A 51,903-nucleotide genomic window follows, 5' to 3' on the forward strand; every position below is an offset into this window, starting at 1 on the left:
TGTCTTGGGAGGCTAGGGAAGAAAACGGAGAAACCTACCTAGGCGAAGGGCAGCGGTCATAAGGCTGCCGTAGAACCGGCGTGGTAGCCACCGCGGACCTCGCATCGGCATAATTCGCTGGGCGGAAATGTTCTTGGCCTCTGTGTACTTTGTCAGGCCTTCTTCACCATGGCGGCGAGCTACACCGGATTCTTTTACTCCTCCCAGTGGGGTAGAAATTGATGCCCACGTCGCGGCGTAACCGTCATTAATGGTGACACCTCCGGCGTCTATTCGTTCTGCGATGTCGCGCGCAGTCTCCGGCTTGCCAAACACGGATGCGTTTAGTCCATACGAGGTTTCATTTGCCAGGAAAATTGCCTCATCGATGTCACGAACTCGTTGGACAAAAACTACTGGTCCAAAGACTTCCTGGGTTGCCAATTTGATGTCCGCGCCCACATTGGTCAGAACAGTGGGTTCGAAATGATATGGACCGATGTCTGGTCGGGGCTTTCCGCCTGTAAGGACAGTTGCTCCTTTTGCTCTTGCATCATCAACCAATCCTTGCACTCGGTCCAGTTGCTCCGGACCGATCAAAGAGCCCATAGTGTAACCCCAATTCAGTCCCTTGCCTAAGACGATGGATTCCGTGGCTCTTTGAAAGGCTCTTAAGAATTCATCATAGATGGACTCAGGAACATATATTCGCTCGATGGATACACAGAGTTGTCCAGAATTGGAAAAGCAGGCCGTGGCTATGGTGTCAATATGCTTTTCGATGTCTGCATCGGGAGCAATAATCATTGGGTTTTTACCGCCAAGTTCAGCGGAGTACCCTACGAGCCGCTCACCCACCGTTTTTCCTAAAATCTTGCCGGTTTGGGTAGAGCCTGTGAACATGAGGTAATCGCACTTCTGTGAGATGGCACCACCTACAACTTCCCCAGAGCCCGTGACGATTTGTAGAACATCATGGGGAAGACCCGCCTCTTGGAGTAGGCGGAGAGAAATGAGATTTGAAAAGGGCGTGGACCAATCTGGTTTCGCTACCACTGCGTTTCCTGCAATTAGGGCTGCAATGGCATCAGAAATCCCCAGGGCGAGAGGATAGTTCCAAGGGCTAATCTGGCCCACGACTCCCTTGGGGAGCCTTTGTAGAGAAGTGCTGGTAATTAGGGGGAACGCCCCCGGCCGCTTAACGGTCGGTAGCAGTTTAGGGGCAATGTTGGCGTAGTAGCGTGCATTGTTAAGCACGTCGAGCACCTCGTCGTATGCAGCGGTGCGATCCTTGCCAGTTTCTAGCTGGATGAAATCCGCAAGGAGTTCTCGGTGCTTTCCCACAAGGCGGTGGAATCGCCGGAAAATCTTCACTCGGTCTTTGACGTCAAGTTCTGCCCAACCTTTTTGAGCTTTGCGGGCACGCAGAAAGGCTTCATCAACATCTGCGTGGGTTCCCGTTCCAACCCAGCCAAGTTCTTCATCAAAGAGTGGCGAGTTAACGGCATGGTGTTCACTGCTATCTAAGGAGCCGGTAGCGAAGTTTGTAGATAGTTGCTGCAGCTCCGATAAAAGGTCCTGAGGTAAGGGTCGTTCTTCCAGGCGGTGTGGTAATGGCATGAAAAGCTACTCCAGAAAGCTAAAGGTTCGTGAGCTGGTCTGCTCACGAACCCGGTGTGGATGAATTAGAACGGGCAGCCTGCAGCGCGGCGCGCTGCAACTGCGTCATTAGAATCGCCTTCGGCATTCGGTTTAGCCGTATCGGAAGCCTCGGCGGCTTCATTCTTGGGCTGGTAGGCCTGAATGGTCTTAGGCTCCTTGTATTTGCCCTCGATCATGCCGTTTTTGATCATTAGTGAGCGGCCCGGTTCCATGAAGCGCTTGTCCTCGGGGAGGAGAGTGAAAACCTTTCGAATAGCCTTAGCTATGCGATCGAAGCGCTTTTGGTCTCGCGAGGTCCATTCCAGATCCAGAATCCGGCGATACTTTTCTGGCAGGGTGCCAATAGTGAGCCAGATAGTGCTGCGCATGATCGGCTTCCAGATAATTTTCCACAACCGAGGCGGGACACCATCGGGGGCCTTGACTGGTTCTACACGAGCTGTGCGCAGCGCGAAGTCGACCGTCTCGTTGCGCTCAAGCACGTTTTCAACCATGTCATCCATATAGGCGACGAGATCGTCATAGTTGTCAATGACTGGGCGCTCAGACATGCCGTACTTATCCCACCACGTCACGCCTTCGCGGACCAGTTGATCGCGCTCAGCCTTGGTGAAAGGCGTGCCAAATAGATCCTGTGCATAAATAACGCGATAGACAAAGGTGGCGTGAGCCCACCAGTAAGTTTCCGGATTGAGGGAGTGGTATCGCTCGCCGCTTTGCAGGGTTCCTTTGATAGTCACGTGATAATCGCGGATGCGCTCGGCTAAGTCTCCATCGTCGTAGATGGACTGAATGATTTGCGGTGTGGAGCGTTGAAGGCGTGCGAAGGGCTCGTCAAAAAACTTGGAGTGGTCGAGCAGTGATTGTCCGATGGCCGGGTGCATATTCTGCAAAATTCCGGTGTACCCGCGCAAGAGCTGTAGGCGGTTGTCTGAGCCCCATTTCCAAAGCAGGGAGTCAGGACCTAATGGGGCACGGCGCAGCTTGCGCTTAGATTCGTTGTTAGCAGTGTCCTGGCTAGATTCACTAATTTCAGGAGAATTTTTGGAATCAGGCAAGTTAGACATTGGAAAGCCCTCTCTAAATGTTAACTATGGAATGTTATGTAGCGTATCACACACAGAGGGTTCCATGTTGCGTGAAGCACAAACTGGTACCGAGGGGCATGTTATTGGGGTGGACGAGACCTGTGGGGGTGTGCTCTTCCGAGCTGGGGGTTTATTGCGACCGATCTCGCTTCCGTTTCAAAGTTCCGAAAGCGAAGGGGCGTGCTTATTTATTAGATGGTTTGGTGAATTATGTAATTGGGAGCGCAAGATTGTGTCCCACGTCTCAGCTTGTGTTAGAATGTGAAAAATTACTAGTAAAGGCAATTTTGAGCTAGCTGTGTGATTGTCTTAATGATCACGTGGCTTCTTGGCACAATGGAGATCTTCAGAGCAGCGAGAGCGGCGGGAAGCCTTAGCTCTGCATAGGTTATTTTTGTTAGAGAAAGGTCCCTTCATGGGCAGAATAAGCATTCCAAAATTTGCGGTGGCGCTGACTGCTGGGTTGGCGGCTTTTGGTGTAACCGGATTTGCGGTAGCGCAAGGTGGTTTGACTGCAAACCTGGCCCTTTCAGGTACTTTTTTTAAAGTCTCCATGAGTCACTTGGAAGGCGAGGGGCTGTCTATCTTTGTGGACAAGGACGATATGGCTAAGGAAACAGTTCCTGCAGCGCGTTTGAAGTTCGAGCATGCCTTGGCTTCAAATCTTTGCTTGTCGGCGACGATTCCAGACGTTCCTGGCGTCGGCGAGACCACTCTTGCGTTGCGAGCCGAAGGTGATAACAGTGTTGAGGTGCGAAACCTGCTGGTTGGGGCAACGGACATCAAGGGTCAACTAGATCTGACCAATGCCAACGTGGGTATTGATGCGCACCAAGTAAATGATCGCGCAGCACCTGGCGCGTGGGGACTGAACTCCGAAAAGGTGGTATTGAGCGCAGATGACATCCGCACCACCTCCGTGGGGGCTGAAAAGCTTTCTGCAAAGGGCGTAAACGTGGATGTAAAGAGAGGACACGAGAATGGCTGCTAGTTCTTCGCAAGAAGAAACCCTCAGCATGCCGGTGGTAGAGGACAAAGACAAGGTCTCTGACAGTGATGTCCAATCTGGGTTGCAAGAAGAGACCGTGGAAGAAGGAAATCTTGGCGAGGAAAAGCGTGGAAGGTGGGAGCGCTTTAAAATTTGGCGGAAAAAGCGTCCTTTCGCTGGCGGGCTTTTATTAATTCTTTCCGGGGTAGTTATCGCCGCCCCTGCCTATATAACGATCCATATTTCGGATCTACTGGTGATGATCTCTACCGTTTCCGGTGTTTCTACCCTGCTCATCGGTGCCCTACTTATCATGTTTGGTTTAGGGGCTTGGTTTAGGCAGGAAACGGCAACCTACGTTGGCGTGCTGGGAATTCTAGTTGCAATCGTTGCTTTGCCGACCTCCAATATTGGAGGGTTTGTTATCGGCTCGCTCTTGGGGATAATCGGCGGCGCACTCACCTTTGCTTGGCAGCCTAGAGAACGGGGAAGGGTAAAGGGCTGAGTATGGGCACCCAATCTTTCAAACAGTTGTTGTCCCATTCGTCGCTTGCTCTAAAGACTAGCGCGGCCGTTGTGGTGTGCTCCGCAGCAGTTGTGTGCGCCGTAAGCGACCCGGAGGAATCCAGTGCCCAAGAAGCTTTGGCTTTAGCCCAGTCGGAGCACAGCATCGTCACCGCAGACAAGGTCACACTGACTGGCAACGTACGCGCTTCGCTTGTGACTGTGCCTTCCGTGAATGGTGAAGAGCGAGCCTTGAAACTCGTGGGTGACAAGTTGGTGGCACGCGGACTTTCTTTGACTCTTCCTGGCGCTACGGGGCAGGGAAAATTGACTACTGGCGACGCCGAGACAACCGTGACGGATGGTCCGGTCACGGTTCTCGCTTCGGGACTGAGGGCCACCCCTGCTGTTGAAAATACGCCAACAATTCCGGTGGACATTGATTTAGGGGCCGAAAACGTCAACGATGTGCTCGACCAACTGGGGGTGCCCAAGCCACACTCAGTTCCGGACGCTAACATTCCTGACCCCCTCATGGAACACATTGCGCTCGAGGACGTCACCATGGAGCTGGTGAACCTCACCGGCCATAAGTTCAACGCTCCCCGAGTTCAATTGAATATAGGCGGGTAGCAGCTCGCAGCCTTTAGCCTTGGGCGAACTGGGATTGATGCAGGCGCCAGTACGCCCCCTGGGCATTGAGCAGATCGTCGTGCGAGCCCTGTTCAACGATGGTGCCGTTTTCCATGACGAGGATGAGATCGGCATCGCGAATAGTAGACAAGCGGTGGGCGATGACGAAGGAGGTGCGATCTGCGCGCAGTGCGTTCATCGCTTCTTGGACGAGTACCTCAGTGCGGGTATCGACCGAAGAGGTGGCTTCGTCGAGAATGAGCAGCGCGGGCTGGGCCAAAAACGCGCGGGCAATGGTGATGAGCTGGCGCTCGCCGGCCGAGATGGCGCCGCCGTCTTGATCGATAATGGTGTCGTAGCCCTCGGGCAGCGCGTGGACGAAGCGGTCCACATAAGTCGCTTTAGCTGCGGCGATGACTTCCTCATCCGTCGCGTCCAAGCGGCCGTAGCGAATGTTGTCCATGATCGACCCTTTGAAAAGCACGGCGTCCTGGAGCACCATGCCCACCTGGGAGCGCAGTGTCTGGCGGGGCATGCGGGCGATATCGTGCCCGTCAATGAGAATCTGACCGCCGTCTAATTCATAAAAGCGCATCAGCAGGTTGACCAAGGTTGTTTTGCCGGCTCCGGTGGGGCCGACAATGGCCGCGGTCTGGCCGGGCTCCACGCGCAGGTTGAGGCCGGTGATGAGTTCTTTATCCTCCGAGTAGGAGAAACCAACGTCTTGGAACTCAACGAGTCCGCGGGCGCGGCCGGGGAGGTCCTCGTCGGTGGTGTCAGGGGCTTGTTCTTCGGCGTCGAGAAGCTCAAAGACGCGTTCGGCCGAGGCCACGCCGGATTGGACCTGCTGCATCATGCCACCAAGCTGGCCCAGCGGCTGGTTGAACTCGCGAGAATACTGGATGAAAGCAGTGGCTGCGCCCAAAGTCATGTGGCCATTAGCCACGCGCAGGCCACCCAAGACCGCGATGGCAACATAGGACAGATAGGACAGGAACTGCATGATTGGCATCATGCTGCCGGAGAGGAATTGTGCTTTTGCCGCGGAGCGGTAAAGCTCTTCGTTGCGCTTATCAAATTCCTCCGTCATTGCTTCTGTGCGGCCGAAGACGATGGCAAGGTCATGGCCGGAGAAGGATTCCTCTACCTGGCCATTGAGCTGTCCGGTAGAGCGCCATTGCGTTTTGAATTGGCGCTGTGAGCGGCCGCCGATGACCCCGATGACTAGTGCGGTAAGCGGCAGAGCTAGGAGAGCAACCAGTGCGAGCTGCCAGGAAACACTAAACATCATGATGGTGATGCCAATGACCAAAAGCGCGTTATAAAACAGCTGCGAGAGTGCTTGCTGCAGGGCCTGCTGTACGTTGTCGATGTCATTAGTGGTGCGCGAGAGGATATCGCCGCGTTGCTGGGAATCAAAGTAGTTCAGCGGCAGCGCGTTCACCTTCGCTTCAACGCGCTCACGCAGGTCAAATACGGTATCCATGCTCACTTTGTTGAGAATGGCCCCCTGCCACCATTGGAAGCCGGAAGAGACGATATACATTGCGATAACGGCAATGATGAGCGTACCCAAGCGGTGAAAGTCAATGCCTTCGCCCGGGATGAAATCCATGGCGGAGGCCATGTCTGCGAAGCGGTCCTGTCCTTGCGCACGCATGCCATCGATAGCTTGTTGGGCGGTTATATCGGCGGGAAGGTTACGGGAGATAACTCCGGCGAAGATGACATCCATGGCCTTGCCCATGACCTTGGGTGCCACAACTGCCAAAAAGATACAGACAATATTCATCGCTGCTACGGCCCACAGGCGACGCTTGTATGGGGCAAGCAAGGAAAAGAGGCGCTTGATGGAGGGCCAAAAATTCTTGGCTTGGCGCGGAGCAGATTCGCCCATGGGGCCGGTGGAGTGCTCCGTGGACTCGGCGGTGGAGGCGGTATTTTCAGCCATTAGTTCGCGCCTCCTGCAGCAGCGGCGGTTTCTTGGGAATCAACAATTTCTTGGTAAACGGCGCAACGCCCAAGGAGCTCCTCGTGTGTGCCGCGGTCAACAATGCGGCCGGCATCGAGTACCAGGATTTGGTCGGCATCGCGAATGGATGCCACGCGCTGGGCGACGATTATGCTGGTCACCGGTTGCTCACGCTTAGCGAAGGAAGCCTGCATTGCGGCGCGTACCTTGGCGTCGGTAGCCACGTCCAGCGCGGAAAAGGAATCATCAAAGAGGTAAACCAGCGGGCGGGCAACTAACATGCGTGCGATGGATAGGCGTTGGCGCTGGCCGCCGGAGACATTGGTGCCGCCTTGAGCGATAAGCATGTCTAGGTCCTCCACGAAATCAGCCTGGGCTACGCGCAGCGACTCCCAGAGCTCCTCATCGGTGGCTGCGGGGCGGCCAAAGCGCAGGTTCGAGGCCACTGTCCCACTAAACAGGTAGGCCTTTTGCGGTACTAGGGACACGCGCTGGACGATGTCCTGGCGGGCCAGGGAGGTCGTCGGGGTGGCGTCGATAAGCACCTGGCCTTTCGTCGGAACATATAGGCGCGGGATAAGGGAAATTAGGGTGGTCTTGCCCGAGCCGGTCGAACCGATGATGGCCGTAGTGGTGCCGGGCTGGGCGGTAAAGGAAATATTTTCTAGCACTGGCGCATCCGCACCAGAATAGGAAAAGCCCACGTTGCGGAATTCCACCGTGCCCGTGGCCGTGTCCGGGGTAGTTGTAGTGCTAGGCGGAGTAATGGATGGTTCGTGTTTGAGGACCTCGGTAATGCGGCGTGCACAGATAATGGCGCGGGGCAGCATCATCGCCATGAATGTTCCCATCATTACCGCAGCGAGAATTTGGAGCAGATATTGCAAGAATGCGGTGAGGGATCCGACATTGACCAATCCCTCGTCTACGCGGTGACCGCCAAACCACAGCACCGCGCCCGTGGCCACGTTGAGGATCACCGTAATGAGCGGGAACATCACCACGAAAAGGCGGCCAATGTTCAGGGACAGGCGGGTAATTTCCTTATTGGCTTGGGTAAATCGCTCGGTTTCATAGGCCTCACGCACGAAGGCGCGCACCACGCGAATGCCGGTAATTTGCTCGCGCAGGGTGCCATTGATGGCATCCAGCTTGTCCTGCATGATGCGAAAGAGTGGCATGAGACGGGCAATGATGACGGAAATCGTGCCGAGCAATACTGCCACGGACACCCACACCAGCCAGGACAGCCCGGCGTCTTCGCGCATGGCCATGATGATGCCGCCGATGGACATGATCGGCGCGGTTACCATGAAGTTGAGCATCATCATATAGACCATTTGCACCTGCTGAACGTCATTGGTGCCACGGGTGATAAGCGTAGGCGTGCCAAAGCGGCTCATATCCTCAGTAGACAAGGAATTGACGTGGCGAAAGACTTGGCTGCGCACGTCTCGGCCTACGCCCATGGCGGTGCGGCTGCCGCACCATACGGCGCCAATGGCGGTGATGACTTGGGCAAAAGCAACGGCAAGCATGATCCCACCGGTGTGCCAAATGAAATCCACATCGCCTTGGGCCACGCCTTCATCAATGATCTTGGCATTGAGCGATGGGAGGTAGAGTGTGGCGGCCGTGGAGAGGGCCTGAAGCACGAGCACTGCTATGAAATACGGCGTGTATGGTGCCGACCGTCGTATGAGAATGCGAACCAGATCCATGGACTCGCGCCCCTTTCCTTGCCGTGGCTGGGTAGCCGTGCAAGTTTATATCTAGGGTGAGCGGGGCGCTAGTCTGAGTCTTCCTTTAAATCCCCACATGCGCCAGCTGGGCGCGGGTGATGACGCTGGGCCAATCCTCGAAGTCTTCGAGGGGAGCGCATAGTCCTTCCCAAGTGGTAACGGCCACGCCGCGGGCCTTGAGCTCGAGAATGAGCAGATCGCGGTCGCCAGAAGAGGCCAGGCGGTGGATTTCGTTATGGGTGATATCGCCGTCGGGCCCTACGTGCACGTTGCCGATGAGGCGGAGCCGGGGAGTGGTGCCGGGGCCGCAGTGGGATCCTGAGACGGCGTCGGCAAGCACGCCTGCAAGGCCGGCAAAGCGTCGAAGTAGACCGAATGGTGCGGTGCATTTGGTAATGAGGTCCACACACATGCCGGCGCTGATAAGCTTTTCGACGGTGGATAGGGCTGCCGGGCCCTCCCCGATGATGGCTATACGCTGCATGGAAGTGCCTCCTTGTGTGGGGCGCAAATACCCCGCAATAGACTGTCTTGTCTGTAAATCTAGTCCGCTTGGTACGGATTGGAAACTTTTTATTCGCAGCTCCCGCCAAGCTCAGCGGCTTTTCGCGCATAATCTCCTGCACCGCCTTGGGGTTTTGCCTAATGTGTGACGGCATGAACCCAACAACGAACCTGCTGGACGGTGGCAAGAACTACCGTGACCCCAGCATCTCCCCAGAAGGCACGCGGGATACCGCGCCGCTGGACGCCGAGGTAGCCGCGCGCAACCAGCAATTGGTAGACCAGTGGGCGGATAAGCTGCACGATGCCTCTGCCGAAACCATCACCGAATGGGCCGCCGAGCACGCTCCCGGCCGCCTTGCGGTGACCATGTCCATGGAAAATACGGTCTTGGCCGAGCTCGCCCACCGCGCCGGGCTCGATGCGGATCTGCTTTTCATCGATACCGGCTGGCACTTCCCGGAAACCCTCCAGGTGGCCGATGAGGTAGAAAAGCGTTACTCGGACCTGCCCCTAGTCCGGGTGATGCCGCTATTGAGCCCAGAAGAACAAGATGAGGTCTACGGCCCGCGCCTGTATGCCCGCGATACCGCGGCCTATAACCGCATGCGCAAGGTCGAGCCGCTCAATATGGCGATGGACCCGTATGCCGGCTGGGTTACCGGCCTGCGCCGCGCCGATTCCGAGCACCGCGCCACCGCCCCGGCGCTGAGCTTGGATCGCACCGGACGATTGAAGATATCGCCCATCATCACCTGGGATCTAGACGATACAGACCGCTATATCGAAGACAACGACCTCATCATCCACCCACTCACCCTGCAGGGATACCGCTCCATCGGCTGCGCCCCGCTGACCTTCCCAGTTGGCGAAGGCGAAGATGCCCGATCCGGGCGCGTATTTGCAGACGGCAAGACAGAATGCGGGTTACACGAATAATGAGCACACTTTCCCCACACCTCAAAGACCTTGAAAACGAGTCCATCCACATCCTGCGCGAGGTGGCCGGCCAATTCGACAAGGTAGGCATCCTCTTTTCTGGCGGCAAGGATTCCGTTGTTGTTTTCGAGCTAGCCCGCCGCGCCTTCGCTCCGGCCACGGTTCCGTTCGAGCTCGTCCACGTCGATACCGGGCATAACTTTCCCGAGGTCATCGACTTCCGCGACCGCCTGGTAGAAGAATCCGGCGCGCGCCTGCACGTGGCCCGCGTCCAAGATTGGATTGACCGCGGTGACCTGCAGGAGCGCCCCGATGGCACCCGCAACCCGCTGCAGTCGGTGCCGTTGGTAGAGACCATCGCCGAGCGCGAGTATGACGCCGTATGCGGCGGCGCCCGCCGCGATGAGGAGCGCGCCCGTGCCAAGGAGCGCATCTTCTCCATCCGTGATTCCTTCGGCGGCTGGGATCCCCGCCGCCAGCGCCCTGAACTCTGGGATCTATACAACGGCGGCAAGATGGCCGGCGAAAACGTCCGTGTATTCCCTATTTCCAACTGGACCGAGTCCGATATTTGGGAATACATCGGCGCCCGCGAACTGGAGCTGCCCTCCATCTACTACTCCCACGAGCGCGAGGTATTCAAGCGCAATGGCATGTGGCTAGCCCCTGGTGAATGGGGTGGCCCGGCCGAGGGCGAGGAACTAGAAACCCGCACCGTGCGCTACCGCACCGTGGGCGATATGTCCTGCACCGGTGCCGTGGAATCTACCGCATCGACGCCGGATGAGGTGCTGGCGGAGATTTCCATTTCCACCCTTTCTGAGCGCGGCGCCACCCGCGCCGATGACAAACTCTCTGAGTCCGCTATGGAGGACCGTAAGAAGGAAGGCTACTTCTGATGACGACCACCCTCGCGCCAAACGTCGGCGCCCTCAAGCAGCGTGATACCCTGCGCCTGTGCACCGCCGGCTCCGTCGATGACGGTAAGTCCACCTTCGTCGGCCGCCTGCTCTATGACACCAAGTCCGTGCTCGCGGACCAGGTCGAGTCCATGGAGCGCACCTCCACCGACCGCGGCTTCGACGGAATGGACCTTTCTTTGCTTGTCGACGGCCTGCGGGCCGAGCGTGAGCAGGGAATTACCATCGACGTGGCTTATCGCTATTTCGCCACGGATAAGCGCACCTTCATCCTCGCCGATACCCCGGGGCACGTGCAGTACACCCGCAATACGGTCACCGGCATGTCTACCTCGCAGGTAGTGGTGCTTCTTATCGACGCCCGCCATGGCGTCGTCGAACAAACCCGCCGCCACCTCAACGTCGCCGCCCTCCTCGGCGTGCGCCACGTGGTCCTCGCGGTGAACAAGATTGACCTCGTGGACTACGACGAGCAGGTCTTCCGCGATATTGAGTCCGAGTTCAACCAGATCGCCGCGCGCTTAGACATCACCGATACCACCGTGGTGCCGATTTCCGCGCTCAAGGGCGATAACGTGGTTGAGCGTTCCTCTAATATGCCCTGGTACACCGGACCGACCGTTCTCGAGGTTCTCGAGACCGTCCCCGTGGCCACTGGCCGCGCCGATGAGCTGGATTTCCGTTTCCCCATCCAGTACGTCATCCGCGAGCACGCCTCCGATTACCGCGGCTACGCCGGCCGCGTGAAGGCAGGCTCCATCTTCGTGGGCGATGAGGTCCACCTGCCCGAGGGCCGCACCAGCACCATCACCCAGATCGACACCGCCGACGGCCCCGCCGACTCCGCCGCCACCGGCGACTCCGTGACGTTCCTGCTTGCCGACGACATCGACCTCGCCCGCGGCGATCTCATCGCTGGGTCCCAACGCCCCGCGGCCAGCCGCGAGTTCGACGCCACAGTGGTGGGCCTGACCGAAAAGGACATCAAGCCCGGCCAGATGCTCAAGCTGCGCTACGGTTCCTCCCTGGTCAAAGCCCGCATCGCCGCCATCACCCGCACCCTGGACCTCGATGGCGTTTCCGATGTTGAGAACCCCGAGTCCGTCGCTATGAACGACATCGCCCACATCACCATCCAGACCCAAGCCGAGCTACCTGTCGAGGACTACGCCGCCCGCGGCGCGGTGGGCAACTTCCTGCTCATCGACCAATCTTCCGGCAACACCCTCGCCGCCGGCTTCGTGGGCCATCGCCTGCGCTAGTCGTTCTTCGTGCCGCTGCTGCTTCTCTCACCGCGCATCATTATGATGCCCGTGACTCCGAGCAGTAGCGGCGTGGAGATACCGAACACCGTAGGCCCTACTACGGTTAAGTTCACGATCAGCAGGACAACCGCCGCCACCAGAGCGAAAGCTCCGAACTTCTGCTGAAACGTCTTCTCGCTCATTACTATCTCTCCTTCGGCTACGCTTTGGCCACGATAACCTGCTCCTAGTTCCCCGCGAAAGCCTAGAACGCGGCCACTTTTGGCTGCCGCGCCCCCCTTTAGGCTTTTGGTACTTATGGGAAGAATACTTCTCCCACAGCGGGGCCTAGTTCTGAGAAAAATTCTGGAGTGTTGCCGGCGACCTTTCCCTGCCATTGGATTTTGTCATCTTCGTTGTAGTCCAATGCGCTGGCCAGCGTATCTCCGGCTAATCGGTCTAACCAGCCTTCTATAGCGGTTTCTTCTTCCGACATGGCAGAACCAGGTCCCGGAAGAACCGTCATTTCCACTCCCACATACGCAATCCCTCTCGGTTTCGAGACTGTGAAAATGGCGTATGCGAGTCCTGCAGTTCTCCACACCGCCCGAAGCTCTACTGCAGCCGGAGAAAGCCCATTGTCTCCTGCGTAGTATCGCTTTAGTAGGCAGTTCATCTTCTCCGCGAATTCTGTTGAATTCCAGCCATCAGTCATCTTCATTATTCCTCTGGGGATAAGGTCTTGATATTCACGGCGGCGATTAACTGTTTAAAGAGCCCAGATTCTTTTCTAATTTTCTGCATTCCAGAGCTTGCTGTATTCGTCCGCAATCAGGGGCCACATAAAAGAGCATGCTTCGTCGTAGGAGCGTACATCGGTAATGGCATGGCCGCTGATAACTAGGTCGTGGTAAATCAAGCGACCTGATTCATCATGGCGTTCCTCTGGATCTGGAAACCTTAATGCCAAGTGTCCATTGCAGCGCTCAAACACGTGGCGGGAGTTTTCAAAGCCCGAAAATGCCTCAAGATATGGCGGCAATGGGTCCTTATAGCCGCCATCGAGTAAGAACTTATGGCCCCAGTGTTTGCCTCGCGTAGCCCAGATTATTTCCATCGCGGCGACCTTTCGAGAATGTCGTTGTCGATGCTCTCGCGCAATTTCATGACGAAATCTGTAAGCAACAATTCCTTAAATGCATGCTTTTCCACCGCATTCTTTCGAGCCTCGGCAATCACCGGAATGGCTGCAGACATGAGCGGGTCAACCAGACCAGCGATACCTTGAGCCTTGGCCAGGAAATTAAATGGCATCTTGTTTACTTTGCCAAGCATCGCAAAAGCCGATTGTGCTATACCAAGTCCCCTTTTCACCATCTTTTCGTCCGCTAGGCCAGCCGGGAGAAGGCGCAATACATTCCACCGCTGGTAGCGCTGGATAGGCAAAATCGTAGATAACGGAAGCAAGGCGTCGACGCCTTTGTGCTTTTCTAAATCAATTGTGCCGTTCTTGAACTCAGCTGAAGAGATGACGATGTAGTCCTCTCCGACGGATAGAGCCTCGTCGCCGTTGACGAAATCTGCCAGAACTTTGCGCAGCGCGTTCAGTTCATCAGCGGCATGAAGAACGACGAGCTCATGGAGCCTGTGCGCATCCAACTCCGGCATGAGGTCGGCTTTAGAAAGCGCGATAACCCAGATGCGGGGAAACTGCTGCAGCCGTTCATTGTCAGCAATGATGTCGGATTTAATGCCCAGCAATGTGTTCCGGAAGGTGCCGAATAGTGACTTGAGGTAGCGATCTTCGTCGCCTTCGTGGTCGAGCAGCTTTTGTGCGTCAACCAAAACCAGAGCGACATCTGATTGGATCAGCTGGCGGAAAGTATGAGCCCGATCATTTCGTTCGCTTTCAGAGCTGACCTCTGACTCGAACCATTCGCCTGGATAGTCATGCCAAGTAATGCCAATGTGCGAAGTCTTCTTCTTCGCGTCCAAGGGCTGTGACTCTGGGACGAATTTAAAACCGAATGGAGAGGAAACAAACTTATCCTGCATCGGAGCTTGGGCTTGCTCCTTCATTCCCAAGTATTTTTGGAGCAGTTTATTTCCGCGCGCAGAATCGTCCGCTAGGAATCTGTACCCGTTCTTATGGATAGTCGATGGCTCGTGGAGGCGGCCAAAGAGTGAGGAAAGAAGGACTGTCTTTCCGCTTCCAGCCTGACCAAAAACTGCGATGTGCTGGTGAATTTGTTGTTTGCTCATAGTGCGAAAATACATCAGCTGAAAACATCATGCCTGACGCCTGCGAGAAATTCTTCAGAGGCCAAGGGGCGGGTAAAAGCGGTGGATTGATTACGCCTTTAGCTGCCTACAGATGTTGGCGGTACGTCGCCGGACATGATGACCTTTTTCTGGCCTTCATCCCAGCGGAAGCCAGCGTCAGTCGTACCGGAGCGGTTCGCGTTGCCTTCGCCTTCGCGCGGCCAGTGGTAGGTTACCGCGATCTCGGAGTCACTGACGCGCTCAATAGTGGGGGCGAATCCATAGGGCTTTGCCGTTGCGGTGCCTAAATATTCGCCATGGTTAAACAACATAATGTGGAAGGGTGAAGAACTAGTTCCTCCCTCAACCATCAGCGTTTCCCACGATAGAGATGCACAGGGATCGTAGCCTGAGGAATCGAAAAGCTGCCATCCGATGGTGCCCCACGGAGCTACTTGGGATACGCCCTCGGAGAAAGCAGCTTGGGCATCTGCCGCGCCACACGACGAAGTGGTGTCGGCTTCCGGGCTCGGCTGCTCGTCATCCATCATCACGTTCGGTGGCACCGGCCGAGTAGGTTCTTCTTCCGCCGCAGCAGAGTCAGTGGGTGATTCTTCCGGCTTGGCATCGCTACTTTCTTCCGTAACGGACATTGACGCCGACTCAACCGAAAACTCCTGTGCGGTTGTATCCGACGTTTCGTCATCGCAGGAAGCCAAGGAGAAACTAATAAGAGCGGCGCTCGCTGCAATGCTTATACGGCTTATTCGGCCTAGGTGGGCAGATGATTTAGGCATAAGATATTGCTTTCAAATTGAGGCGGTAGATGAAAAGTCAAAGGGGTGCACGCTGCGTTGTAGCGGGTGTAGGGAGACAACGCAGCAGAAGGGGAGTGACAGGGAATCGAACGCGGAATCGGGGTTAGCAGGGGTCAGAGAAATCCGCGTCATTATTGAGGGAACGGGCATTACCGCCATACTTGGCCTTGAGTTCGCAAACCTTTTCCACGCTGTGGCCGGCTTCGTAGATGATGGCATAGACAGAGCCGCTCTCAGTACGGCTGCGCAGGGAACTACATGCGCCGCCCCGGATTATCTTGGAACCTGGGTACTTTTTGTGCACTCGGTAGGGCTCGGAAATCGGATCAGTTGCCGGCGGGATGATGACCGATTCCGCGATGAGTACGTAGCTGCCATCGCATTCGCCGTACCAATAATCTTCTGGCGGAAACTCCTCCTCGGCGGTAATGGGCCTGTCGCGAACCTTTGGAGTTTGCGTTTGCTGTGCATCGCAGAGTTGGAGCTGGTTGGTCAGCTGCTTCGGGGCGCCAGCCGTGTCCAACTTGCCCTTGTCGTAGCACTGATTGACGGAGTCTCCAGTCGTATTGTCAGACCGATACAACTTCCACTCATTATCGGTCCAGTAGAACAGTCCATAATTTGAGGATTGCTTTTGGGCCATGTAAAGCCAGGTGCCATCGCAAAACAGCTGAAGCGTGCCAATTGGAACGTCCATTAGGTCATCGGCTAGCGTTCCACACTTCTCCTCTGTGGAAGGTCCAGTGCTAGCGCTCTTAGCTTGTGTAGACGCAGCTTTCTTTTCAAGAGTGGATTCTTCTTCAGAAGCCGCTCCTTCGGTAGTTTCCTCGCTGCTGTTTTCTTGAGAATGAAAATTCGGTTCAGCGCTGCTCGAACCATCAGAATCCTTGTTTCCCGTTAGCGCCCAGGCGCCACCGCCAATAAGCGCAATGATGGCGAGAGCGGCAACGACAATAATGGCGGTGCGCGTGCCTTTGCCTGAAGATCCAGTGCTTGTTCCTGTGCCGGGGTCCTGCATAGGGGAGGCAGGCCCGTTCGAATCTGAAAGTGGGGTTGAGTCTGGTGGACCCCAAGAATTCTTGTCGTTCAAAGGTAAGGCTCCTTTGTGCGCTGTCCAGAAAGAGAAATGCGAAAGAAAGAGAATGATTAAGAATCATTCCGCGTCATACTATAGGCATAAGAGTTGCAAAGATTCTCTCGAATGGGACTATGAAAGGGGTATTTGCAACGTGCCACTTTTCTATTATGTAACTCGTAGGGATTAAGTAAGTCATAATCTGTCTGACCGAAAAACCAACAGCGACCAAGCTGAGAAGTCCCAAAACCTCCTAGAAGGGCTTCAACTGATGCCTGCTTTCCGAGACAAGACCCAAATGAAGGAAACCGGGGAGGCCAATGTCCGGCTTAATCCCAAGCATGACCAAGAAATAAATCCCCGATGAGGGGGAGGAAGGAGCCCTCGTGGGGCTGGACCGCAATCTCAACGCCGCGGAATTGCATGCAACTCGCAACCGGGTGAGCGTATCCCCGGATCTCATCCGCCGCTTGGGTGGAGCCCTAGGCTATGACGCAATCGAGGCCTTTGGCTCCGAAGCACCGGCGGAATTGAATAAGGTCTTTGATTTGGGAGACATCATCGATCTGATGCTGCTTAGCCAGCTGTCGGACATGGAAGTCGCGCCGGGAATGGAGCAGCAGGTGGAGGGGGACGTCGCCAAGCAGCTGCTGCGGCGCATCAGTGCTGGTGATTACTTGACGCGCCAACAGGTGCATGACCGCCTGCCACGGGCGACGGTGATGCTCTACCGCATGGGGCATCCGCGGCTGTGGGCTTTTGCCGCGCGCCAGCGCCTGCCCCAGGACGCGCACAAGGCAATTCCGGGGTCCTTTCACCGCGATATCACCGGGCCGTATACGACGCCGGAAGAGGCATGGCTGGGCATGTACGTGGCAGATGCTACGCGCCTGGGTGAGCTAAATACGCAGGTAGAAGATGCGGGGCTAGACGAGGACAGACAACAGCGCCTGCGGCTGGGTATGAGCCTGGCTGATACCTACCGCCAAGTCTGGAGCTCCGCGCGCGGCCATTGGCGCGTTAGCCCTCAGACGCGTTATATCGTGCCCTCGCGCTTTGGCTATTGCCCGTATGTCTTTCGGGTGGCCGAGGGCGGGTGGCGCCGCGATTCCTTCGATGGGAGCCACGATCGCTTTATGGCAACTGAAGGCTATTGGATTGACGTGGAGCGCGAGCGGCTCATTCACCTTGGCGCGCCTGATCCGCACGACGCCTGGCTACCCACGGCACAGGTGGCCGCCGAAGCCCCCACGGAGGCCGACCTGGCGGTCGCGCGCGTGCTCAGCGGGAAAATTATCGCACTCGGTGCTGGCCAGAAGAATATTACGATTCGCCTGCGCCAGAAGAACCGCACGTTGAACTTCGATTAGGGCGGGCAGGTATTCTCACAGGCATGGAGAATCTCAACGGACGTACCCTTTTTGTCGCCGCTGTCGATGCGGAGGCCGCGCACATTCCGGAGGGCGAGCCCCTGCTCATTACTGGAATCGGCACGGTTCCAGCGGCCATTGCCCTAACGGAGGCTCTTGCCGACGCCCGCGCTAATGGCGCCCTTCCCGAGCGCGTGGTCAATATCGGCACGGCCGGCGCGCTTGTCGACGGCATGGCTGGCGTCTTCGAAGTAGGCAAGGTCACCAAACACGACTTCAAGCTCGAGGTGCTTACCGATATCAACCGCTACCTGCTGCCAGAGGTCATCGAGCTGGAAACCTCCGGCCGCTTGCCGGTTCGTGGGCTGGCCACGGGCGATATGTTTGTCTCCGATACCGCCCTGCGCACTGAGCTGGCCCAAAAATCCCAGCTCTGCGACATGGAAGGCTATTCCATTGCCGCAGTATGCCAGCGCTTCGACGTGCCCTGCACCCTGCTCAAGCAGGTCTCCGATTCCGCGAATGAGGAGTCCAAGGGCACGTGGGCCAACGTCCTCGACCGAGGCGCGCGCCAGCTCGCCTCGGCCGCTACGGATCTAGGCTTTCTGCGCTAAATACTAAAGCGCGCCGGCGGAGGGCCGGCGCGCTGCTTGTGGTCGCTGAGTCTTAGCTCAGCGGGCTCATGGACTGGTAGAGCTGCTCTACCATATCGCGTGGAGTCTCGTCATGTTCGTAGGTGACGTCGCTGAAGTCTTCAGGATCATCCTTGGAGCCGGTGATGATGTCTATATCTGAAGGCTCGACTTCCCCGGAGCGCAGCGCAGCCATTTCGGCGTGGTAGCGCACGACAACGGCAATGGTTGCGGCCACGGGGACGGCGAGGAACGCGCCAACAATGCCGGCCAGGGTGGAGCCAACGGTCACAGAGAGTAGGACGACCGTGGCGTGCAGGCCCATGGCCTTGGACTGCAGCAATGGTTGGAGGACGTTGCCTTCTACTTGCTGAACGATGATGATAACTGCCAAAGCAAGAAGCGCGTTGGTTAGTCCATTGGATACCAGAGCGATAATAACTGCCAAAGCACCGGCGGTTACGGCACCGATGATGGGGATGAAGCTGGCGAAGAAGGTCACCACGGCGATGACGAGTGCTAACGGAACTTGCAGAGCCCACAGGCCAAGGCCGATAAGTATAGCGTCCACCATGGCCACGGCGGCTTGGGCCTGGATAAAGCCGGACAAGGTCTTCCAGATGCGCGCGCCCAGCTCAGTGACATGCCAGCCGGTGGAGTTGCCGGTGTACTTGCGCAGCCAGGGCAGGAATTTGTCGCCATCTTTGATGATGAAGAAGGTGACAAAGAGCATGATCAGCGCGGCCACGACGATGGAGCTGGCCATGGAGAAACCAGAGATGACGCCGGTGGCGATGGTGGATGCTTGACCCTTGGCAAACTTGACCACGTCTTGGAGCACGGATTGCAGCTGGTCGCTTCGGATATCGATGGGGGATTTTTCCACCATCTCCGTCAGCTGGTTAATGCCATCCTCGGCTTGGTCAATGAGCGTTTGGCTTTGGCTGGTGACCACTGGGGCCATGGCGGCAAAGACGCCGCAGAAGATAATGATCAGGCCGAGCAAAGTGCTCACGGCCGCGAGTGAGCGCGGGAATCCCTTGCCGCGCAGCCAGGCGCTGACTGGGTAGAGCACCGTGGAGACAAGGATGGCGAGCAGGACAGGGAGCAGGCCTACCCAGATGAACTTGAGCAAATAGCCCGCCAGGGCCAAGCCGGCGACGATGAGGATAAAGACCACCGAGACCTTGGCCATGGTGCGGAAGTCCTTGGCCAGGATGGCAGATTTATCATCGCGCTCAGCGGGGTGCTCGCTGGCGGCTTCTGCACCGAGATGCGCATCATCATAAGCGACGAGGGTATGCGAATCTTCTTCGCCTGGCTTCTGGATTTGCGTTGCGGTGCCTTGTTCCTGCGCAGACGGGCGCTGGGCCTCGTCGCGGGAAGATGAATTATGTGATGTAGACATTGCTTACCACTATGCCACATAAAACGTGCAGCGCATATACGAAAAGGAGGTAGCGGCCCACGGGCGGGACGCTACCTCCTGGGAGTGCCTTTAATGCGGCGGGAGATTACTCCTCGCGCAGGTTGCCTACGTTGCGGATGATGCCGAAGCGGTGCATGGTTACAGAGACTGCCTGCTCAAGGAGGTAAGGGATGAGCTCACGGCGGCCGTCGGCAAGCACGGGCTGGTCCAGCACCACGGAGTTGGAGCGCACTGCGGACTCGTAGATGGAATCCGGCACGGTGCCCAAGGCGCGCACGCGGGAGGAGGGGGCATTGGCCACGTCGGTGGCAAAAGCCTCGTCGGTAATGGCCTTGATATCGAAACCGAGGTCCTGCAGCTGGGTAGCAACCTCCGGGGTGGCGGAGATTTCCGTTGCAGTACCGGTGATGGCGGCTGCCAGCACCTGGCGAGCAACTTCGCGCAGCGCGTAGCCCTCGCCCACACGCACGCGCAGCTTGGTCAGTAGCTGACGGTAGCGGAAGATATTGGCCTCAGAGACCAACCCGGTGCGGTCGTGGTTGCGGCCGAACTCCTCCTGCCAAGCCAGCTGGTCCAGCTCTGCGGCGCGCCATAGCCAAGTGATGTCGTCCTCGGTGAGCTTGCCGGAGAGGTTATCGCGCAGGCGGTGCAGCGCGGCGAGGCTAGCTGGAGCGATGTCCACATTGCGTGGCTTGAGCTCGCCATCGGCCCATTCACCCATCTGCGCCACGTAGTTCGGGCCGCCGGCCTTAGCACCCGGGCCCATGACGGACTTCTTCCAACCGCCGAAGGACTGGCGCTGCACAATCGCGCCGGTAATGCCGCGGTTGACGTAGGCATTGCCCACCTCAACGTTGTCGATCCAGTACTCAATCTCGGCGTCATCAAGCGAGTGGATGCCGCCAGTCAGGCCATAGCCGGTGTCGTTTTGCCAGGCAATAGCCTCTTCCAACGTATCGGCGTACATGATGCCAAGGATGGGGCCGAAGCACTCATTCTTGTGGTACCAGGAGCCCGGCTGCACATTATCGCGAATGCCCGGGGACCACAGGGTGCCTTCCTGGTTGAGCTTTTCCGGCTTGAGTAGCCACTTCTCACCCGGTTCGAGCTGGGTGAGGCCGCGCAGGAGCTTCTCGCTTGGTTCCTCGGCCAAGCCGTTCATGGTCGTGGTGATATCAAAGCCCGGGCCCGGCTTAAGGGTCTTGACAGCATCCAATAGCTGGGTGCGCAGACGCTCGGACTTGCCTGCCGCGCCGACGAAGATGACCAGGGAGGCCGCCGAGCACTTCTGGCCAGAGTGACCGAAAGCGGAGTTGTAGAGGTCATCGATGGCCAAGTCGGGGTCTGCCGCTGGGGTGATAATGAGCGCGTTCTTACCGGAAGTCTCTGCCATGATGTTCATCTTGGGCTTCCAGGAACGGAAGAGTGCACCGGTATCGGACGCGCCGGTGAGGATGACATTGTCTACATCATCGTGGGAGAGCAGCGCCTTGCCGGCCTCGGCTTCATCGGTGAGCACGAGCTGCACCAAATCCGGATCCAGGCCCTGCGCCTCGAGGGCGGTGCGGAAGGCTTCCACCACGAGCTTGCCACAGTGAACTACCTGCGGGGCTGGCTTGACGATAACCGCCGAGCCAGCCGCCAAGGACGCCGCAATGCCGCCGGTCGGGATGGCAATGGGGAAGTTCCACGGCGGGGTTACCACGGTGACGGTGTGCGGGGTGAACTGGGAGTAGGACTCCTCCAGCAGGCGCGCGGACTGGCCGTAGTAGGTGCAGAAGTCAATCGCCTCAGAGACCTCAGGGTCGGTCTGAGTAACGGTCTTATTGGCCTCATACGCAGCCACAGAGATGAACTTACCGCGCTGGGAAGCAATCTCGTCCGCGACCGCCTCGAGGGCCGCAGCGCGCTCGGCGGCAGGACGCTTACCCCACTCGGTGCCGAGCTCCTTGGCGCGGGCGATGTGGCTTTCTACCGCGGCTGGGTCGGTGACCTCTGTGATGCCGTGTTCGCCCGGGTTGCGCTTGAGCGCTTCCTGTGCCCACTGGCGGTTCGGGGCAAGAGCCGAGTCAGTATCGGCCTCGTTGGTAAAGCGGCCGGTGCGCGGTGCCTGGCGGCCATCCTCCTCGAGGCGGTTCTGGGTGCGGCGGGCGCCAGCGAAGGTGTCCCAGCGCTTGGCGACGGCCCGACGGAACGTCTCTTCCTGGTCCGCAAGCGGCTCCTCGCCTGGGGCAAAGAGTGCGTAGAGGAAGTTCTGCGGTGCGGAGTTCTCTTCCAAGCGGCGTACCAGGTAGGACACGGCGACATCGAAGTCTTCTGCGTGGACAACCGGGGTATAGAGGATCTGGCGGCCGTCAAAGACCTTGCGCACCGCTGCCTGCTGCGCTGGGGACATGCCCTGCAGCATCTCCGAATCCATCATGTGCAGCACGCCGCGCTTCTTGCCCAGCTCATAGGCCATTGCCGCGGTATAGAGGTTGTGGGTTGCTACACCGATGCGGACGCTATCGGCGTACTCTTCGCGCAGGATGAAATCCAAAAGGCGGTAGTAGTTGGCATCTACGTCGAGCTTGTTGGTGTAGGTAGCCAGCGGCCAATCGTGGACCTCGCCCTGCACGGTTTCCATGGATAGGTTCGCGCCCTTTACAATGCGCACCTTGACCTTGCCGCCGCCCTTAGCCACGCGCTCCTTGGCAAAGTCAGCGACATCCTTGAGCGCATCGAAGGTATCTGGCAGGTAAGCCTGCAGCACGATGCCGGCATCTAGGGTGAGGAACTCCGGCTCGCTGAGCAGCTCCTTGAACAGGCGGATGGTCAGGTGGAGATCGTGGTACTCCTCCATGTCCATGTTGATAAAGACCTTGTCGGTGCGGTCGGCAGCAGCCTGATACAGCGGGCGCAGGCGCTCCTTGAGGCGCTCTACCGAGCCATCGATATCCCAGTGATTGAGCTGGGCCACCATGGAGGAAGCCTTGACCGAAACGTAGGTTACGCGTGGGTTCTGGATGAGCTTGAGGGTGCGCTGCGCGCGGGACTTAGCCTCTTCCTCACCGAGCACGGCCTCACCCAGCAGGTTGAGGTTGAGCTGTTCGCCGGATTCGGCGGCCTTGTCCAGAATCTTGTTGAGTGCATCAGACTCGGCGTCCAGAACGAGGTGGCCAACCATCTTGCGCATGTATAGGCGGGCCACCGGCATGACCAGGTTGGGCAGGATTGGACCGAAGAAGCCACCGGCGCCAACGAGCGCACCATTGATGCTGCCTAGGAACGACGGGTCATAGTGGGAGGAAATATCCTTCAGCGCGTGTGCGGCAACCTTGTCATCTTCTGGGCGCATGACGCGGTCGACGAAGTCCATGGTGAACTTCACGCCGTCGTCATCGCGCAGCAGGTCCGCGAGCTGTTCGGTGGCCTTATCTTCTTCGTCCGCAGTGGACTTCAACCAGTCGTGGGCGCGGCTAATCGCTGCGGGCAGGACTGCTTCCACATCATCAGAGATGGGCAAGCGGGTATTTGCAGGAGAAGTCATATGGGTTCTACCTCTATTTCAAACGGGTCACATCCTAGACACCACCCTTCACGCGGGAGTGAAGGTAGATGTATCTGCGCCGGTCTGGAATTGCTGGGCGATACGGCGTCTGGATGGTGAGCGGTGAGCTATGTGGTGCTGCAGGGTGCAGCTGGGTGAGGAGCGAACACGCGGGTGCGCGCGACGCAATGTGAGGGTCGCAGAGATTCGTGGTGAAATGCGATGTTCAGCGGGCCTTTATGCGGGCCGAATGCGGACGGGAGGCCTATCGCTGCTGCGACGAACGCGCGCCAGGTTGGTGTTCAACACTCACCTGCTTTCTATGACGTGACTATAGGGGCAGAGGAAGAAACGTGAGCGGTATAGCGCTCTGACGTGCGGCAACCCTGCAGGTTCAGGCTGCGATTGTTGCCTAGGAAATACTATGAACTTTGGTGTTGTCGTAATTATAGGGAAGCACCAAACGTGATGCTAGTCTCCTTTGCAAAACGGTAACGGGGGTAGAAAAACAAAAAATAAACCCCAGCATGTGGGGTTTAGAGGGGGTATTGACGCATCCGGGGGTAGCCCACCCCCGGATTGTCCAACAATTGGGTTCTAAGAACCGTAGCCGGCCTTGAGCGCCTTCACTGCCAGCTCAAGCCGCGACTTGGCGTGGAATTCACTGAGCAGGGTGGACACATACTTCTTCACTGTGCCCGGTGCATAGTGTGTGCTCTTGGCAATTTCTTCATTGGATTTGCCTTGGCAGACCAGGTCCAAGACCTGCTCTAAAGCAGGCGAGATGTGGTGGTTGTCCTTAATCTTCGCGGTCGCTGCTGCTGTATTAGCGTCGGTGCCCTCAGTGTTCCAATCAGGAAGCTGTTCAAATAGGCGGGTGAGGGATTGCGGGGTGACAACCGTGCCGCCGCGTACAGCCTCACGCACAGTATCCAAAATGTAGACCGGCTTGGAGCTTTTCAGAATATAAGCCGCAGCCTTATTGGCCATGACCTCTTTGAGGGTTTCATCATTGTCCATTGCGGTCATGGCGACGAAGACCGGTGGGTCTTCCAGCTTATTGACCTCACGCAAGAGGGTAGTGCCATCCATCTCGGGCATATGGATGTCCGCGACAATGACGTCAAAGTCCTGCTCCTGCAAAAGCGCGAGAGCGACCTTGCCATTTTCTGCGGTGGCGCGCACCTCCATGTCCTCAGCCGAGGCAAAATAGCGCCCCAAGGCCTCAAGGACAAGTGGGTCGTCATCGACGACCAAGAGGGATGTTTTTACCTCCCGCACCATGGTGCAGGGCAGCCGAAAGCGATATCAACAGGAGATTCGTATTTCGTAGTTTGCGGCAGCTCGCCGGGTGTAAGGCCAGCGCCGAAGATGGAAGAAGACAACATCAGTGGGGCGAGAAAGCTAGCGAGTGCGGCCTGCATGAGGGCGCTCCTTTTTAAAGATTTGTATTTGCCAGAAACAAGCGACAGCTTAGTGCAAGAATTAAACGCTTGCTATACAACGTGGTGGAACTAACGCCGCTTATGGAGACTGGGTGGCAGAGAAAGAGTCAACTCCCATCTTTCCGATTCCAAGTTTGTCTCTAAGCGTGCGTCGATCGTAGCAGCGATCCGAGTCATCGAGGACATTCCAATACCGGAGGACATATCGGTGGTCTTGCTCGTGGGTTTTGCAATGGGATTTGTAATGGTTACGACAGTCCAACCCACATGCGGGCGGACAGAAATCGTAATTTCTGCGCCCGGAGGTGAATACTTCACGGCGTTAAGGCATGCTTCCGTAGTGATAGCCGCGATGGGGTCGAGGATCTCCTGTGGGAATTCCGGCGCAAACTCCTCACCGCGTACTTCTACTACGGGCGCCCGGTTGAGGCGCTGAAGGCGCTCTTCTTCCTCTGAGATGAGTTGAGCAAAACTCGTGGGTTTTGTCGTGGTGCCAAAACTCATGCCATCGTTTACCCCATCAATGTTGTTGCGCAGGACCTTTGTTAGTGCGCGAACCTCGGACATTGATGAGCGCATGGAATCACTGAGTGCATCGAGCTTTCGGACTAGCTCCGGCTGTTTGGAGTATTCAAGGCTGAGAGCCTCCAATTGCATCGTATTTACGGTCAGATTAGAAACTACCGAGTTGTGCAAGGTTTCAGCGAGATCAGATTGACGACGCTTCACGTCATCGTTCCACTCCATCATTGCGGATCTGTAGCGATCAGCTGAGTGCGCGAATATTGCTCCAATAACGCCGCCGACTCCAATAAGCATTCCCCACGTAAGGGCTGGTGCAGGGTGCAAGCTTAAAGTGAGCTCCACAGGATCGACTAGTCCACAAAGCCACAGAACCAAACCTATTGCGATCGTGCGTATGTGCTTTCCGTGATACGCCACTACTGCAAGAAACACAGGAGCGAGAAATATTGAGCTAACAAGAGGGGTTCTGGCGAGAAGCGTGGCGATCGCCCAAGTGATGACGAACGCGGCGCTCATGCTCAACGGCCAGCGGTAAGCAGTCGTAGCAATGGCTGTAAGGGCCAGTCCCAAGACTGCTGCGGACAATTGATATTCAGTGGAGGTAAGGAATGCGCCAAGTAGTGTCAGTGCTACACAAATCACCGCGGTTAGGGCGGCTGTTCGCTGCAGGGTCATGGCCGCGCGGATGCGTTGGTGAAGGGGTGGCTGTGAAGGTTTCGACACGGTGCTGTCCACGCTTCCTGGATGCTAAGGCTCAATGGGGTTTATCTCCCTAGTGTAGGTACAGCGAACGTGAAACAGCGATTGAAAACAGCGAAACCCCCGCACCTTCGTGCACGGTTCCTTGTGGTGGGTTCCGTGCGGAGGTAGAAGGTGAGGGGGTTTAGCTGGTCTTCATGAAGGAGTGCAGAGTGCTAATTACTTAGCTTCTGCAGCAGCCTCTGCGTCATCCTTGGAGGACAGGCCCTCGAATACGGAGGCCAGGCCCTCGGAGTCGGTGTTGGACTCGGAGGAAGCCTCGACGAGGCCCTTGATGCCCTTGACGAGTGCCTCGAAGTCGATGGCGGAGCTGAGGTCTACTAGGGAATCGAACATATACATTCCTTTCGGATAGGCGGAGTAAAACTACAATCTCTCTCTGGGGTAGCAGCTCTTAACTGCTGTGATTCCTAGTATGCGGCAGTGGGGGCGCGCCGCCAATCCTCTTTTGGATCCTTTCTGAGGTAACTTTTGGATCCTCTTAGAGATGTTTAAGGATCTCCGTTTGGGTATGAGGCTGTGTGGGGGAGGGGGTTAATGGGCAGGGGTGGGAAAGTGGGCGTCGGAAAGAGCGGCGGTGAGCTGGTAAAAGTGGGACATTTGAGAAAAAGTTGAGTCTTGGGGAATAACTTTTGTAGGCTGCCCGTTGTAGAGATTGAGTGACACAGGCTCAAGGTTGTGTGACTGGGTGTGAAAGTTCTGTTACAGTAGCGCTCGGACACAACGAGAAGTTGAGTCACTGACAGTCAACTTTATTAATTACCCCAAGATAAAAGGAGAAGAAATCATGGGACGCGCAGTAGGTATTGACCTTGGTACGACGAACTCCGTCGTTTCCGTACTGGAAGGTGGCGAGTCCACCGTTATCGCTAACTCCGAGGGCTCTCGCACCACGCCTTCCGTCGTTGCCTTTGCAAAGAACGGCGAAATTCTGGTGGGCCAGTCCGCCAAGAACCAGGCGGTAACCAACGTTGATCGCACCATTCGTTCCGTCAAGCGCCACATCGGCTCTGACTGGAAGATCAACATTGACGATAAGGACTACACCTCCCAGGAGATCTCCGCCCGCACACTGATGAAGCTGAAGCGCGACGCGGAGGCTTACCTTGGCGAGGATGTTACTGACGCCGTTATCACCGTTCCTGCATACTTCGAGGACGCACAGCGCCAGGCCACCAAGGAAGCTGGCCAGATTGCAGGCCTGAACGTGCTCCGTATTGTCAACGAGCCAACCGCAGCCGCTTTGGCTTATGGCCTGGAAAAGGGCGAGCAGGAGCAGACCATCCTGGTATTTGACCTGGGTGGCGGCACCTTCGACGTCTCCTTGCTGGAAATCGGCGATGGCGTGGTTGAGGTTATGGCAACCGCCGGCGATAACGAGCTGGGTGGCGATGACTGGGATCAGCGCATCGTTGACTGGCTGGTAGACCGCTTCAAGACCTCCCAGGGCGTTGACCTGACCAAGGATAAGCGCGCCGTGCAGCGTCTGCGCGAGGCTGCAGAGAAGGCAAAGATTGAGCTGTCCTCCTCCCAGCAGGCCAATATCAACCTGCCGTACATCACGGTTGACTCCGATAAGAACCCACTGTTCTTGGACGAGACCCTGACCCGCACCGAGTTCCAGAAGATCACCCAGGATCTGCTGGATCGCACCAAGGCTCCGTTCAACCAGGTCATCAAGGATGCTGACCTTTCCGTCGGCGATATTGACCACGTTGTTCTCGTTGGTGGCTCCACCCGTATGCCGGCCGTATCGGACCTGGTCAAGGAACTCACCGGTAAGGATGCCAACAAGGGCGTTAACCCGGACGAGGTTGTTGCCGTAGGCGCTGCCCTGCAGGCAGGCGTTCTGCGCGGCGAGGTCAAGGACGTGCTGCTTCTTGACGTCACCCCGTTGTCCCTCGGCATTGAGACCAAGGGTGGCGTGATGACCAAGCTCATCGAGCGCAACACCACCATTCCGACCAAGAAGTCCGAGACCTTTACCACCGCAGAAGACAACCAGCCTTCCGTGCAGATTCAGGTCTTCCAGGGTGAGCGCGAGATGGCTACTGCCAATAAGCTCCTCGGCTCCTTCGAGCTCGGCGGCATTGCTCCGGCACCGCGCGGTGTTCCGCAGATTGAGGTCACCTTCGATATCGATGCCAACGGCATCGTCCACGTGACTGCAAAGGACAAGGGCACCGGCAAGGAAAACACCATCAAGATTCAGGATGGTTCCGGCCTGTCCCAGGAAGAAATCGACCGCATGGTCAAGGATGCTGAGCAGCACGCCGAAGAGGACAAGAAGCGCCGCGAGGAGCAGGAGCTGCGCAATAACGCAGAGTCCACATCCTACCAGACCCGCAAGTTCTTGGACGACAATGCTGACAAGGTATCCGAGGATGTTAAGACCAAGGTTACCGAGGCTGCTGACGCCGTTGATGAGGCTCTGAAGGGCGATGACCTCGAGGCCATCAAGTCCGCAGTGGAGAAGCTGTCCACCGAATCCCAGGAGATGGGCAAGCAGATCTACGAAGCACAGGCTGCTGAGGCTGGTGCTGAGGGCGCGGCTGATGCTGGCGCTGCTCAGGGTGACCCGAACGTCGTCGACGCTGAGGTAGTTGACGAGGATGAGAATAAGGATGGCAATAAGTAATGACTCAGGACAGCGGAATGCCGCATAACCCAGGCGACCCGGAAAACACGGATCCGGAGGCTACCTCGGCTGACCGCGCTGAGGCTGCTGCCGAGCAGGCTGAGGAGGCCCAGGCCGCGCAGGAAGCGCAGGCTGATGCCACCGAAGAAGCCGAGCTGGATCCCACTCTCGATGCTGACCTTGAAGAAGCGCTGGCAGACGTCAACGCTGATGAGGTAGAGGCCGAGGCCGCGGGTGAAGAGCCCGCTGGCAACGGCGTCAGCGATGTGGAAGCACAGTTGGCAGAACGCACGGAAGACCTACAGCGTCTGAATGCGGAATACACCAACTACCGCCGCCGCACCGAGCGCGACCGCCAAGCCGTAATCGAGACCGCCAAGGCCAAGGTCATCGCAGATTTTCTGCCTGTCCTTGATGACCTGGAACTGGCCGATGAACACGGTGACTTGGAAGGCCCGCTCAAGGCTTTTGCGGATAAGCTCCACAGCACGCTGGAAAAGCACGAGCTTGCCGCCTTTGGCGAAGAAGGCGACGCCTTCGACCCGGAGGTTCACGAGGCCGTGCAGGACTTGTCTTCAGGCGATGAGCAGGTGCTGGGCACCGTGTTGCGCAAGGGCTACCGTGTGGGCGACAGGCTCGTCCGCAATGCCCTGGTCATCATCGCGGACCCCAGCGATGAGTCCAGCGGCTCGGAAGATTCCGAGTAAATAACATAAAGGGCGCCCTGGGAACTGACGATTGACCTTCCCGCGGCGCCCTTTTACTTAACTTTATCGATTCTCTTTGAAAGGAGGAGATGCCCAGTGAGCGCTAAACCCGAATGGGCAGACAAAGATTATTATGCGGATCTGGGGGTCTCCTCGTCCGCAGAACAGAATGAAATTAAGCGTGCCTACCGCAAGCTAGCACGCGAAAACCACCCCGATACCCACCCCGACGACCCCGCAGCAGCGGAAAGGTTCAAAAAGGTGGCGGAAGCCTACGACGTGCTTTCCGATGCCTCTGAGCGCAAGGAATACGACCAGTTCAAGGCCATGCTCCGTAACGGTGGGGGCTTTGGACGGATGGGAGGCGCCGGATTTCCCGGCGGGTTTCGATCCACGCGCATGGGTGGACAAGGTGCGCAAGAATTCGACCTCTCGGACCTCTTCGGAGGATCCGCTGGAGGAGCGGCTCAGGGCGGCGGTGTTGGGGATATCTTCGGTAGCGTTTTCAACCGCGGCGGTGGTGCTGGCCACTCAGCTAAACCGTCGCGGGGGGCCGACGTCGAAACGGAAATAACCCTCGAGTTCCGCGAGGCCGCCAAGGGAACCACCATCCCCCTAGCGCTGAGCGGAAATGCTCCGTGTACCACGTGCCACGGCTCGGGTTCTGCATCCGGCAAGACCTCTACCTGTGGCACCTGCAGTGGCACCGGTTTTACCTCTGAAAACCGCGGCGCCTTCGGCTTTTCCGCCCCCTGCAAGGATTGCGATGGCACCGGCCGCCGCATCACGGACCCGTGCAAGGACTGCCACGGTACCGGCACGGTTCATCGCACCCGCAATATCACCGTGCGCATCCCTGCCGGCGTCATTGACGGCCAAAAGGTTCGCCTTGCTGGTCAGGGCGAAGCCGGCCCGAACGGCACTCCAGCCGGTGACCTCTTCGTGGCGGTAACCGTCAAACCGGACAAGGTCTTCACTCGAGAAGGCGATGACCTGCACGTTACCGTCCCGGTCTCCTTCACGGAGCTGGCCTTGGGCGATACCATCGCAGTTCCTACCTTGGATAACCCGGTACGCGTGAAGATCCCCGCCGGCACGCCGGATGGGCGAACGCTGAGGGTGCGCGGAAGGGGCATCGCCAAGCGCGGGGGCAACTCCGGTGACCTTTTGGTTACCGTTCAGGTCACCGTGCCCACCAAGCTCGATGCCGCCGCCTCCAGTGCCCTGCGTACCTATGCTCAAGCGGAAAAGGACTCCGGTTTCAACCCGCGTGCGGGTTGGGCCGGCGCCGAGAAGGCTTAGGGTAGGAGGTGTGTTAAGGAATGAGCACTGGAAAGGCAGAAGATTCCGGCACCGCGGTGTATGTGATTTCCGTGGCCGCGGAACTATCCGGAATGCACGCCCAGACCCTGCGAACCTATGACCGCATGGGCTTGGTTTCCCCGGCTCGCACCCGTGGCGGCGGCCGCCGCTACTCCGACCGCGATATCGAGCTGCTGCGCAAGATTCAAGCGCTATCCCAAGACGATGGCGTCAATCTTGCCGGAATCAAGTCCATCATCGAGCTGACCGAGGAACGCGATCGCCTTGAAGCCGAGCGCGACGCCCTAGCTGAAGAGGTTCGGACCCTGCGCGAACAGGCCGCCGGGCGCCGCCCGCAGCGCAGCGGCGAACTTGTCCATGTCCCTCGGTCTACCTCCGTGGTGATGTGGAGTCCGCGTACCGCGCGCGAGCGTAAACGCGCCCGCGGCCGTGGTAACGGTCAGGACTAATTCTTACTCTGCAGACGAGTACATCCCGCCCCGCAGCCAGCGTCGCCGCTGGCTGCGGGGTTTTCTTCTGCCTGCACAGTGACGGTGTGATGTTAAGGCTTGCAAAGGGGATAGCTGCAATCAGTGCGCGTTGCAAAGTTTGGGGTTAGTATATTCAACACAAAGGTGACCTATGGCACATAAACCATAACGAGTGTCATGTACCACCGATGATCCTCGTATTCTCCAGGAAAGGACACGCACCATGACCCTGTACGCAGCTCCGGGAACCGAAGGCTCCATCGTCGATTACCGCGAACGCTATGACAACTACATTGGCGGCCAGTGGGTAGCACCCGTCGACGGCGAATATATGGACAACATCAGTCCGGTCAACGGCGAGGTATTCTGTCAGGTAGCTCGCGGCAAAGAAGCCGATATCAACCTGGCTATCGACGCCGCGGAAAAAGCCTTCGAGACCTTCGGCAAAACCACTCCAGCCGAGCGCGCATTGCTCCTGCACCGCATAGCGGACCGCGTCGAGGAAAATCTGGAAAAGATCGCGGTCGCTGAAACCTGGGAGAACGGTAAGGCTGTGCGCGAAACCCTTGCCGCCGATATTCCGCTCGCCGTAGATCACTTCCGCTACTTTGCCGGCGCCATCCGCGCCCAAGAAGGCCGCCTATCCCAGCTCAACCAGGACACCGTGGCCTACCACTACCATGAGCCGCTCGGAGTAGTGGGCCAGATTATCCCGTGGAACTTCCCGCTGCTCATGGCCGCTTGGAAGATCGCGCCCGCACTGGCTGCAGGTAACTGCATTGTTATGAAGCCAGCGGAGCAAACCCCTGCCTCAATCCTGCTTCTCATGGATATTATCGGTGACCTCCTCCCTGCTGGCGTGCTCAATATCGTCAACGGACTAGGTGAGGAGGCAGGCGCGGCACTCTCTGGCTCGGACCGCATTGCCAAGATTGCCTTCACCGGCTCTACTCCAGTGGGCAAGATCATCAACAAAGCCGCCGCAGACAAGGTCATCCCCGTCACCCTGGAACTGGGTGGTAAATCCCCATCTATCTTCTTTAAAGACATCATGGATGAAGATGATTCCTACCTGGAAAAGTGCGTTGAAGGCTTCGTTATGTTCGCCCTCAACCAAGGTGAGGTCTGCACCTGTCCATCCCGCGCCCTGGTGCACGAGGACATTGCGGATAAATTCTTGGAGCTGGCCATTGAGCGCGTGAAGAAGATCAAGATTGGCCACCCACTTGATACGGAAACCATGATGGGCGCGCAGGCTTCCGAGGAGCAGATGGACAAGATTAAGCAATACCTGGAGATCGGCCCGCAGGAAGGCGCGGAGACCCTCATCGGTGGCCACGTGAACAAGGTAGAAGGCTTGGAAAAGGGCTACTACATTGAGCCCACCGTGTTTAAGGGCAATAATGACATGCGCATCTTCCAGGAGGAGATCTTCGGCCCAGTACTCTCTGTAGCCACGTTCAAAGATTATGACGAGGCGATTGCCATCGCTAACGCTACTAACTTTGGCCTCGGTGCAGGCGTATGGTCGCGTAGTCAAAACATTTGCTACCGCGCCGGCCGCGATATTCAGGCCGGCCGCGTATGGGTAAACCACTACCATGACTACCCGGCGCACAGCGCCTTCGGCGGCTACAAGGAATCCGGCCTTGGCCGTGAGAACCACTTGATGATGCTGGGCCACTATCAGGAGACTAAGAATATGTTGGTCTCCTACTCGGATCAGCCGGCCGGCCTGTTCTAAAACACCTCCCGCGGGTAAATCTGTGCAGGCGGTTCCACAATGTCGTGCGGCCTAGCGCGCCCGTGCCACTTGGCCTAGGCCGCGCAGGAACCGTGGGTCCTCCCAATAGGTGCCGTGGTCACCAGGGAGGCCATCTGCGCCGGGAAGGGGAGTGGCACCAAAGGCATCCGTGGTGGGATCGGGGCCATGGATGCCGCCGTGCGGCCCCGTCGCAATGGCGATGGGGTCGTGCGCGTTGGTAGCTGCCCAGATGCGGCCATGGAGTTCTGAGGAGTGGCTAGCGCCGGTTCCGGGGCTGCCGACGAGCACCACGTCATCAGCAATCTTGTCCTCCTTAGCGGCGTGCCCGGTGACTACTGAACCATAGGAATATCCCACTACGGTGCGCTTGGCCTGCGGATAACGCGCACCAAGCGCGCGCTGAAACCGGACGAGCTCTTGGCCAGCGGTGCGCGCGGGGCCGGCATGAATTGCCCGAGGCAGGGAAGATGGCGCCTGGTAGCCTAACCACACCACGGTCGGCCCACCGCTGGCTTTAGCCAAGTTGCGGCCCCGGTCCACCGCGCGCTGCCAGGTTTCTGGATCGGAGGAGTGAACTCCTTCGACAAATGTGGTGAGCGATGCCGGCGTGGTCCGGAATTCGCCTGGATCCACCATGGCAACAAGCCGTCCGTCGCTTGCTTCTAATACCTTCATATCTGGGTTTTTCGTGGCCAGCTGAGCCACGTGCTCGTTGGCTTGGGCTAGGTTAATCTCGTGAATGGTGTCCACAGGTAGATCGGAAAATTCTTCAAACCGCACGGGAGGAGAAACACCAGCAGGCGTACACAGGGCATCAATTTCTTGGGAACAGAGCCAATCGAGGGAATCGCCCAATGCTCGTACCTGATTTAATAGGAGCCCAGCGGCGCGGGCCGCCGCGACATTGCGCTCGTCTATCTGGCCTAGGAATGCGATGATGCGGTCTTCTAGTTCCTCACGGCGGGCCTGCAGGTTGGCGTGGCGGTCAAGGGTGGCGGCAACGTGCTCCATCTGGTGCAACGACGGTGCCAGCCAGTCGGTATAGGCTGCCAAGCTGGTGCGAGCGGCGTCGCCAGCAGGCCCTCCCAGCGATAGAGTAAGCCAATCATGGTGCGAATCTATAAAACGAAAGTGCAGTTCAGAGCGCTCTGTGCGCAGGTGGCTGGCGCCATTTCTTAGGGCCGTAGAAAGGGTCATCGAGCGGCTCCTAGGGATTGGCCTAGCCGGGAATCCACCCCGGCGGCGGTGCTGAGGAAGTTCGCGACGGAGCGCAATTGCTCGGCCGTGGCATTCTCAGTTGCGGCCACGGTGCTGGACCAAGCTGACCGGGCTCGCTCCAGTGCGTCTGCGGTTCGGCAGGCGGTATCGAGCGCGGCCGTCGGCGGTGGCAGCGGAGGCCGAGAGAGCAGGGAACGGACATAATCGGGTAAGTGCGTGGGAATTTCTACATAGCTCATGCCCCTTAGCCTGATGGACGTCGCAGTTCAGCGCTATGGGCGCAGAGGCAGCCTGTGGATAACTCGGTTCCGCTTCATTACTTTGGGAGGCATGAAGGTAGCAGCAGTGCAGTTAACATCCACCGGAAATATCACCGAAAACCAGGAGATAGCCCTAGCAAAGATCCGTGAAGCCGCTGGAAACGGGGCGCGACTTATCGTGCTGCCAGAGGCCACGTCACAGAATTTCCGCTCCGGGCGTCTTGATGAGCAGGCGCAATCACTCGAAGGTCCGTTTGCCACGGCGATCCAAGCTCTGGCAGAAGAACTCGAGGTTACCGTCGTAGCCGGCATGTTTTGCCCAGCCGATACCGTTGAGCGCGATGGCAAGACCATCAATCGGGTTAGCAATACAGCGCTTATTGCAGGGTCTGGCGTGTTAGGTGGGTACGACAAGATTCATACCTATGACGCCTTCGATTACCGCGAATCGGATACTGTCTTGGCCGGCGAATCGCTGGTTGCCTTTGATGTTGATGACCTTGTAGTGGGCGTGGCCACCTGCTATGACATTCGCTTCCCGGAGCAGTTCAAGGAGCTAGCTAGCCAGGGCGCGCAGCTTATCGTGGTGCCTACCAGCTGGGCAGACGGCCCCGGCAAGCTGGAGCAGTGGCGCCTGCTTACGGCCGCGCGTGCCTTGGATTCCACCAGCTACATTGTGGCGGCCGGCCAATCGCGCCCAGGCGGTGACGCAAAAGCGGGCAATCCCTCCGGCCCGACGGGCATTGGACATTCCACCATCGTTGATCCGAACGGGGTGCGCGTGGCCGAGGCTGGCTACGAAGATGACATCCTCTATGCCGAGATCGATCCGAATGAGGTAGCGAAAACCCGCCGCACCTTGCCGGTCGTGACCCCTGCGGACTAGGCGAGTGCTGCGTAATCCTCCGGCTGCCAGCGCCCGTCGCGGCCCCAGCTAAGGACATCGATCTGCTGCTTGTTCAAGCCCTTCTTAACCAACTCTTGTTTACCTTCCGCAACCTCTTCGGCGGGGCCGACGAGCAGGAAGCGCGGGGGAGTGCCTGTGGATAACTCCACCTCGTTGACTACTACATCGGTCGGCTCTCCGGAGACCACATAATCGGCACCGGGGGCCAATTCGCGGGCGTTGAGCAACCACGGGTCCCTTTCTTCCCGCACGATGCGGCGCACTCGGACTCCTAGCGCTGCCAGATTTTGCTGGAAGTAGGTGTCATAGTGGGCACCGGGGCTGCCCGCTACGGCAAAGATGCGCGGTACGTGATTGTGGTCGCCGTCGTCCAGCGCGGCGAGCGCCGCGCAGCGGGCCGTGGCCCATCCGGTGCCGTAGGCAATGATGATTAGCTCTTCTGCGCCCGCGTTGTGGAGGCTTATTCCACCAGCGGGCTGGCCAAGGGTCCACCAATCACCGGGCTGCGCGTGCGCGAGGGACCGAGAGGCCTCACCCGCGGTGGAGACGTGGAAGACTAACTGGCCGGTTCCGTCGCTAGGCTGTGCGGGAGTAAGCATGCGCCATTGACCGGGCAAGTACTGCGTGGTCACGGGAAAGTGCTGTCCCGGTTGATAGGGCACGGCTAAGCCGGCTTCCACGCGAATAATAGAAGTATCACGGGTGGGATGGTCCACAGCCACCACTTGCGCCGAGTGCGCCGGTGCTTCGCCGGCGGCATCAGATTCTCCGGCAACCTGGGCCATCGTCGTGCATATGCGGTGGATGACATCGCGGGCGAAATCGTACTGATACTGCGTCAGTGCCAGGACTCGCAGGCCCGCTATCAGGGCGTGTTCAAAACGAGAATAAATCTCGGCCGGAAACCCATGCCGGCGGTGATCGCGGGCGAGTTGGGTGAGCTTTGCAGAGACTTCGGAAAGCAGGGGCTGTCCCGGCTCCGTACGTTCAATCACCCACGCCAGCGCGGGGACCAGAGAGGTATGGGTATCGCGCATAGACAGGGCGAATATTTGCCGGGATTCGGGCACCGCGTTAAAGAAATGCTCGTGCACCGCATCGCGGTACTCGTTTGCGTAATTTCGAAAATGCTCGCCCAATTCCCACATGTCTCATCATCCTAATAGTCGGTGCCGCACCGGAGGTCGAGCTACATACTGAAAGCTGTAGTGGGGGTGAAAACGGGAGCCTATGTTGTGGATCACTTAGTGGAAGGTATTGTATTCCCTATCCGTCTGCCCTCTAACGGGGGCAAGCCGCCATAATTGCACAGCTAGAAAGGGTCTCCATGGAAGATTTTTCCGCTTATACGCTCATGCTGGATGTGGGCTGGATTTCTTTGCTCATGGTCATCGGCAATGTCCTGCGTCACCAAGTGAAGTTCATCTTCCAGGACCTGTTGCTACCTGCCCCGATTACCGCCGGCCTCATCGGCTTGCTGGTTGGTCCAAACGTGCTGGGTTGGATTAACTTCTCCGATAACTTGGGTGACTACACCTCCATCCTCATCGCGGTGGTCTTTGCGTCTATGGCCTACTCCATGGAAGTAGGCGGAAATATGGGCAAGGGTGCGCGCAATATGTGGGGCTACTCCACCATGATGTTTACCGGCCAGTGGGGCCTGTTCATCGTGCTGGGTCTTTTCCTCTTTGCGCCGCTATTTGATACCCCAAATTGGTTCGGCATGATGCTGCCCGTTGGCTTTACCGGCGGCTTTGGTACCGCCGCGGCCGTGGGTGGCGCGCTCGAAGGTGTAGGCGCTGATGCGGCATCCTCGCTGGGCTTTACCTCGGCGACCGTCGGCACGCTGGCCGCAATCATTGGCGGCGTTATCGCCGGCAACTGGGGCATCCGGAAGGGCAAGGTTTCCCACGTGCCCAAGGAGCTGCCGGAAGAGCTGCGCCGCGGCTACATCAAAAACATTGATGATCGTCCGTCGCTCGGCCGCGCTACCACCAATCCCTCGTCCATCGAGCCGCTCGCACTGCACTTCGGCTTCATCATCCTGACCGTGATGACTGCCTACGGCATCAACCAGGGTTTGAGCAGCATCTGGGAGAATGTCTCCGTGCCGCTCTTTGCCATGTCCATGGTGGTGGGACTATTCTTCCGCGCGCTTATGAACTTCGTGGGCGCCGAGGACTACCTAGATAAGGACTCCATTTCCTCCATCTCCGGAGCAGCCACGGACTACCTCATTGCCTTCGGCGTGGCCGCCATCGTTCCGGCCGCCATTGCTTCCTACTGGCAGGCGCTTCTTCTCCTCTTTATCCTCGGCACCATCTTCTGTGTGTTCTTCTTGCTGTGGTTCCCGGCCGAGTTCTTTGGTGAGCGCTGGATTGAGCGCGGCATCTTTGGCTGGGGTTGGGCCACCGCCACCGTGGCGACCGGCATTGCCATCCTGAAGATCGTGGATCCCAAGCTCAAGTCCGGCACCCTGTCTGAATATGGCATGGCCTATATCGGCTTCGGACCCTTTGAAATCTCGTGGACCATCATCGCGCCAATGGCCGTCATGTACGGGTTTACCGGCATTTTCGGCGCCATTTCCTTGGCGATTTCCATCGGCGTCTATATCGCCTTTAAATCCATGCGTCTTATGCCACCGCGCGGCACCATCTTCCAAGAGGGTATTGGCCATGTAGGACAAAGGCGGGAATAGCCGCGCTTGCCGACGTCCCCCCTCCCGCATCGCTACCTTAAAAAACTATGAGATTGGGCGCACCAAAACTTAGAAAATGGTTCCCAGTGCGAGGCGGGTGGACGCGGCTGCGGTCGTGACCATGGCCTATCGGCCCCGCTACCACCGTCAACATCGGTGAGGGTAAAAATACTTGAAAAGTGCAATCGATTGGGATTATCCCTAAACCTTAAAATTTGTTAGAATCAGCTGGTGTCAATCTCTGGCGTGATGAGGAAATAGATGTACCAGTTGGATGGGGCTTCCAGGCGGGTGATTATCCTGGAAGCCGCTGTTTATGTAGCGGGTTGCGAAGGCGAGCAGGCCGTTACCGTGGAATCTGTGGCAGACCAGGCTGGCCTCTCGCCGGAGGCGGTTTCTGAGGAATTTAGCAGCGGTGCTGCCATGCTTGCGGAAATCCCAGATTTTTTGGATTGCCGCATGTCTGAATACATGGTGGAGGCTGCACGTCACCTGCCAGAGGGTAACTCTGGCGGCGATGTCCTCATGCAGTTGGCGGAGGCCTACTTTGCCTACGCGCAAGACGAGCCCGACATCTACCACTACCTTTTCGAACGGTACGATGCCATGGATGAGGAGCGGGTCTGCCAATTTGCCAAGGGGGAAAAGTCGGGCACGCCGGGTGCGGACATGGCGCTGAACGTCGTCAAGCGCTTTGCCGAAGAGCAGGGTGCCGTCGTAGCGGCAGACGGAGATATCTCGCCCCTGGAAATCGGCCGCATTACTTTGGCCCTCTGGTCGCTCATCCATGGCATGGGCCACCTGAGTGTGGTGGGCATCTTGCGCCTGCAGCATGCCGTTATTCGCGCCGCTAACCTGAAGCAGGTGGATCGCCTCGTGGTTGATGCCCTGCAATATTGGTTTAAAAATAAGCAGATCCCGCAGCGCCGCCCCATTATGAACGATGCCCGCGGCATTGTAGAAAAGGTCATGGGCAGCGAACGTGAAAAGCCCTTCGTGGCCCCGGATAACCTTGAGCAAATGGACCCGGAGGAAACCAAGAAGGTCATTATTGAGGCCGCGTTGCGCGTTGCTGGTCGCAACGGCGTCGACCGTCGCTTCTTTGACCACGTGGCCGAAAAGCTTGGTACCTCCAAAGACTTCCTGACCACCATTGTGGACAATGACTTCGCGCTGCGTGAGGTGGCAGAAACTCTCACCACCACAGAGATGGCGAAGATCTTTGAGGCCTGCCTCGCCGAGCTTCCGGATGACACCCCCACGGTAGACCGCCTGCAGATTGTTGCGGCCGCCTACTTTAACTACGCGATGATGTACCCAGAGCGTTTCAGCTCCATTATTGCGCTGGCCAGCGGTTCTGTAGTTCCGCACAATGGTGATGGTAGCTCGCATGAGGGCATGACCAAGAACTTCGCCATCATGATGGATCTGCTCCGCAAGTTTGTCATCGAGATGGGAATTACTCCCACCGACCAGCTGGTTTATATCAGCACTTTGGCCGTGTGGGCAGGGGCCAATGGCATTGCCCATCTGTGCAGCATCGGCGATTTCAAGAGCTTTAATGAAGATCTCAAGTGGGCGCTTTTTATCCAGGTGGTAACCGTGTCCTTCTTTGCCATCGCCCATGGCTTGCAGATTCTTGGCCATGAAAACGAGGAGTTCAAGCAGGTTTAATCACCCTGTGCAAAGTTGAGCGACCTACGCTCAAAAATATTTAGGTTGAGTGGAATAGGCTCAACTCTGGGTGCGTTGTACTAAGTGAAGCCCTACAGTGGGTGAATAAATCTTAGAAGGAGCAACGCACACATGAACTCATTTAACCCCACCACTAAAACACAAGAGGCCTTGCAGGACGCCCTGCAAACCGCCTCTTCTAATGGAAACCCGGATATCCGCCCGGCTCACCTGCTGGCGGCAATTCTCAGCCAGGACGGCGGAATCGCCGCTCCGGTTCTTAAGGCCACCGGCGTAGATCCGGATACTGTGCTCAAGGAAGCCCGCGAGCTTGTTGATTCTTATCCCAAGGCCGAGGGCGCCAATATGGCCAACCCGCAATTTAACCGCGACGGCCTCAACGTCCTAACGCAGTCGCAGGAACTGGCCGGTGAGCTTGGTGATGAATTCGTTTCCACCGAGGTTCTGCTGGCTGCCATCGCCGCCTCCAAGACCGATGCCGCCGAGCTGCTTACCGGCCGCGGTGCTACTTATGACGCCATCAAGGGCGCTTTCCCTTCCGTGCGCGGTGCTGCCAAGGTAACCTCCGAGAATCCGGAGGACCAATTCCAGGCTTTGGAAAAGTACGCCACTGACCTCACTGCTCGCGCCCGCGAAGGCAAGATCGACCCGGTCATCGGCCGTGATCAGGAAATTCGCCGCGTGGTCCAGGTGCTCAGCCGGCGCACGAAGAATAACCCGGTACTCATTGGCGAGCCCGGCGTGGGCAAGACCGCCATCGTGGAAGGCTTGGCCCGCCGCATCGTGGCTGGCGATGTCCCCGAGTCTCTCAAGGGCAAGACCCTCATCAGCCTGGACTTGGGTTCCATGGTCGCTGGCGCTAAGTACCGCGGTGAATTCGAGGAGCGCTTAAAGGCCGTGCTCGATGAGATTAAGTCCTCTGAGGGCGAGATCATCACCTTCATCGACGAGCTGCACACCATCGTCGGCGCCGGTGCTACCGGTGACGGCTCTATGGACGCCGGCAATATGATCAAACCCATGCTGGCCCGTGGCGAGCTGCGCCTCGTAGGCGCCACTACCTTGGACGAGTACCGCAAGTACATCGAAAAGGACGCCGCTCTGGAGCGCCGCTTCCAGCAGGTCTATGCTGCCGAGCCCTCCGTGGAGGACACCATCGGTATTCTGCGTGGCCTGAAGGAGCGCTACGAGGTGCATCACGGCGTGCGCATTATGGACTCCGCGTTGGTTTCGGCCGCCGAGCTGTCCAATCGCTACATCACCAACCGCTTCCTGCCGGATAAGGCCATTGACCTTGTCGACGAAGCAGGTTCCCGCCTGCGCATGGAGATCGATTCCTCCCCGCAGGAAATCGACGAGCTCGAGCGCATCGTCCGCCGCATGGAGATTGAAGAGCTCGCGCTGAAGAAGGAATCGGACGCTGCTTCTCAAGACCGCCTGGCCACCCTGCAAGGTGAGCTTGCGGACCAGCGCGAGAAGCTCGGCGAGCTCAAGGCCCGCTGGGCTAATGAGAAGAAGGCCATCGATGATGTGCAAAACATCAAGGAAGAACTCGATGACCTGCGCCGACAAGCAGAAATCGCCGAGCGTGATGGCGACCTCGCACTCGCCTCTGAGATTAACTACGGCAAGATTCCGCCGCTGGAAAAGGATCTTGCGGCCGCCGAAGTTAAGGCCACCGAGCAGCGCAATACCATGCTCGATGAGGAAGTAAGCCCAGACACCATCGCTGAGGTCGTCTCCGCTTGGACCGGCATTCCGGCCGGCAAGATGCTGCAGGGCGAGACAGAAAAGCTGCTCAATATGGAATCCGTGCTGGGCAAGCGCGTGGTGGGACAGAAGGAAGCCGTTACCGCGGTATCGGATGCTGTGCGCCGTTCCCGTGCGGGAGTGGCCGATCCGAACCGCCCCACCGGTTCTTTCCTCTTCCTCGGTCCTACCGGCGTGGGCAAGACCGAGCTTGCGAAGGCCCTGGCGGACTTCCTCTTCGACGATGAATCCGCGATGGTTCGCATCGATATGTCCGAGTACGGGGAGAAGCACTCCGTTTCCCGCCTCGTTGGTGCTCCTCCGGGATACGTCGGCCATGAGGCCGGCGGACAGCTCACCGAGGCCGTGCGCCGTCGCCCCTACACGCTCGTGCTTTTCGACGAGGTAGAAAAGGCCCACCCCGATGTCTTCGACGTCCTCCTACAGGTCTTGGATGAGGGACGGCTTACCGATGGCCAGGGACGCACCGTCGACTTCCGCAATACCGTCATCATCTTGACCTCCAACTTGGGCGCCGGCGGCACCCGGGAGGAAACCATGGATGCGGTGAAGAAGGCCTTCAAGCCTGAATTCATCAACCGTCTCGATGACGTGGTCATGTTTGAGCCCCTTTCTGAGGAGCTTCTACGCGGCATTGTCGACATCCAGCTGCGCGGCCTGTCCGAGCGTCTCGACGCCCGCCGCCTGACCTTGCAAGTCTCGGATTCTGCCAAGTCCTGGCTGGCCGAGCGCGGCTACGACCCAGCCTACGGTGCCCGTCCGCTGCGCCGTACCATCCAGCAGGCCATTGGTGACAAGCTCGCCAAGAAGCTGTTGGCCGGCGATATCGTCGATGGCGACACTGTCCACGTGGACGTCGCAGATGGCGGTGCCGAGCTAGACATCGCCGCCCGCTAGTCGGCCGCGTACCGCCCGCCGCGCCAAATCCTGCTCATGCCCCTAGACTCGGGGCATGAGCATTTTGGTCTCCCCACAAGAACTCCGCGAATCCATTTATCACGGCGAACGATTTACCCTCTTGGCCACCCACTGGCAGCCACAGCTGCGTCAGAGCTATAACCAGTTCACTTCCTTGCATATTCCTACGGCACTGTTTAGCGATACCGCTAATTCCTTCGCCGGTCTCCCCGGTTCACAGGTAGGCCGCAACCCGCTGCCGGATCCGGATAAGCTGCAGGAGCACTTCCGCCAGTGGGGAATCCGTGAGGACCGCCCCGTCGTGGTCTATGACGAGGGGCGCGGCCTATTCGCCGGCCGCGCGTGGTGGACCTTGCGCTGGGCCGGCTTGGACAACGTCCGCATCCTCGACGGCGGCTTGGCCAATTGGCGCCACCTGGGCTATACGACGCTGACCGGCCCCGGCAACTTCGCCGTGGGCGCCAGCGCCACGGTAAACCCCGGCCAGATGCCGGTGGCCACCATCGATGACGTGCGCAGTCACGATGGCCTGCTCATCGATACCCGCACCCGCAACCGCTTTGCCGGCCGCCGCGAAAACCTCGACCTTAAGGCCGGTCATATCCCCGGCGCCGTCAATGTGCCGGAGCGCCTCTTCCACAACGACGGCCTGCGCACCTGGAAGTCTGCGGGTGAAATCCGCGAAGTTCTTTTCGACGCCGGACTAACCCCCGACAATGTCCAAGGCGCCATCATCTACTCCGGCTCTGGCAACCACTCCGCCCTCGCCCTCGCCGCCATGCACGACGCCGGCTTCACCGGCCTGCGCCACTATGTCGGCGGCTGGTCGCAGTGGTCCGCTAACCCTAAGAACCCTGTCGAGCGCGGCGACCGCCTTACCGTCAACGGCTAATCGCCCACGCTCACCCCTCGCCCTCAGCCTCCCGCCTCCGCGCGCCGAGCGCTGAGGGCTTGTTTGTTCCTACTACTATCGTGGGGTGATGGCTTTTCTAATCCTTGCTTTGGCGCTACTTCTCGGCATTGTCGGCGGTGCCTTGCTGCTTTACGAAGGCAAACAGCGCACCTCCGCCCCTACACTCTCCGCCGACACGGACCCGACGCCCGCTGACGCCACGCCTGCAGACACCGCGCCCGCGGACACCGCTCCTGCAGACACCACTCCCGCAGACACCACTCCCGCAGACGCCGCGCCTGTCGACGCCGCTTCCCCCGAGCCTGAGCCCAGGACCGAGTCCACCGAGTCCGCCGAGCCTGCTTCTTCCGATACCGCTCCCGTTGACTCGACCTCTAGCGATGCCCCCGCTGTCGACCCAGCCCACCTAGCGTCTTCGCCAGCTGCCCCAGCTCCCGAGTCCCATGCCGAAGCCGCACCAGAGTCCGCACCGGAGTCTGAAACCCAGCAAGACCCTGAGCCAACCCCTGAGCGCGGACCAGACCAGGAGCCGAGCAACGAGCCGAAGCACGAGCGAAGCCACAATCCGAGCCAGGAGACCGCGAGCGAGAACCGCGCGCCCTCCAAGCCGCACACCCGCCATCGGCCGATTCTGCCGGGAACGTTGCGTCGCGAGCGCCGCAGTTGGGCAGAAGCAAAAGGCTTCGAATTTATGAAGTCCGATCCTTACCTCGTAGATGAATGGACGAGGGGAGTGGCCTCTACCGGTGCGGCGCCAAAAGACATTGTCGCGGGAAACGTGTATGGCCACGAGATGCTGTTGATGGATATTGATGGCGTCAACGTCATGGCGATGCGCACCGGAGCGGCCTCAGACATGGTGGTGGACTTCCGTCGCTTCGACCGCGAAGACACGAAGGCCTCCGAGGATCTGCATTTAGCCATGACTCTTGAGGGGTTTGATGTGTATTCCTCGGATAGTGCTGTTACCGAGCGCATGGTAGACGAGCGTGTTCACGTCGCCCTGCAGCAAATGCCCGAAGCGGTCACCGCACTGTGGATGGAAACTGAGTGGGTGCTAGCACAGACTACGAAGCAGGCGCGCTCCGCGGAATGGGAAGCGATGCTACCGCCGCTTGCGTTATTGGCAGACGCCGCCCGTGTCTTGCCACCGCGCTCCTCGGCCACTCACGTGGTGCGACTAGAGGAATTGGATCCAGCTCGCGAGATTCCCGCCCAGCCCATCGCGGAAGCTGTCGGCGGTGCGCCGGCTGCCGGTGCGCCCGTGTTTGAGCGTCCCGTCATCCAGCGGCCGGAAGAGCCTTTGCACATGCCGTCCCGGGCGTACTCCGAAACCCGCGGCCCGGTCGAACACAGCGCGCTAGGCGGCGACGAAGTAGACGCTATTGCCGACGGCCGCGAGCGCCCCACCCCCGATTCTCATACCGCCCGCCTGCCGCGCCAGCAGTTCCGCGCTGCCTCCATCTTCGACGGCCCCTCCGACGATTCCACTAGTGGGCCCGCCCCCGGCGCGGCCGATTCCCGTGCAGCCGAGGAATCGGACCCGCGCCGGGAAGAGTAGCCTAGAGACCGATACTGGCGGCCTGCCGCCGCGCACGAGCCGCCGTGCACGAACCACGACAAGGAGCAGATGACTGTGGATTCTCACAACACCAATGCGCACACCGCGAATGCCCAGAACCTGGATGCCGAGAAGAAGGCCCGCCTTGCCGAGCTAGTCAAGGAACTGGCCGTAGTCCACGGCAAGGTGACCCTGTCCTCGGGCAAGGAAGCTAACTACTACGTGGATCTGCGCCGCGCTACCTTGCACCACGAGGCCTCCCGCCTCATCGGTGCGCTGCTTCGCGAGTTGACCGCCGATTGGGATTTCGCGGCCGTCGGTGGCCTAACGCTCGGCGCCGACCCTGTTGCTACTTCCATCATGCATGCCGACGGCCGCGATATCGACGCCTTCGTCGTGCGCAAAGAAGCCAAGAAGCACGGCATGCAGCGCCGCATCGAGGGCACGGACGTGGAAGGAAAGAAGGTCCTTGTCGTAGAAGACACCACGACCACCGGTAACTCCCCGCTGACCGCCGTGGCTGCGCTGCGCGAGGCCGGCGCCGAGGTCGTTGGCGTAGCGACCGTCGTAGACCGCGAGACTGGTGCCGGCGACGTCATCGCCGCAGAAGGCCTTGAATACCGCTCCCTGTTGGGCCTGGGCGACCTTGACCTTGCCTAACGCAGACGAGGCCAAGGGCCCGACCGAGTGGAACGAGGGCCGCCATGGCGTAGGCCCGTGGGAAGGTCCGCTGCCGCAAGGGCCAGAGGCTGAGAAATACGACCCAGAGCTGCTCGCTGAAGGCGACCGTCGCAACGTCGTCGATGCCTACCGCTACTGGAGCAGGGAAGCGATCAAAAAGGACATCGATAAGCGCCGGCATAGCCTGCACATCGCTATCGAGAACTTTGAAAACGATGCCAATATTGGCACCGTCGTGCGTACCGCCAACGCCTTCGCCGTCGATACAGTGCACATCGTCGGCCGCCGGCGGTGGAATCGGCGTGGGGCAATGGTGACGGATAGGTACCAGCACTTGATGCACCATGAGAGCGTCGAGAAGCTTATTGCGTGGGCGGCCGAGGAGGGGCTGACCGTCGTCGCCATCGACAACACCCCCGGTTGCGTGCCCCTGGAAACGGCCGAGCTGCCGGAGCGCAGCCTGCTGCTTTTCGGCCAGGAAGGCCCCGGTGTGACGCAAGCGGCCCAGGACGCTGCGCTGATGACCTGCTCCATCGCCCAATTTGGCTCCACCCGCTCCATCAACGCGGGTGTCGCGGCCGGCATTGCCATGCACGCCTGGATCCGCCAGCACGCCGATCTGGCCAACTCCTGGTAGGAAGATCGTTACACTAGCTATATCTACCCGTGCGACTGGAGTGATTGAGGAACCGTGGAAGAAAAGTGGGCCCACCGCGCCGAACTCGCAGAGGCCGCCATCAATGAGCGCCACGCGCACTCCGTATGGGGCCTGCCGCGCACCAATCTTGCCGTGGTCAGCTGGCCGCCCACCACGAAGGAAAAGCTCTTTGTCCACTGGCACTACTGGTGGCAGGCCCACTACCTGGACTGCCTCGTCGATGCGGCGCTGCGCAATAACACCAAGGTGCGGCGCCACCGCATCTATGACACCTTGCGCGGCATTCGCATCCGCAACCTCGCGCAGCTGACCAAGAATAAGTACTACGATGACAAGGGGTGGCTCGCCTTGGCCTTCGGCCGCGTGGAGGAGCTAAAGAAGGCGAAGACGCCGAAGCGTTTGGCGGAGCTGCAGCGCAATATCCACGAAGGACTCGATGAATCGCTCGGCGTGTTGCCGTGGCGCCTCGGCGAGAATTTCATGAACGTGCCCTCCAATGGCCCGGGCGCCATCATGTTGGCGCGGATGGGGCGCATTGAGGAAGCGCGCCACATCATCGACTGGATCTACGATCACCTGCTTGATGACGACGGCTACATCATGGACGGCGTGCGCATGCGCATGGACGGCCCTGAGGTGGTAAAAAACATCCACCCCTACTGCCAAGGCGTGGTTCTAGGTGCGTGCTTGGAAATTGTGCTGGCGCTGCGGGAAAAGGCCGGTATCGGTGATTTGGAGCAAATCGACAGCGTGCACGAGGCCGAGCTGGCGTCCGAGATGATGGACTACATTATCCGCATCCGCGGCCTGGTGCAGACGGTGGCTTCGGGCATGGCTACCCCCTCGGGCGTGGTGGACTGGGAGACCGGCGATGGTGATGGGGGCCTGTTTAAGGGCATTTTGATGCGCTATCTTGCCGACGTCGCCGTGCGCCTGCCCGGCGATTCTCCCGCCAACCGTGCCACGAAGAAGCTGGCCGCGCGCATGGTGATGGCCTCGGCCGAGTCGGTGTGGGAGCACCGCTTAGAGGTTGATGGTCTGCCGATCTTCGGCTCTGATTGGTTGTCCGATGCGCGCCTGCCGCATAACTACGGCTTCGGCCGGCGCACCATGAGTGAGAAGGTAGGCATCATCCGCGTGGACGAGCGCGATTTATCCGTGCAACTTTCCGGATGGATGCTGATGGAGGCCTGCGCTCGCGTGACGCGGCATCTATCTAAATAGTCCGCAGGGGCGGGCCAGTTGTGCGGCGCGCATAGATGGGTTGAAAATGTCACAGAGTTTTTGCGGCAGAAATTCCGTGAAACGGGCATACTTGGGTGCTGGAACGTGTTTGACCACAAACCCACTTTTAAGGATGGAAATTCATGCCAATTGCAACCCCTGAGGTCTATAACGAGATGCTGGATACCGCGAAGAAGAATGGCTTCGCGTTCCCAGCTATCAACTGCACCTCTTCTGAGACCATTAACGCAGCTCTGAAGGGCTTTGCGGAGGCCGAGTCCGACGGCATCATCCAGTTCTCTACCGGCGGCGCAGCCTTCGGTTCCGGCCTGGCACTGAAGGATAAGGTCAAGGGTGCTCAGGCATTGGCCGCATTCGCTCATGAGGCCGCGAAGCACTACGGCGTCAATATCGCGCTGCACACCGACCACTGCCAGAAGGAGGTACTCGATGAGTACGTCCGCCCGTTGCTGGCTATCTCCCAGGAGCGCGTCGACCGCGGCGAGAACCCGCTGTTCCAGTCCCACATGTGGGACGGCTCCGCTATTCCAATCGACGAGAACCTGGTCATCGCACAGGAACTGCTGGAAAAGGCTAAGAACGCTCACGTCATCCTCGAGGCTGAGATTGGCGTCGTCGGCGGCGAAGAGGACGGCGTTCAGGCAAAGGCAGGCGCTAACCTGTACACCTCCCCGGAGGACTTTGAAAAGACCATCGATGCCCTGGGCACCGGTGAGAAGGGCCGCTACATGCTGGCCGCTACCTTCGGCAACGTTCACGGCGTCTACAAGCCAGGCAACGTGAAGCTGCGCCCAGAGGTCCTGCTGGAGGGCCAGAAGGTTGCACAGAAGAAGCTCGGCCTGGGTGAGGACGAGTACGCCTTCGACTTCGTATTCCACGGTGGCTCCGGCTCCGAGAAGGAAAAGATTGAAGAGGCACTTCGCTACGGCGTCATCAAGATGAACGTGGATACCGATACCCAGTATGCCTTTACCAACCCGGTTGCTCGCCACATGATGGAAAACTACGATGGCGTCTTCAAGATTGACGGCGAGGTTGGCAACAAGAAGGTTTATGACCCACGCTCCTACCTGAAGAAGGCAGAGCAGGGCATGTCCGAGCGCGTCATCGAGTCTTGCCAGGACCTGCACTCTGTGGGCAAGTCCCTCTCCAAGTAAAGTTTCTAAGCTGCGGCAGCCCCTTAAGTAGGCACGCCGAACTGGCCGCTTCCCCCGCGTGGGAGGCGGCTTTTTCATGTCTTCGGCCAGGGTCGGGATTTCGCGGGCGGCGCTGGCGGGTGGTGGGGCCGAGGGGCTAAGGACCAGGTGGCTGCGTGTGGCGATTCGGTGGCCGGGTGGGGCTGGGGACGAAGCGCGGGGTATTGCTCCACGGCGGTACCCAGGCGATGCGGCCACTTACGCGCACCATACGGCCGCGTTCTGTGGGTCGGGAGGGGTCATCCTGGTTGATGGCGTTGTGGTGTGCGCACAGGGTGACCAGATTTTCTTGGTTTGTGGGTCCGCCGGTGGACCAGGCGGTGAGGTGGTGGACTTGGGCGTCGTCGGCAGGCGTATTACAACCCGGCCACGCGCACACGGGGTGCTCGGCCGCGGCGAGCATGCGTTGTTTCCACGTGGCCATGCGCTCGGTGCGATACAGGTTTACCGGGCCGTGCTCGGGGTGAACGAGGCTGACGTAGCCGCGCTGGGCGAGAGCGCGGGCAACCAGCTGTGCGCCGGTCATGCGGGCGCCGTTGGTGAGCTGGAGGGTGGTATCGGTGGCGTCGGAAGGCGCGGCGACGATGCGGTCGAGCTGGTCTAGGGTGAGGATGACGTTGGTGTGCACGGCCGGCAGCGCGCCGGGGTTGCCCTCGAGGAGGACCTTCTTGGCGGCGGCGAGGGGATCGTCTTTATTGACGGAGGAGAGCACGCCCTTGATATCGGCGATATCGGTGGGATCGGCCGTAATGGAGATGGTGTGGGGTCCGTCGGGGCGGCGGGTATAGCGCACGCCGGGCTCAGGGCGGCGGGGCGGATTGAGCTGCTTGAGGAGCTTCTTGGCCACGGAGGGAATCAGGCGCGCCTCGGTGCGGCAGAGCTCTAAGCGCAGGTCCCAGGCGCGGTTGGGATCGCGTACGCGGCGGGTATAGGACTCAATGCTATCGAGCGTGGCGAGGTCATGGGCGCGGGTGCGGGCGGCGTCGCGCGCGAGGCGCTGCTTGCGGCTATTGGACGTGCGGCCGAAGTAGACGTGCTGCAGGCGGGCGAGCTAGGCAGCCAAAAGGGGGCTGGCTCCGGCCTTGAGGAGTGAGTCTTCGGAGCAGCCCTGAAACTCGGCGACGAGGTCGACGCCGCGGCGGCATAACAAAAGAAAATCGGTGTTCACACGGCCGAAGCTAAAGGGCACGCGAGGACCGAACAAGCGGTGTGCGGCCGGGAAGGGCGAAATTGTGGATAGGTGGGGGAGAAGGGGGCGTCGGCAAGAGCTATCCACAGGCCAGCCGACGGCCGAGATGCGCGGGGACGGCGGCGATGGTAGGGGCGGTCTTCTATGCTGGAAGTCATGTCGGAAGCGAAGGAAAGAGTCTCAACGCGGGAAAAGCTGCGGGTGATTGACCGCTCGGTGCTCTCGCGGGTAAACCGCATCCGCGCGCGGTTTGTCTACATCGTCCAGGCGACCATTGGTGCGGCGCTCGCGTACTGGGTGGCCGGCGATGTGGTGGGGCACCCGCAGCCGTTCTTTGCGCCGATTTCCGCGGTCATCATTTTAGGGATGTCCGGTGGGGACAGGATGAAGAAGGCGCTGGAGATGTCGATTGGCGGCATCATCGGCGTGGCCGTAGGCGACTTGCTCTTTCAGATTGTGGGGCAGGGGCCGTTCCAGATTTTCTTCATCGTGGGCGCGGGCCTGGTGGTGGGCTCGTTTTTGACCAAGTCGCCGCTGATTACTAACCAGATTGTCTTTGGCGCGATTTTGATTGCGACGATTTTCCCACCCACGGAGGGCCCGGGTGGCCTGCACCGCGCGATCGACGCGATGATTGGCTCAGGCATTGGCCTGATAACCATCGCGTTGATTCCCAATTCCCCGTTGGTGGAGGCGCGGCGCGAGGTATCGAAGGTGCTCAAGATTGCCTCAAGCATTCTTGCCGACGTCACGTACGGCATCCGCCAGCAAGACCCCGCCGTTATCCGAGATGCGCGCGAGGCGGTGCGCGGTACGCAAGACAGCGTGAATACCCTGCTGAGTGCGGCGCAATCGGGCAGGGAGGCCTCGGAGGTCTCGCCACTGTTGTGGGCATCGCGGCGCAGCATTCGCTCGCTGGAGCGCATCCTCATGCCGGTAGATAACGCGGTGCGCGGCGTGCGCGTGCTCTCCCGCCAGGCATTGGGCCTGACGGAGGACCGCGACAAGGTTTCAGACGAGCAGGTGGAATTGCTCGATGAGCTTTCTGAAATCATGCTCGCCATCAGCGAGCTCTACGGCCAGGGCAAACAGCATGGGCACGACGAAGCGATTGAGATTCCGGACCTCGTGCAGCGTCTGCGCATCGTGGGCGGGCGCGCCGGGATAGACATCATTGACAAGGACGGCACGTTATCGGCCTATATGATTTTGGGCCAGACGCGTTCCATTGTGGTGGACATGCTGATGGTGTGCGGGCTCTCGCGTGAGTCGGCCGTGGCGCACTTGGTGCCGACGTCGCAGCATCCGGCCTACCCGCCGGAGGTGTGGGGGCGCGAGGACTAGCGTCCTCGCGCGTAGATAAAGACGCCGTGCGCAATGAGTGACGTCGCGCGGGGGCTAAGGACGGACGATCTGGAGGTCGCGCAGGTGGCGGTAGAAGGTCACGCGGGTCACCGGCCGCTTGTGGGGGACCGAATCGACGATGACGCGCAGCTGTGGGCCGCCGGCCTGGACGGCGCGGCCGGTGCGCACGGATTCGGGGTCGAGTTGGCCGGGCTTGCGCAGGAGCGAGCGGAGGCGGCCCTGGGATTCGACGGGGGAGGTAGCGCGGGCGGCGAGGATGCCGGGGGCATCGGTCATCGGGACTAGGCGTGCGCCGAAGGTCTTGGGGGAGGAGGCGGCGAGCGTGTGGTCATCGATGATGATTTCGCCGGTGAAAGCGCCGTTTGCGGAATCCGAGATGGTGGCAGAGCCAGCGACTGCGAGGCCAGAATCGTTGCGGATGAGCGGAGCTGGGCGGGCCGGGGCGGTGCGGGCGAAGTCGAGGGCTTCGGCCGGGGCGGTGGGAAGACCCCAGTTCTGCGCGGCCGAGGACGCGGTGGACGAAGTGGAGGTGGCCGGCGCGGTGGTTGAGGAGGAGGATGCTGCGGACGAGGGGACGGGGATGAAGGCAACCTCGGCCCAGAGGCGGTCGGAGCGCATGAGGCGAGTGAGCACGGCCGAGAGGGCGGCGTCGGAGCCGGCGACGACGATGCGGGCGGGCTCTGTTAGGTGGGGCGCCTGTGGGG

General features: G+C 59.0%; 46 protein-coding genes. 25 read left to right on the forward strand and 21 right to left on the reverse strand.

Annotated features, from left to right (window positions below; genetic code table 11):
- Positions 1 to 12 precede the first annotated feature (12 nt).
- Both RAE07_RS08940 and RAE07_RS08945 read right to left on the reverse strand, forming a co-directional pair.
- Positions 13 to 1,599: a succinic semialdehyde dehydrogenase gene (locus RAE07_RS08940; protein ID WP_317001713.1), complete on the reverse strand. Its 1,587-nt coding sequence runs from the start codon at positions 1,597 to 1,599 to the stop codon at positions 13 to 15.
- Between the two features lie 65 nt (positions 1,600 to 1,664).
- The gene (locus RAE07_RS08945; protein WP_248100023.1) at positions 1,665 to 2,708 is read right to left on the reverse strand and encodes an oxygenase MpaB family protein; all 1,044 of its coding nucleotides are present in this window, start codon (positions 2,706 to 2,708) and stop codon (positions 1,665 to 1,667) included.
- 436 nt (positions 2,709 to 3,144) lie between these two features.
- On the opposite strand from RAE07_RS08945, the gene RAE07_RS08950 reads away from it, so the two are divergent.
- Genes RAE07_RS08950 through RAE07_RS08960 form a run of 3 tightly spaced genes read left to right on the forward strand, consistent with a single transcriptional unit; the run spans position 3,145 to position 4,854 of the window.
- Positions 3,145 to 3,720 (forward strand): DUF6230 family protein, encoded by a 576-nt coding sequence (locus RAE07_RS08950; protein ID WP_023020029.1) that lies wholly within the window; start codon positions 3,145 to 3,147, stop codon positions 3,718 to 3,720.
- Positions 3,721 to 3,745: 25 nt separating this feature from the next.
- Entirely contained in the window at positions 3,746 to 4,222 is a 477-nt protein-coding gene (locus RAE07_RS08955) for a DUF6114 domain-containing protein (RefSeq protein WP_248100028.1), read from the forward strand.
- A 2-nt stretch (positions 4,223 to 4,224) separates the two neighbouring features.
- Complete coding sequence (locus RAE07_RS08960) at positions 4,225 to 4,854, forward strand: hypothetical protein (protein ID WP_317001714.1); 630 nt, start codon at positions 4,225 to 4,227, stop codon at positions 4,852 to 4,854.
- Positions 4,855 to 4,867: 13 nt separating this feature from the next.
- On the opposite strand, the gene RAE07_RS08965 is transcribed toward RAE07_RS08960, so the two are convergent.
- The 3 genes from RAE07_RS08965 to RAE07_RS08975 form a co-directional block, all read right to left on the reverse strand.
- The gene (locus tag RAE07_RS08965; RefSeq protein WP_317001715.1) at positions 4,868 to 6,805 is read right to left on the reverse strand and encodes an ABC transporter ATP-binding protein; all 1,938 of its coding nucleotides are present in this window, start codon (positions 6,803 to 6,805) and stop codon (positions 4,868 to 4,870) included.
- Positions 6,805 to 8,547, reverse strand: coding sequence for an ABC transporter ATP-binding protein (locus RAE07_RS08970; RefSeq protein ID WP_317001716.1), 1,743 nt, complete (start codon positions 8,545 to 8,547; stop codon positions 6,805 to 6,807). The genes RAE07_RS08965 and RAE07_RS08970 overlap by 1 nt, the downstream gene beginning before the upstream one ends.
- A gap of 85 nt (positions 8,548 to 8,632) precedes the next feature.
- On the reverse strand, positions 8,633 to 9,052 hold the full coding sequence (locus RAE07_RS08975; RefSeq protein WP_317001717.1) for a methylenetetrahydrofolate--tRNA-(uracil-5-)-methyltransferase: 420 nt from the start codon (positions 9,050 to 9,052) through the stop codon (positions 8,633 to 8,635).
- Between the two features lie 173 nt (positions 9,053 to 9,225).
- Between RAE07_RS08975 and RAE07_RS08980 the strand changes: the two genes are divergently transcribed.
- The 3 genes from RAE07_RS08980 to cysN are packed head-to-tail and all read left to right on the forward strand — an operon-like array spanning position 9,226 to position 12,193.
- On the forward strand, positions 9,226 to 10,011 hold the full coding sequence (locus RAE07_RS08980; RefSeq protein WP_317001718.1) for a phosphoadenylyl-sulfate reductase: 786 nt from the start codon (positions 9,226 to 9,228) through the stop codon (positions 10,009 to 10,011).
- The gene (gene cysD, locus RAE07_RS08985) at positions 10,011 to 10,910 is read left to right on the forward strand and encodes a sulfate adenylyltransferase subunit CysD (RefSeq protein WP_317001719.1); all 900 of its coding nucleotides are present in this window, start codon (positions 10,011 to 10,013) and stop codon (positions 10,908 to 10,910) included. The genes RAE07_RS08980 and cysD overlap by 1 nt, the downstream gene beginning before the upstream one ends.
- Positions 10,910 to 12,193, forward strand: a complete 1,284-nt coding sequence (gene cysN, locus RAE07_RS08990) for a sulfate adenylyltransferase subunit CysN (protein ID WP_317001720.1) — start codon at positions 10,910 to 10,912, stop codon at positions 12,191 to 12,193. The genes cysD and cysN overlap by 1 nt, the downstream gene beginning before the upstream one ends.
- Here cysN and RAE07_RS08995 read toward each other — a convergent pair.
- The 6 genes from RAE07_RS08995 to RAE07_RS09020 all read right to left on the reverse strand — a co-directional run bounded on the left by RAE07_RS08995 (position 12,190) and on the right by RAE07_RS09020 (position 16,345).
- Positions 12,190 to 12,378, reverse strand: coding sequence for a hypothetical protein (locus RAE07_RS08995; RefSeq protein ID WP_317001721.1), 189 nt, complete (start codon positions 12,376 to 12,378; stop codon positions 12,190 to 12,192). The genes cysN and RAE07_RS08995 overlap by 4 nt on opposite strands.
- A gap of 113 nt (positions 12,379 to 12,491) precedes the next feature.
- Positions 12,492 to 12,896 carry a hypothetical protein gene (locus RAE07_RS09000; RefSeq protein WP_317001722.1) on the reverse strand — a complete coding sequence of 135 codons (405 nt, stop codon included), beginning with the start codon at positions 12,894 to 12,896 and terminating at the stop codon, positions 12,492 to 12,494.
- A 69-nt stretch (positions 12,897 to 12,965) separates the two neighbouring features.
- The gene (locus RAE07_RS09005; RefSeq protein ID WP_086588807.1) at positions 12,966 to 13,292 is read right to left on the reverse strand and encodes a hypothetical protein; all 327 of its coding nucleotides are present in this window, start codon (positions 13,290 to 13,292) and stop codon (positions 12,966 to 12,968) included.
- The gene (locus RAE07_RS09010) at positions 13,283 to 14,437 is read right to left on the reverse strand and encodes a TRAFAC clade GTPase domain-containing protein (protein ID WP_317001723.1); all 1,155 of its coding nucleotides are present in this window, start codon (positions 14,435 to 14,437) and stop codon (positions 13,283 to 13,285) included. The genes RAE07_RS09005 and RAE07_RS09010 overlap by 10 nt, the downstream gene beginning before the upstream one ends.
- Before the next feature lie 98 nt (positions 14,438 to 14,535).
- Complete coding sequence (locus RAE07_RS09015; protein ID WP_317001724.1) at positions 14,536 to 15,090, reverse strand: LppP/LprE family lipoprotein; 555 nt, start codon at positions 15,088 to 15,090, stop codon at positions 14,536 to 14,538.
- Positions 15,091 to 15,358: 268 nt separating this feature from the next.
- On the reverse strand, positions 15,359 to 16,345 hold the full coding sequence (locus RAE07_RS09020) for a hypothetical protein (RefSeq protein ID WP_317001725.1): 987 nt from the start codon (positions 16,343 to 16,345) through the stop codon (positions 15,359 to 15,361).
- Between the two features lie 371 nt (positions 16,346 to 16,716).
- Here RAE07_RS09020 and RAE07_RS09025 point away from each other — a divergent pair, with 371 nt between their 5' ends.
- Positions 16,717 to 17,700: a hypothetical protein gene (locus RAE07_RS09025; protein WP_317001726.1), complete on the forward strand. Its 984-nt coding sequence runs from the start codon at positions 16,717 to 16,719 to the stop codon at positions 17,698 to 17,700.
- A gap of 23 nt (positions 17,701 to 17,723) precedes the next feature.
- A complete protein-coding gene (locus RAE07_RS09030) occupies positions 17,724 to 18,314 on the forward strand; it encodes a nucleosidase (RefSeq protein WP_200288580.1) in 591 nt (196 codons plus the stop codon).
- Positions 18,315 to 18,366: 52 nt separating this feature from the next.
- Here RAE07_RS09030 and RAE07_RS09035 read toward each other — a convergent pair whose 3' ends face one another.
- From RAE07_RS09035 to RAE07_RS09055, 5 genes are all read right to left on the reverse strand, one after another.
- A complete protein-coding gene (locus RAE07_RS09035; RefSeq protein WP_200288581.1) occupies positions 18,367 to 19,740 on the reverse strand; it encodes an AI-2E family transporter in 1,374 nt (457 codons plus the stop codon).
- Between the two features lie 106 nt (positions 19,741 to 19,846).
- Entirely contained in the window at positions 19,847 to 23,290 is a 3,444-nt protein-coding gene (locus RAE07_RS09040) for a bifunctional proline dehydrogenase/L-glutamate gamma-semialdehyde dehydrogenase (RefSeq protein WP_259825214.1), read from the reverse strand.
- Between the two features lie 597 nt (positions 23,291 to 23,887).
- Positions 23,888 to 24,547 carry a response regulator transcription factor gene (locus RAE07_RS09045; RefSeq protein WP_234288155.1) on the reverse strand — a complete coding sequence of 220 codons (660 nt, stop codon included), beginning with the start codon at positions 24,545 to 24,547 and terminating at the stop codon, positions 23,888 to 23,890.
- Between the two features lie 257 nt (positions 24,548 to 24,804).
- Positions 24,805 to 25,485 carry a sensor histidine kinase gene (locus RAE07_RS09050; RefSeq protein ID WP_232212556.1) on the reverse strand — a complete coding sequence of 227 codons (681 nt, stop codon included), beginning with the start codon at positions 25,483 to 25,485 and terminating at the stop codon, positions 24,805 to 24,807.
- A 693-nt stretch (positions 25,486 to 26,178) separates the two neighbouring features.
- Positions 26,179 to 26,355 (reverse strand): hypothetical protein, encoded by a 177-nt coding sequence (locus tag RAE07_RS09055; RefSeq protein WP_023020008.1) that lies wholly within the window; start codon positions 26,353 to 26,355, stop codon positions 26,179 to 26,181.
- A 451-nt stretch (positions 26,356 to 26,806) separates the two neighbouring features.
- On the opposite strand from RAE07_RS09055, the gene dnaK reads away from it, so the two are divergent.
- The 5 genes from dnaK to exaC all read left to right on the forward strand — a co-directional run bounded on the left by dnaK (position 26,807) and on the right by exaC (position 32,901).
- Positions 26,807 to 28,657, forward strand: coding sequence for a molecular chaperone DnaK (gene dnaK, locus RAE07_RS09060; RefSeq protein WP_023020007.1), 1,851 nt, complete (start codon positions 26,807 to 26,809; stop codon positions 28,655 to 28,657).
- A complete protein-coding gene (gene grpE / locus RAE07_RS09065; protein WP_034655552.1) occupies positions 28,657 to 29,364 on the forward strand; it encodes a nucleotide exchange factor GrpE in 708 nt (235 codons plus the stop codon). Before dnaK ends, grpE begins: the two co-directional genes overlap by 1 nt.
- A gap of 96 nt (positions 29,365 to 29,460) precedes the next feature.
- Positions 29,461 to 30,666, forward strand: a complete 1,206-nt coding sequence (dnaJ, locus tag RAE07_RS09070; protein WP_023020005.1) for a molecular chaperone DnaJ — start codon at positions 29,461 to 29,463, stop codon at positions 30,664 to 30,666.
- Between the two features lie 20 nt (positions 30,667 to 30,686).
- Positions 30,687 to 31,136: a heat shock protein transcriptional repressor HspR gene (locus RAE07_RS09075; RefSeq protein WP_023020004.1), complete on the forward strand. Its 450-nt coding sequence runs from the start codon at positions 30,687 to 30,689 to the stop codon at positions 31,134 to 31,136.
- Positions 31,137 to 31,380: 244 nt separating this feature from the next.
- Positions 31,381 to 32,901, forward strand: a complete 1,521-nt coding sequence (gene exaC, locus RAE07_RS09080; protein WP_200288584.1) for an acetaldehyde dehydrogenase ExaC — start codon at positions 31,381 to 31,383, stop codon at positions 32,899 to 32,901.
- A 51-nt stretch (positions 32,902 to 32,952) separates the two neighbouring features.
- Here the strand turns inward: exaC and RAE07_RS09085 are convergent, their stop codons facing one another.
- Both RAE07_RS09085 and RAE07_RS09090 read right to left on the reverse strand, forming a co-directional pair.
- A complete protein-coding gene (locus RAE07_RS09085; RefSeq protein ID WP_200288585.1) occupies positions 32,953 to 34,119 on the reverse strand; it encodes an alpha/beta hydrolase in 1,167 nt (388 codons plus the stop codon).
- Complete coding sequence (locus RAE07_RS09090; RefSeq protein ID WP_200288586.1) at positions 34,116 to 34,379, reverse strand: hypothetical protein; 264 nt, start codon at positions 34,377 to 34,379, stop codon at positions 34,116 to 34,118. The genes RAE07_RS09085 and RAE07_RS09090 overlap by 4 nt, the downstream gene beginning before the upstream one ends.
- Positions 34,380 to 34,470: 91 nt before the next feature.
- Here RAE07_RS09090 and RAE07_RS09095 point away from each other — a divergent pair, with 91 nt between their 5' ends.
- Complete coding sequence (locus RAE07_RS09095) at positions 34,471 to 35,286, forward strand: carbon-nitrogen hydrolase family protein (protein ID WP_317001727.1); 816 nt, start codon at positions 34,471 to 34,473, stop codon at positions 35,284 to 35,286.
- On the opposite strand, the gene RAE07_RS09100 is transcribed toward RAE07_RS09095, so the two are convergent.
- Positions 35,283 to 36,455, reverse strand: coding sequence for an FAD-binding oxidoreductase (locus tag RAE07_RS09100; RefSeq protein WP_200288588.1), 1,173 nt, complete (start codon positions 36,453 to 36,455; stop codon positions 35,283 to 35,285). The genes RAE07_RS09095 and RAE07_RS09100 overlap by 4 nt on opposite strands.
- A gap of 179 nt (positions 36,456 to 36,634) precedes the next feature.
- On the opposite strand from RAE07_RS09100, the gene RAE07_RS09105 reads away from it, so the two are divergent.
- From RAE07_RS09105 to fbaA, 9 genes are all read left to right on the forward strand, one after another.
- Complete coding sequence (locus tag RAE07_RS09105) at positions 36,635 to 38,008, forward strand: sodium/glutamate symporter (protein ID WP_200288589.1); 1,374 nt, start codon at positions 36,635 to 36,637, stop codon at positions 38,006 to 38,008.
- Positions 38,009 to 38,269: 261 nt separating this feature from the next.
- On the forward strand, positions 38,270 to 39,682 hold the full coding sequence (locus RAE07_RS09110) for a TetR/AcrR family transcriptional regulator (RefSeq protein WP_200288590.1): 1,413 nt from the start codon (positions 38,270 to 38,272) through the stop codon (positions 39,680 to 39,682).
- Between the two features lie 132 nt (positions 39,683 to 39,814).
- Positions 39,815 to 42,370, forward strand: a complete 2,556-nt coding sequence (clpB, locus tag RAE07_RS09115) for an ATP-dependent chaperone ClpB (protein ID WP_200288591.1) — start codon at positions 39,815 to 39,817, stop codon at positions 42,368 to 42,370.
- 55 nt (positions 42,371 to 42,425) lie between these two features.
- Positions 42,426 to 43,283 carry a sulfurtransferase gene (locus RAE07_RS09120; RefSeq protein ID WP_023019996.1) on the forward strand — a complete coding sequence of 286 codons (858 nt, stop codon included), beginning with the start codon at positions 42,426 to 42,428 and terminating at the stop codon, positions 43,281 to 43,283.
- A gap of 88 nt (positions 43,284 to 43,371) precedes the next feature.
- Positions 43,372 to 44,865, forward strand: a complete 1,494-nt coding sequence (locus tag RAE07_RS09125) for a TtfA family protein (protein ID WP_234288157.1) — start codon at positions 43,372 to 43,374, stop codon at positions 44,863 to 44,865.
- Between the two features lie 69 nt (positions 44,866 to 44,934).
- Positions 44,935 to 45,525 (forward strand): orotate phosphoribosyltransferase, encoded by a 591-nt coding sequence (pyrE, locus tag RAE07_RS09130; RefSeq protein WP_051138304.1) that lies wholly within the window; start codon positions 44,935 to 44,937, stop codon positions 45,523 to 45,525.
- Positions 45,518 to 46,183, forward strand: coding sequence for a TrmH family RNA methyltransferase (locus RAE07_RS09135; RefSeq protein ID WP_317001728.1), 666 nt, complete (start codon positions 45,518 to 45,520; stop codon positions 46,181 to 46,183). The genes pyrE and RAE07_RS09135 overlap by 8 nt, the downstream gene beginning before the upstream one ends.
- Positions 46,184 to 46,237: 54 nt before the next feature.
- A complete protein-coding gene (locus RAE07_RS09140) occupies positions 46,238 to 47,428 on the forward strand; it encodes a glycoside hydrolase family 76 protein (RefSeq protein ID WP_317001729.1) in 1,191 nt (396 codons plus the stop codon).
- A gap of 143 nt (positions 47,429 to 47,571) precedes the next feature.
- Complete coding sequence (gene fbaA / locus RAE07_RS09145; protein WP_023019991.1) at positions 47,572 to 48,606, forward strand: class II fructose-bisphosphate aldolase; 1,035 nt, start codon at positions 47,572 to 47,574, stop codon at positions 48,604 to 48,606.
- Between the two features lie 136 nt (positions 48,607 to 48,742).
- Here fbaA and RAE07_RS09150 read toward each other — a convergent pair whose 3' ends face one another.
- Positions 48,743 to 49,492 (reverse strand): HNH endonuclease signature motif containing protein, encoded by a 750-nt coding sequence (locus RAE07_RS09150; protein WP_317001730.1) that lies wholly within the window; start codon positions 49,490 to 49,492, stop codon positions 48,743 to 48,745.
- Positions 49,493 to 49,606: 114 nt separating this feature from the next.
- On the opposite strand from RAE07_RS09150, the gene RAE07_RS09155 reads away from it, so the two are divergent.
- Positions 49,607 to 49,738: a hypothetical protein gene (locus RAE07_RS09155; protein ID WP_317001731.1), complete on the forward strand. Its 132-nt coding sequence runs from the start codon at positions 49,607 to 49,609 to the stop codon at positions 49,736 to 49,738.
- A 240-nt stretch (positions 49,739 to 49,978) separates the two neighbouring features.
- A complete protein-coding gene (locus RAE07_RS09160; protein WP_317001732.1) occupies positions 49,979 to 51,178 on the forward strand; it encodes an FUSC family protein in 1,200 nt (399 codons plus the stop codon).
- 54 nt (positions 51,179 to 51,232) lie between these two features.
- On the opposite strand, the gene RAE07_RS09165 is transcribed toward RAE07_RS09160, so the two are convergent.
- A partial coding sequence (locus RAE07_RS09165) for a hypothetical protein (RefSeq protein WP_317001733.1) occupies positions 51,233 to 51,903 on the reverse strand: 671 nt, incomplete at its 5' end.

This window comes from Corynebacterium nasorum, assembly GCF_032821635.1.
Classification (GTDB): Bacteria; Actinomycetota; Actinomycetes; order Mycobacteriales; family Mycobacteriaceae; genus Corynebacterium; species Corynebacterium kefirresidentii.

Bases quoted from the DNA above. Each gene is read 5' to 3' on its own strand.
- grpE (WP_034655552.1), top strand. From the start codon at position 28,657: ATGACTCAGGACAGCGGAATGCCGCATAACCCAGGCGACCCGGAAAAC.
- RAE07_RS09105 (WP_200288589.1), top strand. From the start codon at position 36,635: ATGGAAGATTTTTCCGCTTATACGCTCATGCTGGATGTGGGCTGGATT.
- RAE07_RS09085 (WP_200288585.1), bottom strand. From the start codon at position 34,119: ATGACCCTTTCTACGGCCCTAAGAAATGGCGCCAGCCACCTGCGCACA.
- RAE07_RS09160 (WP_317001732.1), top strand. From the start codon at position 49,979: ATGCTGGAAGTCATGTCGGAAGCGAAGGAAAGAGTCTCAACGCGGGAA.
- RAE07_RS09090 (WP_200288586.1), bottom strand. From the start codon at position 34,379: ATGAGCTATGTAGAAATTCCCACGCACTTACCCGATTATGTCCGTTCC.
- RAE07_RS09050 (WP_232212556.1), bottom strand. From the start codon at position 25,485: ATGATGGAGTGGAACGATGACGTGAAGCGTCGTCAATCTGATCTCGCT.
- RAE07_RS09040 (WP_259825214.1), bottom strand. From the start codon at position 23,290: ATGACTTCTCCTGCAAATACCCGCTTGCCCATCTCTGATGATGTGGAA.
- RAE07_RS09155 (WP_317001731.1), top strand. From the start codon at position 49,607: ATGGGCGCGGGTGCGGGCGGCGTCGCGCGCGAGGCGCTGCTTGCGGCT.
- RAE07_RS08950 (WP_023020029.1), top strand. From the start codon at position 3,145: ATGGGCAGAATAAGCATTCCAAAATTTGCGGTGGCGCTGACTGCTGGG.
- RAE07_RS08965 (WP_317001715.1), bottom strand. From the start codon at position 6,805: ATGGCTGAAAATACCGCCTCCACCGCCGAGTCCACGGAGCACTCCACC.
- RAE07_RS09015 (WP_317001724.1), bottom strand. From the start codon at position 15,090: ATGTCCGTTACGGAAGAAAGTAGCGATGCCAAGCCGGAAGAATCACCC.
- RAE07_RS08995 (WP_317001721.1), bottom strand. From the start codon at position 12,378: ATGAGCGAGAAGACGTTTCAGCAGAAGTTCGGAGCTTTCGCTCTGGTG.
- clpB (WP_200288591.1), top strand. From the start codon at position 39,815: ATGAACTCATTTAACCCCACCACTAAAACACAAGAGGCCTTGCAGGAC.
- RAE07_RS09010 (WP_317001723.1), bottom strand. From the start codon at position 14,437: ATGAGCAAACAACAAATTCACCAGCACATCGCAGTTTTTGGTCAGGCT.
- RAE07_RS09000 (WP_317001722.1), bottom strand. From the start codon at position 12,896: ATGAAGATGACTGATGGCTGGAATTCAACAGAATTCGCGGAGAAGATG.
- RAE07_RS08980 (WP_317001718.1), top strand. From the start codon at position 9,226: ATGAACCCAACAACGAACCTGCTGGACGGTGGCAAGAACTACCGTGAC.
- RAE07_RS09095 (WP_317001727.1), top strand. From the start codon at position 34,471: ATGAAGGTAGCAGCAGTGCAGTTAACATCCACCGGAAATATCACCGAA.
- dnaK (WP_023020007.1), top strand. From the start codon at position 26,807: ATGGGACGCGCAGTAGGTATTGACCTTGGTACGACGAACTCCGTCGTT.
- RAE07_RS08940 (WP_317001713.1), bottom strand. From the start codon at position 1,599: ATGCCATTACCACACCGCCTGGAAGAACGACCCTTACCTCAGGACCTT.
- cysD (WP_317001719.1), top strand. From the start codon at position 10,011: ATGAGCACACTTTCCCCACACCTCAAAGACCTTGAAAACGAGTCCATC.
- RAE07_RS09030 (WP_200288580.1), top strand. From the start codon at position 17,724: ATGGAGAATCTCAACGGACGTACCCTTTTTGTCGCCGCTGTCGATGCG.
- RAE07_RS08975 (WP_317001717.1), bottom strand. From the start codon at position 9,052: ATGCAGCGTATAGCCATCATCGGGGAGGGCCCGGCAGCCCTATCCACC.
- RAE07_RS08955 (WP_248100028.1), top strand. From the start codon at position 3,746: ATGCCGGTGGTAGAGGACAAAGACAAGGTCTCTGACAGTGATGTCCAA.
- RAE07_RS09100 (WP_200288588.1), bottom strand. From the start codon at position 36,455: ATGTGGGAATTGGGCGAGCATTTTCGAAATTACGCAAACGAGTACCGC.
- fbaA (WP_023019991.1), top strand. From the start codon at position 47,572: ATGCCAATTGCAACCCCTGAGGTCTATAACGAGATGCTGGATACCGCG.
- RAE07_RS09125 (WP_234288157.1), top strand. From the start codon at position 43,372: ATGGCTTTTCTAATCCTTGCTTTGGCGCTACTTCTCGGCATTGTCGGC.
- RAE07_RS09035 (WP_200288581.1), bottom strand. From the start codon at position 19,740: ATGTCTACATCACATAATTCATCTTCCCGCGACGAGGCCCAGCGCCCG.
- RAE07_RS09120 (WP_023019996.1), top strand. From the start codon at position 42,426: ATGAGCATTTTGGTCTCCCCACAAGAACTCCGCGAATCCATTTATCAC.
- RAE07_RS09005 (WP_086588807.1), bottom strand. From the start codon at position 13,292: ATGGAAATAATCTGGGCTACGCGAGGCAAACACTGGGGCCATAAGTTC.
- cysN (WP_317001720.1), top strand. From the start codon at position 10,910: ATGACGACCACCCTCGCGCCAAACGTCGGCGCCCTCAAGCAGCGTGAT.
- RAE07_RS08970 (WP_317001716.1), bottom strand. From the start codon at position 8,547: ATGGATCTGGTTCGCATTCTCATACGACGGTCGGCACCATACACGCCG.
- RAE07_RS08960 (WP_317001714.1), top strand. From the start codon at position 4,225: ATGGGCACCCAATCTTTCAAACAGTTGTTGTCCCATTCGTCGCTTGCT.
- RAE07_RS08945 (WP_248100023.1), bottom strand. From the start codon at position 2,708: ATGTCTAACTTGCCTGATTCCAAAAATTCTCCTGAAATTAGTGAATCT.
- RAE07_RS09110 (WP_200288590.1), top strand. From the start codon at position 38,270: ATGTACCAGTTGGATGGGGCTTCCAGGCGGGTGATTATCCTGGAAGCC.
- pyrE (WP_051138304.1), top strand. From the start codon at position 44,935: ATGACTGTGGATTCTCACAACACCAATGCGCACACCGCGAATGCCCAG.
- RAE07_RS09075 (WP_023020004.1), top strand. From the start codon at position 30,687: ATGAGCACTGGAAAGGCAGAAGATTCCGGCACCGCGGTGTATGTGATT.
- exaC (WP_200288584.1), top strand. From the start codon at position 31,381: ATGACCCTGTACGCAGCTCCGGGAACCGAAGGCTCCATCGTCGATTAC.
- RAE07_RS09055 (WP_023020008.1), bottom strand. From the start codon at position 26,355: ATGTTCGATTCCCTAGTAGACCTCAGCTCCGCCATCGACTTCGAGGCA.